Origin of the sequence: Brenneria alni (genome assembly GCF_003666245.1) — a bacterium.
In the GTDB taxonomy this organism is placed as follows: domain Bacteria; phylum Pseudomonadota; class Gammaproteobacteria; order Enterobacterales; family Enterobacteriaceae; genus Brenneria; species Brenneria alni.
This window is the reverse complement of the sequence record NZ_MJLZ01000030.1, coordinates 1-52,061: the sequence shown is the minus strand read 5'-3', so window position 1 is coordinate 52,061 and position 52,061 is coordinate 1. Positions and strand designations below refer to the sequence as shown.

The window sequence follows — 52,061 nt, the reverse complement described above, 5'->3', positions numbered from 1 at the left end:
CAAAAATACCTAAGTCAAATTTTCCTTAAGTCAAATTCAGGCAAAAAATTGCCCAGACTTCCCAGATCGTTTGCAAACATTGCCCGAAAAGTGTTTTATGCTAAAAGCCGGGCAAGAAGTTGCCCCAAATGCGCACTTGTTCTGAAAATTTTAGTTATTTACATGACAATTCAGTGACAAAAAACAAATTGCCTATTAATTGCGCGTCCATATTGACGAACGAATCTGTTTATTCCTCAATACGCTCCGCCGCACTTATTTTCTTTTCCCAGTGCAGCGCCAGTTTTTGTGCGGCCTTGATCTCTTCCGGCCGCATACCGCTTTCCAGATCGTTGCGCGCATTTATCGCATCGTTCATGCCTTCCGTCGCCGCCAGCGAAAACCAGGCGTAAGCATGAATTCGGTTGCGTGACGCGCCCAACCCTTCCTGACGCATCGTGCCCATGCGATATTGCGCCATGCGATTGCCGACACTGGCTGCCAGCCGGTATTGTTTGAAGGCTTCGGCGTAGTCCTCTTTTCCACCTTGACCGAGGCGCAACATCTCGCCATAGGCCAGTTGCGCTGAGGGAGATCCCTGCCGCGCCGCCGCGCCATAGGTTTCTCTTGCTTCCTGATACTGGCCGCGACGGTGATAACGCTCCGCCAGTTCCCGCTGCGCCTTGCTATAGCCTCCCGCAGCCGCCAGCATCAGATAATGCTCCTGCTGGGCTTCGTTCGTTTGCAGCGTACTGAGCCGGTATTCCGCTTCATGAGAGCCGCCAGCAGCCGCACGCGCCAGCCAAGCCAGCCCGGTTTGTTCATCATGCGGAACACCGGTTCCCTGTAGATAGGCCTGCGCCAGCCAGAGCTGGGCGTCCGGTTCACCGCCTTGAGCGGCTTTCTGATACCAATAGAGCGCGTCTTTCCCCTGCGCGTGTTCAGCCAGCCAGAACTGCGCCTGCGGTTGCCCACGCTGCGCCGCCTGATAATAGAGACGTTCGGCGATATCGCGTCTGACCACCCCGCCTTTGCCCTGTTCATAACGCCGGGCCAGTTGATATTGCGCATCGGCATTACCCTGATCCGCCGCCCGTTCCAGCCAGCGGACGGCATCCTTATCCGCGCCGTGAGAGGAATACCATTGCGCCAGCACCAGTTGCGCATTGGTATGGCCGTTTTCCGCCGCGGCCTCGAACCCGTCGATACACTCGGCGACCAGTTTGCCGCCGTGCTGCTGCTGGCAGGCAGTGCCCAGCCGGTAACCCGCATCGCCGCTGCCTAAGCGGGATGCCCGCTGCCACCACGTCCAGGCCAGTTGTTCATTCCTGGGTTCTCCCAGCCCGGCCTGATACCAGTCCGCCACCTGCAATGCCGCCTCCGCACGGCGCGTTCTTGTCGCAGACAGCGCACCGTCCTGTTCCGCCGCCTGCTGCATCCAGCGCATTGCCTGCGGGTAGTCGGATTTTGCCGCCAGACGCCGGGCCAGTTCATACTGTGCTTCACCTTTTCCCTGCACGGCGGCATCGGCCAATGCCTGCTCGGACAAAGAAGAGACGGGTGTTGCGCATGACGTCAGCCAACTGAGTGACAACATCAAAAATAGCGTTCGTTGCTTCATCGTTTTTTACCGGTTATTGAACCCGTCATTGCCTGCCGGCAAAACGGCGATAGTCTGTCTGGCGCCCGCTCAGTTGCCCGCATTGGTTCGCTGTAATTGGTACAGGCGAGCATTGAGAGATCTCAGCTCGTCGATCATGCCGTTGAGTTCATGCAGCCCGACTGTCCCCTGGGCCGCCTTACGGGCTTCCAGTGCGCTGAGACGCACACCGAACGGCTGATCGACGGCCATGCTTTTCTGGATCTCATAAAGCTGTGATTTCAAGTAAGAAATAGTGACGGTTTTGCGCTGGCGCTCCAATTCAAGCAGCTGTTCCAGCAGGTCGTTCACGCCATTGCGGGCGGAGAGATACGCCGCCTCGCCGCGTTTTTCCCCTTGTTGCGCACTCAACGCCGTCTGCCATTGCGCATCCATCGCCTTCACCGCCAGTGAATCGGGGTAGAGCATACGGAGCGAATTTTTCAGATCGTCGCCGTATTGGTAAAAGTAGGTCGGCGACGCCTGCTGCACGCGATAGAGTTGCGCCTGATAACGGGCGATGACGTCGCTCTCCATTTCCCGCAGGGTTTGTTCCCCCAGTCCGATACGCACCTTACGCAACTCGTCGAAACTGAGCGCCGCGGGCAGCGTGTCAACCGGTTTATTCAACAGTGCGACCGCCTCATTCCTGCCGCTCAGTTCCTGCGTCCGCCAGTGATTCCAGCCGCTGACCGCCGCGACGGGCAGCGCGCAGGAAAGCAGGCCGCAGACAAACCAGAACCAGGCAGGGCGTTGCTTGCGGTGCGCTTCTATTTTCAGCACCGTTGGTTTCAACTGTCCTTTCTCCTTCCCCACCAGAATGCTGCCTTGGGGCAGGGCGTGCGGCGCACCCGGCGCGTCGCCGTCCATATCCGACTTGAAAAACACCATCGGCGGGATCTGCATATCCTGTTTGCTCAATTCCTGTTCGTCCGAAACGATGACAATTTCCGATTCGTCAAACAGATGGGTGTAGCCTTCAATGAAATGCGTCAGATTCTCCACACGGGGGATGCGGCTTAGTCCCACGTTGTGCAGTTTTTCACTGAGTAGCTGCAACGCACGTTCGCAACGATAAATCAGGCGTTTATCTTCATGGCTGATGGTGTACTGCCTGATAACCTCGCTGATCCTGGCGATGAACCAATCCAGCATTTCCGTTCTCGCTCGTTCCTGATGCACCGGCGGCCAGAAATTATCCCACTGGGTCACGATCAGATTGGCAAGAAACTCACACCCTTCCGTGAAACCGCCCAATCCCTGAAGACGGGCGCGCGCCAGCACGAAATACACCGCCGTCTGTAAATCAACACCCTGCTTTTCAAAGATGATGCAGGCCATTCGATGCACCAGTTCCCAGTCCACTTCCGGGCGTGAAGCATGGCTCAGTTTATTGATTTCGGCGCGCAGCCTTTCATACTCAGGCAGCATTCTGGGGTCACGGCCCACCTTCAGGGCCTGTTGCGCATCTTGCATGGTTCTTTATCCCTCAGAGAAAGGGGCTGACCGCCAGCGGCAGGCGGACGGCCCCTCTCAGATTAATACAGTGATTCAGGCAGGCGGAACTGACTGAACAAGCCGTTGGCGAAAGGGTTGTGGCTCTCGTCGGTATACACGCGATACGTCATAGCGCCGCCATCAACCGGGAAGCGCATGTCGAACGAACTGGCGTTGGTCTGGGTCAGCGCCGCCGCATCCATTAACCGGAACATCGCCCATGCGCCCCTGAACCCCAGACTGCGCGGCGAGCGCTCCCGGTTGTCCGGCACCAGCGTGATTTTACTTTCCGCGCCGTCGCGCATGGCGTTGGGCCACACCAGCGGGATCTTCTGACGTCTTCCGTGCGCATATTCCAGCAGTTGTCCGTCCAGATTCAGCACGCTGCGCCGTTTATTGGCTGTCAGTTCTATCGGCTCCAGCACGAAATGCATCTCCAGATTTCCCTGCGCGTTAAACAACGCGTTACGAATACGCTCCGCCTGTTCAAACTGTCGCAGCAATTCCGTCTGCATGGCGGAACCCGATTCGCTCGCCATCAGCCCCGCTTCCACCATCGGTTTCAGGTTGGCCTGATAGAAGCCGTCCAGCGTACCGCCAGGCGCAAAGAAGCGTTCCATTTCCGACAGGGGCGCGTCTTTGTCAGAGGTGGGATCGAAAGGATAGCGCTGCGCCAGTTGCTGATTGAACGGCGTTACCACCTTGTCAATCCACTCCTGGTTCAGAGAAGACATGGCGAGATCCACCGTCAGACGGGACGTCTGCTCCGCAATCTGCCCCACCCAGCGATCCAGCGGCGCAGGCAGACTACGGGCATATTGCTGCAACGCGAAAACCGGGTCGGCAAACGCATTGGACTGGCGCGCCTGTACCGCTTTCAGCGCGGCTTGCCCCGGTTCGACCGCATTGACTATCTGTTCCAGATAGTGGTAAAGGTCGGTCAGCTTCTGATTCACTTCCTGAATCAGCGCCGCCTTGTCGCCCCGTCCGTTCAACGTGTCGTGCAACGGAATAAACGGCCTGGCGATCCTGCCGTTGATGATTTGCGCCGGATCGCCGCCGTCATCCGACAATTTACGCACTCGGGTATTGTCGCCCAGCGCGCTGATAACCCGCTGGAAAGGCTGGTCGTTGCCGGTAACGGCGGTCAGCATATCCAGCGCCTGCTCCGGCGAGGCCATTGGCTGCACGTCGATGCTGGCCAGCAGTTTCTGCCACTGGTTGACGTAATCGGTGATGTAACGATCGTTGACCTGGCGCTGAATCTCTTTACGATCCTCCTCGCTCAGATGCACCCGCTCACGCAGCCCAAGCACCCAGGCGTCCAGTGCGGTGAGATCAAACAAGGTCTTGTCCTGCCGCACGAAATATTCGCTGAATCCAGGCCAGGTGAGGAAACGCGGCACGAAGCCCGCCGCCTCGCTGCGCAGGGTGAAAACCGCATCAAACGTCGGCCCGACCTCATCGCGGATGGTCAGATCCGGCGGCAGCATATCGTTGGCCCGCATCACCAGACTCTGATATACCCGCTGGAACAGCGGCAGCTTGCTCAATTCACGCTGCGCCGCGCTGATAGGTTCGGCAAAGGGAAGGAACGCAGCCACTGCGGCGGGTTCTTTACGCTGACGCGCCGTATGCCAGTCGGTATGTTCCAGCGCATATTCCAGATGCCGCATGAGCTGTTCCTGTACCTCGCCCTGACCGGGAAACGCCTGCTGCCAGCGCTGCGCCATAAACTGTTCCACCAGCGCCTTGTTGCGGCCGGAAGCATCGTCGATCATACGCATCACGCGCAGGATGGAGAGCTTCTTCTCGCTGGAGGGCGGCGCGTCCCGCAAATCATCTTGCAACCCTTGCATGACCGCCGGAAGGAAGCGTAGCTGCAACAGTTGCAGGTAAGTGCCTTCGACGTAAGGGCCAATCCGGTCTCCCTGATACAACCCCAGATCCGCCAGCGGCGATGTTTTCTCACGGTAATTGCCGAACGACAGCGTCGCCTCGCGGATCAGATTCAGACGCGGCAGTTGGCCGACGCCGAACCCCTGTTTTTCTTCCACGTCATTGGCGGCGATAAACGCCTGTGCTTTATTGAGCACATTGCGACCGGCGTCCTCGTTAGCCCGGTAATAGTGATGCCAGCCCGCCACCAGCGCGACGCTGGCCAGCATCATGCCGCTCATGCCGATGGCGATACGACGGCGGCGATAAAGATTGTGCAGGCGATTCTCTCCCGCCAGATGCGCTTCGGGAAAAATCACGTTGCTGAACAACGATTGAACGAAAAAGGCATTCGATTCGCCGCACAGCGCCGGATACACCGGCTCAGGCAGTTGATAGCGCTGTGAGGCAGCCTGGGCGAATGCGTCAATCGGCACCCCCTGCTGATAGACCGAACTGGCGTAAACGCCGCGCACCAGCAAGGTCTTGCGTTCTTCCTGCGTGATGGCTTCCGTCAGGATCTCGGCGACATAGTCTTTCAGACCAGCCAACTGGCGCACGAACGTGAACAGTTCGCTGCGCTGCGCTTGCGCCGTCTGCGACAGCATCTTGTCGGACAGGTTGTCGTTAAGGTGTCCTACCCATTCATCCCAGAATTTGTCCAGCTCCTCACGCCAGCCGTTGTCTGAACCCGCCGGCAGGCTGAACGTCACGCCAAGCAGCGATTGCCGGGTTTCCTTATCCAGTTGGCGGTAGAACACATCAAAGCCGTGCAACATATCGAGCTTGGTCAGCACGATGTAGAACGGCAGCCGGGTATTCAGCGAAGAGACGACATTCAGCAGCCGAACGCGAACCAGTTGCGCATAGGCTTTGCGATCGGCGGCGGCGGCATGTGACAGCCACGCCAGATCCAGCGTCAGGATAATGCCGTTCAGGGGCTGGCGCTTGCGGTTCTCCGCCAGCCAGCCCAACAGATGCCGCCAAAGGCGCTCGTGCTTGTTCCCTTTCACCTCCCGCTCCGACGCAGGCTGCGTCAATAGCTGACCGTCGGGGTCCAGAATCACCGCATTTTCCCCCACCCAGCAATCAATCTGTTGTCTCGCCGCGTGGTCGCGCAGTTCGGCGCTCAGGCGCACATTCAATTTATTCGCCGTGTTGGCGCGATGTACCAGACTGCTTTTACCGCTTCCCGGCAGGCCGATCATCAGATACCACGGCATGGCGTACAGGATGCCCGCCCCCAGATGCGTGCGCAGCGTCTCCAGCCAGCAATCGAGGAATTTCTGCTGGCCGTCGACAAATTCCCGCAGTGGATCTTCTCTTCGAAGCTGCTTTTCTTCACGCTCCGCCTTCAACTGCCGCATACGGCGCCAGACGCGCCATGCGCTGATACCAAAGGCCAGCCACAGCCACAATAGAGTAAAAATGACGCGCGCCCATACCGCCTCCAGCGGACGGTACTCGCCGACCGGCAGGCGTGGCCCCAGCCACCAGACCAGGATCAGGATCGCTATCCATATCACGATGCCGACCAACAGCCAGGATGGTTTAAGTTTCGGCAATTGTTGCCGCAGAAAAGTCATTATTGTTTTCAGCATACGTACCTGTTCAACTCCGAATGTCCTGTTTCGACCAGGAAGCGGCATGGCGATCAAGACGGCTCACCAGACCGGGTTCCCACTGTGCCAACCCTAATCGTTGCGCTTCCTGCCACAAGCCGTGATAGTGCTGCCCCGCCAGCGTTTTCATGCCTTCAGCAGCCAGAAAATCCGCCAGCGCCAGTTGGGTGTAAAAACGCCCGCGCGGCTCCTTTTGCTGCTGCATACGTTCATCCAGCAGCGCCAGCGCGGCATCCAGCCCCTTTTCCGCCCGGCACGCTTTCACTTCGCCCGCCGGATCAGTCTGCCCGGTGGGCGGGCTGGCGGCGGGCTGCGCCGACCGCAGCCATTCGTCGCAGTCGGCGGGATAAAACGGCGTGCCGTCGCTGAAAGCGAGATCCCGCAGTACCGGAAAACGTTGCAGGAAAGCGGAAAGCTCTTCGGCTATCGCCACGGCGAGAGCCGGATGGCCCAACCGGATCGCCGCCTGTGCGGACAGCCGGTGCCCGTCAAACCAATAGGGCGCCAGCGTCAGGCTCTGTTCAACCCGGCGCCACAACGCCGGATCGGCCTGCGGCAACGCGGCCTGATAGTCGTTGACCATATCGGCGGGCACCGGCGCAAGCTGCGTTTTATTGCCTTTTCCCGCTATCGGCGGCGAAGAGATCCCGCTCCAGACGGCGTGTCTGCGCAGGCGATATCCCACCGCCGCCTCCGGCTGCTGTTCTACCAGCAGTTCCGCCACCTTGAGCAAGGTTTGCCGCCAGGCCCGTTCGTTCGAGCCGTCTATCTCAACCGTATCGCATTCGCCAACAGCCGCAGCCGATCGCGTATCGGCGCGGGTTTTCTGTGGCGCTTGCCGCGTTTCATTAACCTGCGTCTTTTCCTGCTGTTGACGCTGCGCCCGGCGCAATTCAGAGAACAGGCCGTCAAGCAGTTCGCCGTTATCCGGCGCCACGCTCTGCCAGCACTGCGCAAGGCCTTCCGTCAGTTGCAGCAGTTGCGCCAGCTCCGCGCCGGATGCCCGTTCGCCCAGACGCGGAAACGCGCTTTCAAACCGTTTGACTACCTGATTCATCAAGCGTCGCTTCTGCTGCGCGCTGGCTGGCCAGGCCAGTTCCCAATATGCCGCCACCCAGCTTTCGAGTAGCATCAATGCGGTGGCGAAAGGCGCGGGTCTGGCAGGATGTTGCAGACAGCGCAACATCTGCGCCAATACACGCATGTCTTTCGTCTTGTTTTCCAGCAACGTCAGGCAGCGCTCGGCCACGTCATTAAGGTTGACCTGGCTATGCGCCAGAGAACCCAGCTTGACCAGTTCGGTCTCCACGTACTCCCACTGCGGATCGTCGGCAGGCACCGCGCCACGCGTCGCCTCATCCGGCAAATCCGCCAGCAGCCGCCGGCACCAGGGATGGGAATTCTCCATATCGTCTCCTACCACCTGCAGCGTTGACGCAGCGGTTTTACCGCGTCGTTCAGGCCGGACAGGTCAATACGCAGCGATCGCCCGCTCTCTTCCGACAGCACCAGTTCCCGCTGTCCCATCCAGCGTTTCAGTTCTTCGATGGCTGGCAATCCCCGGCCAAATTCAAGCAATCGCCCCTGTTCGCGGATAAACCAGTTGCCTGACGTCGGAATCCCGTCAATACGGGCCACCACCCGCTCTCCCTGCCAGGGTTGCGCCAGTCGCAGGCGCAGATGGGTGATCTCGTTGACGCAGGCGACGGTCAAAACGGTGTCCGGCGCGACGGTTCGGGTCAACGTCAGATTGCCTGCGGCGTGATCCTCACTCAGTTGGAACGCTTTTTCATCCGTGTCCGGCGCAACGGCGATACTCTCCAGATTGCGGCCTATCGCGTCATAACACGCCAGACGCATTTCCTGCTGCGTTTCTTCCCGGCACTGCCGCAACAGCGCCTCCCAGCCGGAAGCGGGCTGTACGGAAACCGGAGCCAACAGCGGTAGTAACGCCAAAAAACTCATTAGCCGACCTCCAATTTCTGGCATTTATGGTTCAAGGTACGTCTGGGAATATTGAGGCTTTCAGCCACCCGTTCCCGGTTCCCCTGGAAATAGCGCATTTTGGCGGCGATGACCGCCGCCTCGTATTGCTGGATCGCCAGACGCAAGTCACAGATATGGTTGTAGTCGTCTGCGGATAGCATCGGACTGCCGCTCAGACGCTCACGAAGCTCCGGCGGCAGGGCATCAAGGCCGACAGGCTGACCATCGGGCGTCTGCGCACAGGCAACTTCAAGGAGGTTTCTGAGTTCGCGCACGTTGCCCGGAAAATCGTAGCCCAGTAGTTGTTTCAGAAAGGTGCGCGTCAAGCCGCCGAACTGCTTTCCCTCCTGCCGGGCAAAATGGGATATGAAGTGTTCGCACAGCAGCCCGATGTCATCCGGACGTTCACGCAGCGGCGGCACCAGCAGCAAACACTGGCACAACCGGTGATACAAATCCTGGCGGAAACGCCCTTCATTGACGAGCTGTTCCAACGGCTGATGGGTGGCGGCAATCAGGCGGAAATCGGAATGCCGCTCTTTTTCTCCGCCCAGCGGCCTAAAACTACGGGTTTCCAGCACCCGCAGCAATTTGGCCTGCATCGTCAGCGGCATATCGCCGACCTCATCCAGAAACAACGTGCCGCCATTAGCCTGCGCCACCAGCCCGGTTTTATCGCTCTGAGCGCCGGAAAATGCGCCCTTCCGGTAGCCGAACAGTTCGCTCTCAATCAGGTTTTCCGGGATCGCCGCGCAGTTGATGGCGACAAAAGGTTGCGCCTCCCGGCTGGAGCATTGATGCAACAGCCGGGCGACCACATCCTTGCCGGAACCGGTTTCCCCCTGAATCAGCACCGATAAGCGATGCGCCGCCGCCTGAGAAACCTGCCGGTACAATTGCCGTATTGCAGTGGATTGGCCGATCATCTTCTCTTCCAGCACCTTTTCCTGTCGGCGTCGCTGCTCATTTTCACCAGCGATAGTACGTAAAGACGTTTTCAGCGCACTGCACTCGCGTTGGCTGTCACCCAAAGCGCGCAGCAGTCGCAACTGCCGGACGAAGACTTGCGTCAGCAGGGAAACATCATCTTTCTCCTGCCATTGCCTTAGTGCCTCGCCGCTGTCAAACAGGGCAACAATGCCCCAGGGTCTGTCCTCATCCTCTTTTACCGGCAAGGCATACAGCCCGCACTGCGATCCGACATCGTTCAACAGCCGCCGAAATCGCTGATGCTCAATGCGGGCGCCGCCGTACAACGTATCCCAGACGCAGACATTATCTTTGAGCAGCACATGCGCCAGCGGATGGCTGAAATCATTGGTTTCCAGCGTCAACGACACCGCACTCTTCCCCATCCAGCCCTGACACTCCAGATAACGGCCACTGACATCCACCATGCCAAGCAACACACCTTGTGGCCGCCAGTGCAGTTGCAACGCGGTAAGCAACCAGCGCGTCAGCGACGCTTCATCACGCGCCTGAGTCAGCGAAAGGGCGATATCGAGGGCACCCCGCATGGTCAGCCCCCCACCTCTGAAACAAACTGACCGTCGACGACGCGAAAACGAATAGTGCTCACTGCTTCGCCTGCGGAGACGCGTTGCAATAGTTGCAGCGACACCGGCGGCAACAGCGCACCGTCGATCACCGACTCCAGCATACGAGCGCCGTTTTCGCTGCGATTGGCCCGACGCAGAATTTCTTCCGCCACCTCGGCGTCAATCAACACGCTGGCGTTAAAGCGCGTCTGCAACAGCACGGACAGCCGGGACAGTTTGCCCTGCACGATGTCGACAAGCGTGGCATGAGACAGCGGCAGGTAGGGGATCACTTCCATACGCGCCAGCAGCGCCGGCTTGAAGAATGCGGCCAATTCAGGATAGAGCGCATCCAGCAGGCCGTCCTGACGTTCGGCATGGCCGACGATGGTCTGAAAGCCGAGATTGGAGGTCAGGAAAAAGACCACGTTCTTACAATCGATGAGACGCCCTTCTCCATCGGCCAGTTCGCCTTTGTCAAAGGCCTGATAGAACAGGTTCAGCACATCGGGATGCGCTTTCTCCACTTCATCCAGCAGCACCACCGAATAAGGCTTCTGACGAATAGCTTCCGTCAGAATGCCGCCTTCGCCGAAACCGACATAACCCGGCGGCGAACCGATGAGGCGCGAAACGGTGTGCTTTTCCTGATATTCGGACATGTTGATGGTAGTGAGATAGTGACGCCCGCCGAACAACAGATCAGCAATTTGCAACACAGTTTCCGTTTTCCCCACGCCGCTCGGCCCCACCAGCAGGAACGCGCCCAGTGGCCGTCCAGCGCGCCGCAGATCCGCCCGTGCGGTCAGCAAATGCTTATGCAACTGGCTGACGGCCAGTTCCTGCCCTTTAATCGTTTCCCCCAGATAATCCGGCAGGCGCGTCACCACCTCCAGTTCGCTTTGCGAGATGCGGTTCAGCGGCACGCCCGTCCACTCGGCGATCACCGCCGCGACTTGCGTTTTATCGACGTGTGCCGATACCAGCGCCGATTCCCGTTGTGTCTCGGCCAGCTCGCTTTCCAGCGCAGCAAGACGCGCCGACGCCGCCTGCGGCGTCATGGCTTCGCCGTCGAACTCCAGCGCCTCCGGCGCGTCATCGGCCAGCAGCAGCGCACGCAACGCCACTATCTGTTTCACCTGTTCACTCTGCCGCCGCCAACGATCCTCAATGTTCGCCAATTCGACCTGCGCTTGTTGCCGTTCAGCCTCAAGTTCCGCCAGCCGTTGTGCGTTATCCCCCAGCCCAATCCGGCTCTGGCGCTCAAGTTGGCCGATTTCCAGCGCCTGCTGACGCAGGCTGTTTTGTAAATGGCTGACCGCACGCGGCGGTGTAGTCAGGCCGATCGCTACCCGTGCGCAGGCGGTATCCAGCACGTCGATCGCCTTGTCCGGCAGTTGCCGTCCCGAAATATAGCGGGCGGACAACTGCGCGGCGGCGTGTAGCGCTTCTTCATCAATCAACACGCCGTGGGCTTGTTCGTAAATCGCCCGCAGGCCGCGCAGAATGACGGTGGCCTCATCTATATTGGGTTCGCCGACTTTCACCAGTTGGAAACGGCGTGACAGCGCGGCGTCTTTTTCCACATATTTTTTATATTCGCTCCAGGTGGTCGCCGCGACGGTGCGCAGTTCGCCCCGCGCCAGTGCGGGTTTGATCAGGTTGGAGACATCCAACCCGCCTGCCTGGTTTCCTGCCCCGATCAGCGTATGCGCTTCGTCGATGAAAAGAATGACTGGCCGGGGAGACGCTTTGACCTCCTGCATCACGCCTTTAAAACGCTTTTCAAACTCGCCTTTTATTGACGCGCCAGCCTGCATCGCTCCCAAATCCAGCGATAACAGTTCCACGTCGCGCAGCTTTTCCGGCACCTGACCGGCGATGATACGCAGCGCCAGTCCTTCGATCAGCGCGCTTTTGCCTACCCCGGCCTCGCCCACGATAATGGGGTTGTTTTTACGGCGCCGGGACAGGATGTCGATCATCAGATCAATCTCTTCGTCGCGGCACAGCACCGGATCAAGGCTTCCCTGCCGGGCCTGTTCAGTCACGTTCTGAGTGAAACGCCCCAGCAGCGTTGCATCCGTAGGCAACGGCGTTGTCGCATCGTTGCCGCTGGATTTCACCGTCTCCGTTTCGGCGGAATCTTTCACCCATTCGTCAAACTGCTGACGCAACAGCTCGCAGTTGACTTGCGCCAGCAGGCGCGTCGCCGCGCCGGACAGATAACGATGCGGCGTCATCAGCAATACCAGCAGCAATACGCCGCTGCGCAGCACCGTTTGGCGTAGTTCGGCGGACGCCAACAACCAACTATCCTGCAACCACTCCACCAGCAGCGGCGAGAAAGCGGGATACCCGGCGACGTCGCTCTTGTCCGCGCCCGCAGGCTGCAACAGCGTTTTTAGTTCATCCGTATCCACCTCGGCGCGTTTCAGGATCGCACGGACATCGCTTAACGGCGTTTCAATTGCTTTCAGCAACAGGTGCTCAACGCGGATTTCCGCACCCTGATGATTGACGCAAAGCGCCGCCGCTTCCTCAAGCATATGGCGACAGAGGGGATTGAGGCGTTCAACAAGAACGGGCAGTTCAATTCGGATCACAATGAATACTCCCTTATTGCAATAGTTCACCCAACTGACGCAGCACATCCTGAGTCTGGTTGCCGAGCTGATGGTGATAGAGGCCGAACACCGCAGCCAGCGCAACGCATATGCCGAGGAACAGCGTGCGTAACGAAAGCTGCCTGTGCAGACGATAGCGGGAAGCCTGCTGCCCCAGGTTCAGATGAAACACCACAGGCCGCGTTACCGGTTCGGGGCGCAGCGTCTGATGGAGTTTGCGCACAATGGCGGCAAACTCGCCGTGGCCCTGCGGCATGACGCGATAACGCCCTTCAAACCCCAGACACAAACAGAGATAAATAAATTCGAGAATATCGCGGTAACGCGTCGGGTCATCCTGCAACCTTTCCAGCAAGGCGAACACTTTCTCTCCGCCCCAGGTTTCGTTATGGAAACGCGCCAGCAGGGAATGCTCCGACCAGACGCTCTGGCTGCCCCATTCGCGCCCCATCACCGCTTCGTCGATGAACGTGCAGAGGATGTAGCGGAACGAGAGAATGACGCCGTGTTCATAGCCCTGCGACGTCAGTTCCTGTTCGATGGCCTGAATTTCCGCCACCACGGATTGATAAAGTTCAGGCACACGATCGTAGGCGGTCATCTGCCGCACCCGTTCGACCATGCCGAATAGCGGCGTTACCGCATCCACCATCGGATTAATACTCTGCCCCCGCATACGGAACCAGTAGTCGGAGTCCATGTTCATCTGTCTGGCGTTTTCATACAGCATATCGCCCAGTCGCTCATGTTTGATTACGTCGGTCATCGTCATTCCTCTCCGGTTCACTGGCCGCGGATAGCCCAGAGCTGCATGTCAAGTTCGGGGAATTCGCCGGCGATGTGGAAAGCAAGCGTGTTGCCCATCACCAGCATCTGCCATGCCGGACTTTGTTTATCCAACTGGAAGTAGCTGTAACCTGCATGGTAGGGAAGCTGGCGCGGCGCCACCGGCAGCGGGATCAGCGGCACGCCGGGCAGTTGCAGGCTGATCAGTTCGCGGATCTTCTCGCTGGACGCCACTTTAGTCTGCTGCAACAGTTGCTTGCGCAGTTGCTCCTGCGGCATACGCGCCCGCACCGCCAGAACGAACTCGGCGCCGGTCATCAATTCGCTGTCGCCGACGACCGCCATCATCACGCCGTACTGTTGCTTACGCAGTTGGATGGAGACGGCGCGCGGCGACAGCACTGTGCTCAACGCCTGGCGCAATGCCAGCATCACCGGCTCGAAACTGGTCTTCTGATCGTCATGGTAGTAGGCGGGAAACTCCGGCGGCAGGCGCGACTCATCGGTAAACGTCATCAGTTCGCCGCACAGTTGCACCAGCGACTCATGCAGCCGCTCAGGGTGCAACGTGCCCAGCCGAGCCAGATGAGAGAGCTGCGGCTGCGCCCGATTGAGCAGTTGCAGCATCATGAACTCGGCGACGTCCGCCACGCCCTGCTGGCCGGGAGCGGCGATACGCTGGGCCAGACTGCGGGCGCGCTCGGCCACCAGTCCGGCTGACTCTCCCAGAAAGCGTTTCAGCGCAGGAATGGCCGTTATGCTAATACTGCATGGCATAAATCCGGGATCGAGCGTCAGGCCGCCATCAGGCCGTTTATCCAAAATATTGGCGATCGCCAGCGACGCATACGCACTGCGATCTTCCCGCTCGAGCATCAGACGCAGACTGACGCACCCCACCTCCAGCGAGGCCACATCCCCTTTTTCGCTGTGCAAATCCCGCACGTCGTGGCGGTGCGCCTGCAAGCGGGCCGCCACATGCTGCTCCGGGCGGCTCACTTCGTTGACGCCGCTGACCGCCAGTGGGATAGCCAGATACACCTTCTGATTGGTGACGGAGGCATCGGTAATCTCCAGTGGTTGCGGCAGCGCGTCATCGTTGGGAATATTGAATACAGTGCCATCCGGCATCACACCAGCCGCGCTCACCAGCGCGATGCGGCCAAAATTGAGATACTCTTCGTTAATCGCCAGCGACTGCAAACCATAGTAATAGTCGCTGATGGCGCTGAGGCGGGCATGGAGCGTATAGTCAACATGCCGTTGCTGCTGCTGAAAATGCTGCGGTTTGATAAAAAGGCCTTCACGCCAGATAACCCGGTTGCGAATTGACATATTTATTCTTCTTCTCGTTGCAGTTCGACTTCATCCAGACGCAGATGCACCAGAATCTGGTAGGAACGTCCTGTGTTTTTGACTTTGATGACCTTGCGCCATTCGGCGCTATCAGGATCTGCATAACGGGCGATGACGCCGATATAATGAGTTTTCTCATCCAGTTTGACGGGTTTCAGATATTTGAATTGCCCCGGCAGCAGCGTGTAATCCTGGTGATCGAGATAATTCTTGCCCAGCGCCTTTTCAATATCAGCCGTGACCTGATCGTAATCGGCCGCCAGTAGTTTGGAGTCTTCCGCCAGCATCACTATCTGAAACTCTACCGGCGCCGCCTCGCCGCTCTCATTCGGATTGACGTCAGGCTCCGCCACCAGACTGAAGCCGACGGTGGACGGCTGATCATCATGGCTGCCGACCTGGATGTCGGGATTCATCGCTACGTCCGCCATTTTGCCCAGAGTGCTACAGCCCGACAGCGCCAACGTCAGTAACAAAAACGGCAGCCAGAAGAAACCACGATGCCGCATTATCTTTGCCCCTGCCGTTCACGCACAGCGCGGTCATAGGCCTGGGAATAAACCTGCTGGAACAGTTTCTGGAATCCTTGCTGGCGTATCGAGGTCAGCTCACGGAAATAGTGCTGATACATGGACCACACCCAGCTATCGTCCGCCTGAGTCGCCTCCCCGCTTCTGCGATAATGGCCGAAGCGCTCCAGCAATACGTCAGGGGAAAATGCCTGTAAAATGCTCTCCAGCGCCACGCCAATGGCCTGCTGGTTGGCAATATGATGAATGCGGACGTTGCGCAGCACTTCCGCCACCGCCGCTGGCGCAGAGAGATGAACCGGACTTTTGCCTTCGGCAAACAACAGCGCCAGCGTCTCGTCATAATCCAGCCCCAGACGCAGCGGGTTATCCTCAATCGGGCGCAGGTGCTTATCCGCCAGCGCCGCCTGCTCTTGCTGCAACGTCAGCAACCCTTCAACTAACGCCCGCACTGTTTTGCCCATCTCTTCCAGCATGGCGTCCGCCTGCTGAGTATCTGGCGTCTGGATATGTCGGCCCAGCCCGCGCATCAATGCCGACAGCGCCGTACCCCCGTCCGTGTAGTCGTTCAATGCCGGAACGCCTCCCTGAATGGTGGGTAATTCGATAAATTTTTGATCCATTGCGTCCTCGCTAGCGGAGAGAGATGAAGCCTGAGAAAGAGGAGATGCGGCGGTGTCCGGTTCCTGATTAACCAGACCGGCGATGCTCTGCCGTTCCTGCTGCAAAACCCAGAGCGGGTCGTTGTACATGTCAGGCGGCGCGGCGTTATCCCGCACCGGTTTTTTCTCCCGGTCAAACCAGTCATCAATGTCATTTTCCTGACGGTTGCCCAGGATCTGATCGAGTTCCGGCTCTACACGAACCGGCCCCAGATGAACGCCAATGCGGAAAGGCCCGACGATCAGCTCATCCCCTTGTTGCAGAAACACTTTGCGCATCGGGCCTATCGGCGAGGTCGAACCGTTGATGAACGTCTGTCCGCTGACATCGCACAGACAAAAGCGCCCGTCCAACCACTCGATACGGGCATGAGCCGGTGACACCGCGCCCAGCCGATCCTTGAGCCGCCAACTGTCCTCGTTCGATGCTCCCAGCGTCCCGCCGTCTTGACCAAACTGATACTGAACCTGAGAATTGCCTTCCAACTGCTCACTGTTGAGCACCAACAGTGAAAGTTGCTGATTAAATCCGTTCACAATCACTCCTGTACGCAAATCGTCACATAGGGATCGCCCGGCGGCTGCCCCAGAAAACTGCTCCATCCCAAACAGGCGTTCTGCTGGTCGCCAAGACAAATGCCCTTCGCTTCATCGTCGCCAAAACCCAGACGCAAATCCCACGCCAGTTGATCGCGCAGAATGAAAGACACAAAACGCACCAGCGACGCGAAATGCTCCCCGTTGGGCAAAAATTTGAGGAACTGCGAGAAGCTCAGATTACCTATCCTGAGCAAAAATTTTCCGGCGCAGTCGTCGACCTTGTCTCCAATCACAAAATTATCGCCAAGCGTGATGTTGACGCGATCCAGCCGGTTCTGCTGCTGCTCGCAAATCGATACCTGGCGCTCCTGCCAGACCATTACCTCGACGCTGTCCAGATCAAAACAGTGCGCCACCAAACCGGCCACCACCTCCGGCGACCGGCTGGGACTGGCTATCATCCCGGCGTAAGAAAGCATCTTGGCGCGGTTGACCGGCAGGCTTTCGCGCACCGCGTCGTTACCCAGCCCCACCAGCGCAAACATCAGGCGCGAAAAACCATCCGTACCGTCGTTCTGGAAACGCACGTGATAGCGATACTTGCGCCACACCCGATGCAACAAGGTGAGCAGCCGGTGGTGGAAAAAGTCGAGAAACAGCCCCAACCGCGGCTCTTGCTGCGCATACTCCCAGGCCAGTTCATCCAGGTAATAACCGGGCATCGGCGACTGACTGCCATGCAATCCGAGGAACGCCACCTCCAGTTGGTGCCGTCCCTCTTCATCCTCGGCTATTCCCACGATATCGCTGCTGTGGAACCCCAGAGACGCCGTCGCCTTGAAATAAATCCGTTCAAATTCCGGCCTAAAGTCCAGATCCCGTTCCTGATCCACCTTTTCCAACCGTTGAAGCAGCTCAACCAGTTGAAAAAACGTGAAGCGTGAAACCCCGTCGCCAGCCATCACATCATGGAGTGCTGACCTATCTGTACCGGCCATCGGTAACGCTCCTTGTTATCAAGGTTGAGCACTTCCAGCAGGTGAAAAGCATTCACGCTGGCATAGAGGGAAAGAAAATGAGCCAGAACGGTGCTGAACAGATAAAGCTCGCCTTCGCTGGAAAATGCAGACTGGCGGATCGACAACACCGACTTAAGCCCGCGCACCGGCATTCCCCGCACCAACCGATCGACCGGTTCCGTTTCAATCGATTCAATACCGGCCAGGCGCTTGCGTGAGGCCTGCTCCGCCTGTTTGTCATACAGCGTCGGAAAATCGTAGGTGCGCAACACCTGCACCAACGCGTCGCGCCGCAGCAACGACACATAGTTCAACGACAGGTTGGAAATCAGCGTCCAATGCAGACTGCCGTCCAGCGTGGGACGCAGCGGCCGCGTGGGGCGGATCAGGTTACGAAATGTGGCGAAAGAGGGTGAATTGCCCGCCGGTTCGCTGATGGCGCCGACCAGAAGCCGGGACGCCTTGTCCCGGTTGGTGCAGGTCAGCGTCACGGAAATGGATTCACCCAGCCCGATGACTTCTGTTTCGTCGCCGCGCACAAACGACAGAGCATGTTCAAAGCCATCCTCGCCAACCGATTCGCGCACCCGAATGCGGTAATAGAGCGCCAGACGCCCTTTGACGCGCTCGATCTGATGCTGAAAACTCTCAAATGGCTGATAAACGCGGGACGTGCCGCGCGAACGGCCCGCAGGGTTTTCAATCCACCCTTCCACCTTGTCCACGGAAAAGATTTCATAGCTATCCGCGTAGCGGTAACTGGCTTTCAACGGATACTCGGTCTGGCGGCCATTGAGATCGATAGGTTCGCTTTCATGCTGGAACAGGTTGATTGCCGGTACGCAGTTCAACATGAACGAATCGGGACGAATTTTCAGTTCCGGCGGCAAAGGACGATCGAAACAGAAGTGCAACTTGAAGTCCGTCACCTGTAGCGGCTGGTTCGGCCAGTTCGCGCCGGAAAGCGTGTAAAAGAGGAAACTCTCAGGAAAACAGAAAAACTCTTGCAGAATACGATACCCGGAATAAACATTGCCCGGATAAGGCAGCAGCGCATCTTCTCTGGCAAAACCGACGGTCTTCAACGCGCCGGCGTCTTGCCGGAAACGCTTGCCGTCAATTTCCAGTTCAATGTACGACAGCTTGCTGGACAGCCAGAAATAAAGTTCATAGGCGGTGTAAGCGTCGCCGCCCAGGTAAAATCGCAGCTTATCCAGTTGCAGTTCATTAAACGGCAGAGGGCCATGCAAAGCGATATCCAGCGTGATCGCCGAGAGATCGTTACCGCTTTGCACGTTGATGTTCCGGATATCCGCAGGGTAGATCCAGATATCGTGACAGGTCTGAAAATGGCACACCACGTCATCGATCGGTTTGCTGTCGAGTTGGCACCCTCGACCGACAAAAGCAGGCTGCGCAATCGCCCCCGGCATCACCGAAAACTGCATAATCGTCATGCTGGGAACCGGGCGCAGATAATTTGGCCACAGCATGTTCAGCAGGCCATGCGTCAGTTCGGGGAATTCATCCTCGATTTTCGCCCGCAAGCTGCCGGTAAGAAAGGCGAATCCTTCCAGAAGCCGTTCAACGTCGGGATCTGTCGTCTGTTCCGACAAAAATCGGGTCAGCTCCGGGTGAGCCTGTGCAAATCGGCGTCCTTGCAGGCGCAGATAAGTCAGTTCATCCCTGAAATAGTGTTCCAGTTCCATAGATTAAGTCATTCTGTAATGGCGGTGGTTGTCCATCTGGATATTGAAAGACGTGACCTTCTCCAACTCCCCCAACCGTACCTGCGCGGTGACCTGAAAAGACATTTCCAGCAAATTCGAGGAATCGTCAGATGAAGTCACCTCAACATGAACAATGCGCGGGTCGTAGCGGCAGATGCATTGCCGGATCTCTTCCCGGATACGCCCACCGATGTCGGCGCTTCCTTGCGTCGCGTCATTCAGATCGATAACGCCAAGCTCCGGCGCGCTGCGACAACTGCCGGGGCGAGTATTCAGCACCCGGGCCAGTTGGCGTTTAACCGATGCGATCAGTGAAGCCAGTTCCGCTTCTGGAGAGGCGTCCCGCGTTTCGTCCCGGATACGATCGAACAAGCTGGCGGCACTCCCTCTGTCCCAGGAAGAGAGAGACGGCATGGCGCGTTATTCCTTATCCAGACGGCCAACCAGCGAGAGTTCAAAATTCGCTCCCATGTATTTAAAGTGCGGGCGAACGGCCATTGATACCTGATACCAGCCCGGATCCCCCTCCACATCCAGCACTTTAATCTGTGCGGCGCGCAGAGGACGACGACTGCGAACTTCTGCTGGCGGGTTTTCCTGATCAGCGACGTACTGTTTAATCCAGGTATTCAGTTCACGCTCCAGATCCTGACGTTCTTTCCAGGCGCCGATCTGCTCACGCTGCAACACTTTGATGTAGTGAGCCAGACGGTTGATGATGAACATATACGGCAGTTGCGTGCCCAGCTTGTAGTTGGTCTCCGCTTCTTTCCCCTCTTTGGTGTTGGGGAAGACTTTGGGTTTCTGCACCGAGTTGGCGGAGAAAAACGCGGCATTGTCGCTGTCTTTACGCATGGTCAGCGTAATAAAGCCCTCTTCCGCCATTTCGTATTCGCGCCGATCGGTAATCAGCACTTCCGTCGGGATCTTGGCCTGCAACTGGCCCATCGCCTCATAGACATGCACCGGCAGATCGGTAATCGAACCTCCGCTCTGCGGCCCGATAATATTCGGACACCAGCGGTATTTGGCGAAACTGTCGGTCAGCGCAGTGCCCATCAGGTAGGCCGTATTGCCCCATAGATAGGACTCGTGGTTAGCGCTGATATCCTCTTTGTAATTAAACCCCTTGATCGGGTTTTCCACCGGATCGTAAGGCAGACGGGCCAGAAAACGGGGAGCGGTCAGCCCCAGATAGCGGCCATCCTCCGATTCGCGCAGAGCGCGCCATTTGGTGTAGGCCGGCCCCTCGAATACCGACTTCAGATCCTTGATGGACGGCAGATCGGTAAAACTGTCCACGCCAAAAAATGTCGGTGCGACGGAAGAAATAAACGGCGCATGGGCCATCGCGCCCACCGCGCTGACATACTGCATCAGCTTGATGTCCGGCGAACTTTGCGTCAGTGCATAGTCGCCGATCACCGCGCCGACCGGCTGACCGCCAAACTGGCCGTAACCACTGGAATAGACATGCTTGTAAAAGCCGGATTGCGTAATCTCAGGCGCAAACTCGAAATCTTCCAGCAATTCCTGTTTGGTCGCGTGCAGCAACAGGATTTTGATGTTTTCGCGGAAATCCGTGCGATCAACCAACAGTTTCAGCGAGCGCCACGAGGACTCCAGCTCCTGCAATTCTTTCGCGTGCAGGATCACATCAACCTGCTTGCTCAATTTTTTGTCCAGCTCGACAATCATATTGTCGACCAGCGCTTTGTTCACTGGCTCGGCGGCATCGCCGCTATCAAGAATATTCGCCACCAGCGCGGCAATCCCCTGCTTGGCCACACTGTAACCTTCATCAACCGGCGTGATGCGGGCCTGCGCCATGATTTCGTCCAGCAGAGAGAAAGAGGCGCCTTCAGGTGCCGCCTGACGTTGTTCTTCAACCGTTGACATAACTATTTCCCTTTTCGTCAGTCTTGATATTTATTCAGCAGGTTTCAACAGATCCAATTCTTTGAGCAGTTGCTCACGCGCCTCTTCGCTGGCCAGCAGCTCCTGTAGACGGTTGCGGAATGCGGGGATGTTGCCGAGCGGCCCTTTCAGCGCCACCAGCGCTTCACGCAGTTCAAGCAATTTACGTAATTCGGGAACTTGCTCGGCAATGAGATCGGGAGAAAAGTCTTGCAGGGAATCGATATTCAATTTTATCGGCAGGTCATCCTGACTGTCTTCTTGCAGGCGGTTCGGGACATTGAAATTCAATTCCAATTTCGCCTCTTTCATGACTGAAGCAAAATTGTTTTTATCAATTGATACCGGCTGGCGCTCTTCAATCGAAGCCTCTTCCGGCCGTCCCTTCATATTTCCCACCACCATCAACGTCAGCGGCAGCTCTATTTCCGCTTGCTGTCCTCCGGTGGCCGGAACATATTTGACATTAATACGTTCCTTTGGCGCGACAGATGCACCATCATTTCCTTTTGCCATTTCCATCACCTGGTTGTGTGTCATCAAGGTCTTAAGACCAAACATTGCGAAAAGTTAAAAAAACCATCACAATACATTCACACGGATTAATAAAAACGCTTTTCAGACAGCGTTTTAAATAATCCATACACAATATCAATAACTATTGCAATCATTGATAATGATTTTTAGCCCTGGTGATGTTATTAAAAAAATAACCCATCTTAGAATGGGAAAATATGATTCAATTTTTCATTATATATGAAAACAACTTTATTACTTTTTATCTACATTGCATAAAGAGAAGGAATATTTTTCGTTGTAGTTAACAATACATAAAACTCAAACAGACCAACTGTGAACAGTTACTCTGATTAAACTCATTATCCGACGAAAACAACCCTGCCAAACAGTCAATAAGAGGCCAAATATCCACTCTATTACCTGAATTGATAACCAATGCCGGGTATCCACCACACACATCTGATATGTATCCGTGATCTCCATCACAAAAAACGAATACCTGACTAAGCGAATTACTACTTTAAAACTGTTCTGGACTGCGGCCACCAGATTAGTCTCTGGAGTACATCACCGGGCAGTGCCACAGTTATTTTTTAAAATTATTAGTAACATGCGTTTTTATTAACTTGCTAAATAAATTTTCCTACCGAAACGAATACGTTCAACCCGGTGGAATTAATGCCCTGATGTGCAGAGCCACCGTGTGCCGGCGTCTAGATAGTGACGTGGTCGCTGATGCCGGAGTCATCCGGGTAACGAAGCGGGACGCCCACTTGCCACGGTTCTGCCAGAAATATTGCAGCCCTGCATAAAAACTTGAACTCTCCTGCTTGTCCGAGTAAAGAAAGAATCAATACATCAGTTATTACAACGGAGGTTCGTTACATTTTTATCTGACAAATCGGCTTTAACACTTTCCAATAAAGAAAGTACATGATCATTAATGTAATTTTTCTTATTCAAAAAATAATACCCTTTACCAGAATAAAAAGCACATTTAAATGGAGCTGATAGCCTTCCTTTCATCACTTCATCAAAAACCATGCTGATATCGACTATTGCCACCCCTAGTCCTTTAATCGCAGCGCTAATTGCTGAATCCATGGTTCCAAACTCATACTTATTGACAATCTGAAACCTATTTTTCAAACCCGCCTCTTTACACCACAAAAACCAATCCAATTCTCTTGATTTAATATAAACAAGATCAATTAAAATTTCCGCTTCTCTTTCAAAGAGATACAATAAATCTGGAGACACAACGGCAATTAAACACTCTGAGGACAATAAAGTATGCCCCCACTCATCAGAAAACCCACCATCTCCATATTTTATTACCCCGTCATAAACCTGTAAATTGACAATTGAATGGGAAAAATCATCGTTGAAAGCTTCAATGTTAACCACTGGAAAGTCACTGTTATTTTTATATTTTTTAACAATAGGAATAAGCTGACGTAAAGCAAAAGTGCAAGGAGAGATAATATTCAATACATGTTCATCATGGTGAATCTTTTCACATGCTCTGCTTAGTATCCCGAATGCATACTGAAGATCTTCAGCTAAAACCTTACCTTCTTTGGTTAAAAAAATCTTTGGACCTTTACGGTAGAAAAGCTTTCGCTCAAAAAAAATTTCCATTGTATTAATATGCTTGCTAATTGCACTTTGTGAAATTAATAGCTCGCTAGCAGCTAAAGTAAAAGATTGATGCCTGGCGGCTGATTCAAAAGCTTTTAATGCGTAAAGAGGAGGAACTTTAGTCCAGTTCATTTATTCATCTCCATATGCCCAATAAACGCACGGCAGCTATCTATCCAAATGCAAGCATATAACAATAAATCTAAAAAACAATCATGAAAAAAAATAATAGTAACAATGAGTATTTTCCCTTTTTTAATTCGAAAAATTTCGCTTATAACCTAACAAAGGAACCGGTTTTATGATCCCAAAAATCAAATTAACAGTTTATTTATTTAAATTTTACCACTTAAAAAACTGGAGATAAGTCATGACCGTTTTTTCATTTTTTAGAAAACACGCTCTTTTACACTCATGTAAAACGGCTGTAATATTACAGGATCGTGAAGTATCTTTTTATGACTTATTGGGTTTAAGTGAAAAAATAGCAACTGCTTTGCAGCGAGCTGATATTAAAAAAGGAGATCGAATTTCGATTAACATGGGCAACAGGTTTGAGCTTATAGCCATATATTACGCATGTCTGAAAATTGGAGCCATCTTTGTCCCTATCAGCCTAAAATTATCAGCCAGTGAAATGAAAAATTTAATTCAACATAGCTCATCCCGTGTATACATTGGTGACAAAAAAAGATTTTATGAGGCAAAAAAAGAGATTGAATCATGCAAAAGGCTTGAAAAAAAATGGGTTATCGATCTAAAAAAAGAAGACGAAACAAATCATACTCATTCCTGGGAAAAAATGATTTTACAACCTTGTGAAGATTCAACAGAAAATATCGACACGAATGATCTCGCGTCTATATTTTACACATCAGGAACGACAGGGGAACCTAAAGGAATTGTTTATTCTCAAAAAACACTAATCGATGCTATCAATTTAACCAAAGCAACCATAAACCCCAAGCCACCCAACTCGGATGGAGAGAATCCTGCTATTCTTAGCTTAGTCGATCTCATCAGCCCGTGGAGTATACTTATTACTTTGGCGGCGCTTCAAAAGGGCTATTCGGTATTATTACTTTCAGAATCCGATATAGAAAATATTACAGAAAAATTAAAAGAAACAAAGCCAGCATGGATTGCAGGAACACCGTCAAACTTCCAGGAAATTATCAAAAAAGTAGAACAAAAGAATACTTCACTCGATCTTAGTGAAACGGTTTGTGTTTCGGGTGGCGATTCCTGTGCAACAGAATTAAGCCAGAAATTTTTTGAATGTTTTGGCTCTCGCCTTCAAAGCTCTTATGGACAGACAGAATTAGGCGGCCCTGTAATATACCATAACAATCTTTGCGCCATCAACGAACCTTCTATTGGTTGGCCCCTACCTGGCGTAGAAATTAAAATCAAGAACACTCAATCAAGTAATGGGGAGCTTTTCATTCGCTCTCCGGCAGAAACCATAGGGATTTGGGATGGACATGATATTGAGCTGTTTCCTTCTGGGCGGTGGCTCGCTACCGGAGATCTTGTTCGGCAGGAAAATAATGGAAACTTACTCTTTCTCGGGAGAGAAAAAGATCAAATAAAAATAGAAGGCTACCCGGTATACCCACTCGAAATTGAGCATGTTCTTATTCAACACGACGATATCGCTGCCTCAATCGTCTTTAGTATCCCTGATGCCTTTGCTGGTGAACGTATTATTGCATTAATTCAACCAAAAAAAGATCACTCACCCGATGTAGAAGAAATAGCATCCTATTTATCTGATCACCTCGCCTATTACAAACATCCCTCCGAATACATTGTCATAAAAAAAATGCCTGTAACTGCCACGGGAAAAACCAGCCGAAGAAAACTATCAAATGAATATTATTCATTGAAGAGTCAGGCAGAAATAACTTTTAACGTTAGAGATAACTAACAAGCTCCTTACAAAAATCAATACTTATGACATCTTGTAATACACCATGCATAGATAATGTAAATGGCACTTGATTTACTAAAAATCCATATTAACGGAAAGGAGACATCACCTTGAACAACATAGAAAACACCATTATAGGAATTCTCATTGATGATCTTTTTATTATTACTCCTCGTTCAGAAATTGAAAAAAACATCAATATGAATATGCGTGATGGTCTGGGTTTAGACTCACTTGGTTTCAGTGAGCTACGAGCCCAGTGTGAATATGCATTCCACATCAAAATCGAAGATGAGTATTTTACTCCTCAATACTTCGATTCAATCAAAACACTCTCGAATTTAATTTCTGACTTGATCCAAAACGCCAACACTCCGGGAAAAAACCAATGAATACACAAGTCCAGGATAAAGATAAACGTCAACCACGAGTCATGGGTTTCACGGAACTTAAGGGATGGTTAAGACACCGCCATCCTATGGTATATCTTGACCGCGTTCTTGATTACGAGCCCGCCGGTTATATTAAAACGCTCATGGCAGTTTCAGGGCAGACAGACGCCATCGCTGGCCATTTTCCTGAACGTGCTATCTTCCCGGCAAGCCACATGGTGCAGGCCATATCACAATCGGCAATTATTCTATTCCAGCTTTCGACATCACCGTTATCTGACGATGAAATAACATTGGTAGGTTCAATCAAATCCCGGTTTATTCGAGTTGTCGTACCCGGCGATCAGATCATTTTTCATCTTAATTGTGAAAGTTTGCGCGATAACTTTCTTACTTTTAGCTGTAAAGCGGAAGTCGCGGGCCAAACGGTGGGGATGCTCAAAGGATCGCTGGTACGCGAGAATATATCCACGCTGGGGGAACAGCTATGGTAAATAACCACACTCCTGTTTGGGTTACGGGTATCGCCTGGTCTACCGCGTTAGGAGACGAGATCGCCCCCGTGTGGCAATCGCTACTGGAGGATATCTCTGGCATCACCTACCTCGACGCCACGTTGCCTCTACGCAGTAATCTTGCCGCGCCTTTACCATCCCTCCCCCAAGAATGGGAAGGAGAGAAGCGTCAGCACATGCTGACGGTAAAAACCTTACGTAAGGCGTTGAAAGACGCCTCAATTTCTGTAGACGACCCGGACATTCTCCCAGTCTTAGGAACCAGCTACAGCCATCATTTAGACTCGCCTGATACCGTCTCGTTGTCGGAATGGTCGACCCGTGCAGTCAAAGAGGTCGGCTGTATCAACGCCCCTGTCACGGTAAGTACCGCCTGTTCAGCGGGATCCGATGCCATTTTAGCCAGCCTGAATTTTATCAAGGCAGGGCTTGCCGAAATATGCGTTTGTGGTGGAGCCGACATTCTGACAATAGGAAAACGGTTGAGCCATTCACGGCTAGGCACGATGTCTACCGATGGCTTGCGCGCATTCGATGTCAGCCATAACGGCACCGTACTTGGCGAAGGCGCTGCATTTCTGATTTTGGAATCCGAGGATCACGCCAGACGTCGTGGGGCCAAGCCCTACGGCATCCTCGCAGGCGCAGGTTCCGCCAATGACGCCGCCAGCGCGGTCGCGCCCGATTTATCAGGGCAAAACGTGATGCTCACCGTACAGCGTGCGCTCAAGAGCGCGGGTTTAAAACCGGAAGATATTTCCATTATCAACACACATGGCACGGGGACACAGGTTAACGACAGCGTAGAGGCAAAAGCATATTCACAGCTTTTTTCATCCTTACCCAATCCACCGACTCTATTCGCAACAAAAGGGGCGTTCGGGCACACGCTTGGCGCGACGGGCGCCATCGAGGCCATCGTAGTGCTACAAGCATTAAACACCCAGCGCCTTCCCCCGGTTCATGGATTGCGCTCCCCCATTAGCGGCCTCAATTTACCTGTCGCCACCCAAAAAAACATGGCCTGTTCCGCCACTGCGGGACTAAGCATCACGCTGGGATTCGGCGGATTTAATACTTGCCTGGTTTTCCAAAGTGCAGGGAGCGCAGCATGATGAAAAATGTCGAAACGTTAACCGCGCAACACCTTGATATAGTCGGTCAGGGGGAAGCGAATACGGCGGATTTGTCCACTTATAAGCCCGCACAAAAAGCGTCGCTCTATGCTGATCCTTTATCCTGGCTTGTCCTTGAGGCGGTTGAGCAGGCCATCGCCGAGCACCGCGACGCCATCGTGTCGGCCAGCGCGTCCGTGGGACATATAGCAATCAGCGACCATTGCACACTCAAGACCATACACGACATTACCGCGACGCTCTCTTCAGGACACCTTTCACCATTACGCTTTTCCGGCGCCTGCCCTGGAATGATCATCAGCCTCCCAGCGCAATTCCTACATTTTAACGGCCCGAGTATTGTCTGGAGTATGCCCCCGGACAACGTTCAGCCCTATGCTGCGGCGTTAGCGCGGATCTGGCTGGATGAAGGCTCAACGACACACGTCATTATTACCCTGCATCACATGGACGCGTCAGGCCATCACATTAGCAGCGTCGTCGTCACCAACAATAGGGGGCAACGCGAATGACTCCCCAACCCAAAATAACGCCCGATGCCGTTCAACACTTTCTTGATGGACTGATTCAAGTCAATGCTAAGGCGCAAGACACGCCGTGGGTTATTTTTCGCGATCTCGTCGACGATCTTCGGGCGCTCGGGGTTGAACCCGGCAAGCCCGTAATGCTGGCAATCCCGAATAACCTGCAATTCGCCGCCGCCGTTTTTGCCCTGTTGACGATTGGCGCGGTTCCCGTGCTGCTGCCGTCCTCCGCGCCAGCGTCTCGTATCCACCGTATCGCGCAGATTATCGGCGCCAGCGACCTGCTCGCGTTGCATGTTCCTCCCGGTCTGGCGCAAGCGCAGCCCGCACTGCCGTTGCCGCAATCCGTCCAGTTAATCCGGCTGGATATACCTAAGGTGCGCCGCTATCAGCCAGGCGAAATCATTCTTCTCACATCAGGAACTTCCGGCATATTCAGCGGTTGTTTGTTTCATATCGACGATTTATTCCGTAATGCGCTCAATCATGCGCAGGCCGTTGAGCAACGAGCAGAAGATCGGATATTGATCAATCTGCCAATGTACTACTCATATGCTTTCGTCGCGCAATTACTCTCTTCTTTTGCGCTGGGGAATCAGGCGGTTATTGCCGGCCCGCCCTTTACGCCAGGCAACTATGAGCAAACGATTGAAACCTATCAGATAACCCAGTCATCCATTACGCCAACGATGGTCAACGTCTGGCTGCAATCAGGTTGTGGGCCGCTCCCTGCCCCGTTACGCCGTTTAACCATCGGCGGCGATGCGCTTTCGGCCCACGCGGTTGAAGCCGTATTGGCGCGCAATCCTGGAATAGAGCTTTATCTCACCTACGGCCTGACCCAAGCCGGCCCTCGCGTTGCAACATTGGCTGCACACCGTGTTCCCCACGATAAGTATGCGTCTGTCGGCAAACCCTTTCCTGAAGTCAGGGTGTATCTGCGCAAAGATGCCCCCAGCGACAAGGAAGGCGAACTGATCGTCGAAACCTATACCGGCATGATCCGCCGAATTCGCAGCCAGGACGAAAGCATTGATACGCCCGTCAACGGACACCGTCGCATCATCAATACCGGCGATCGTTTCACCATTGATGAGGAGGGCTATCTGTTCTTTAAACAGCGCAACCCAACCTACGTCATGAGCCGCGGCGAAAAGGTGTGTTTGAAATCGGTCTGTGAGATAGCCGAAACCATCGCGGGGGTTTCTCGTGCGGAAGCCTGGGTACATGACGACACCTCTGTGGCGGGCAGTGCGGCATTCACACTGGACGTCTATTGTCACGACGCGTCACTGAGCGAAGGCGAGATTCGACGCCAGCTCGGCAAAATTCTGCTTCGCAGCGAACAACCGGCGATCATAGCGCTTCACTCCGCCTCGGACATGGGATGGAAAAAAACCGCGACGCAAAACATCGTCACTAAATAACAGGAGTTCACATATGGAAGCTTTAAACCTGCCTCTTATTCTTTCTGGCGAATCCGAATCGGCGCTCACCCTCGCAGCAGAACAATTGCGAACCAAACTCGAATCTATAACCGACGATGAATTAACAACGTTTTGCCTGCATCAATTCGCCGTCTCGCACGCAAAAAATCGCGGCATGGTCTTCGCTAAGGATAAAGACGGATTGATTAAGGGGCTGACGTCGCTCGCACAGAACCGTCCGGCACGTAACGTTTTCACAGGGAATGCATCTGTGGGTTTAAACCCGGTTCTGGTTTTTCCCGGTCAAGGGCCGCTGTGGCCAGGAATGACCACGGAATTACTCGACACGCTGCCCACTTATCGTCAAAGCGTGAACGAAAGCGGCGCAACACTGCAAGCCAACTTGAACTGGAATCCCGCCGATGCGCTTGCGACAGGCGAGCCGTTCTCCCGTCTGAAGCAAATTCAACCGATACAGTTCACGATATCCTCCTCCCTGGCGGATGTATGGCGATCTTTCGGCATCCGTGAAACCGCCGTGGTGGGGCATTCCGTCGGTGAAGCGGCCGCCGCCTACTCCGCGGGCTACTTAAGCCGGGAAGACGCCGCCAAATTGGTGACGCTATGGGGACAAGTACTCACGCATATTGAAGGACAAGGCGCGATGATATCGGTAGCTGCCTCAGTCGACGACATGACGCCTTTACTCAAAGCGTGGGACGGCAGACTGGCCGTTGCCGCCATCAACAGCAGTAAAAGCGTCACTCTCAGCGGCAACACAGCGGACACCGACGCCCTGCTGGCCAAATTAACCAAAGAGGGATTTTGGGCCTGGAAAGTACCGGGAGGGGAGGTGGCGGGACACTCGCCTCAAGTGGACATACTGAAAACCGATGTGATAGAACACGCGCCGCGCAATATTCTTTCCACCGCACATGCGGCCTATTACTCTTCCGTAAGCGGTACGCGGTACAAAGATAGCGATTTTCAACCAGACTATTGGTATCGCATCCTGCGTGAAACCGTTTTGTTCGAAAACAGCATTCGCGCATTGATTAATGACGGCCACCGCCTATTTATCGAAGTCAGCCCACACCCTGTTCTGACGTCCATTATTGAAGAACATCTGCGCGCCGCCGGCGTAAGGGGCGCGGCCATTTCCACGCTCGATCACCGGAAAAGCGATCGGGAAAGTTTCCTTCATGCCTTGACTCACGCGTTTATCAACGGTGCATCGGTTGATTGGCAAAGTGTGTTTAATCAACTTATCCCAGAGCAGGCAGAGCAATATCACGCGATGCTGGCTTCAGAAACAAAGACTGTCCCCGTCGCTCACCAAGCCCCCTTTTTTTCCGACAATCCGGTAAATTCCGAGCCAAACGGCTATGTCGATCGGTTCGCGTTGCACGATCGTAGCCCGTCGGAACAATATGAAATCCTGCTGGGCTTAGTCTCACGCGAAATTAAAGCGCTACTGGGCGAGACCTTTTCCTCAGATATGCAGGCTTTCCGCGATATTGGATTTACCTCGCTAACCGTTGTTGAATTTTCACGCGGACTCTCCGTCGCCACGGGAGTAGAACTCCCTTCCACCCTGGTTTACGATCATCCCACACCACGCGCATTAAGCGAATACCTGAGACAAGAGCTTGGGTTATCCTTATCCGATAACGAGCAGGATGCGCAGGATACGCGTCATAACGACGAACCTATCGCGATTATCGGCATGGCATGCCGCTATCCCGGCGGTGTGAACAGCCCTGAAGCCCTGTGGGATTTGGTCTTTGAGGAACGCGATGCGATCGGCGATTACCCGTCGGATCGCGGATGGGATGTCAAAAAGCTGTATGATCCAGAGCCGGGTCGACTCGGTAAGATCTCCACACCCACCAGCGGTTTTTTGTACGAAGCGCCGCTCTTTGACGCCGGGTTCTTCGGTATCTCCCCGCGAGAAGCCGTGACGCTAGAGCCTCAGCAACGGCTACTGCTTGAAGTCTCCTGGGAAGCCATTGAGCGAGCAGGGATCGAACCTTCAAGTTTATATGGTTCCAATACCGGGATATACGCGGGTATCATGGCGACGGAGTATGGAACTCAGATTCAGTATGCTCAGGAGGATGTTTCAGGCTATGGCTACATGGGAACCGCAACCTGTGTCGCTTCCGGCAGGGTGGCCTATAGCCTCGGTCTGCACGGGCCAGCCGTCACCATTGATACCGCGTGCTCCTCCTCTTTAGTCGCCATCCATACCGCCTGTGAAGCGCTACGCAGCAACGACTGCAAACTGGCATTGGCGGGCGGCGTCACCATCATGCCGACGCCCGGCGTACTCATCGATTTCTCTCAACAACGCGTTCTTGCGCCTGATGGCCGATGCAAAGCATTCTCCGCATCAGCAGATGGCGTGGGGCTCTCGGAAGGCATCGGTATGCTGCTGCTGGAGACGCTTTCCCAGGCGCAGGCGAATGGGCATCCGGTTCTTGGCGTCATCCGCGGTAGCGCGGTCAATCAGGATGGCGCATCCAACGGTCTGACCGCGCCCAACGGTACTGCCCAGCAGCAAGTGATCCGCCACGCACTGGCCAACGCAGGACTAACGCCTCAGGATGTCGATGTTGTCGAAGCGCACGGCACCGGCACCCGTCTTGGCGATCCGATAGAAGCAAATGCGCTGATGGCAACCTATGGCCGCCAGCGTTCGGCTGAACATCCGTTGCTGCTGGGTTCGATAAAATCCAACATTGGCCACACGCAAGCTGCCGCCGGGGTAGCCGGTCTGATCAAGATGCTAATGGCTTTCCGCCACAATATGTTGCCGCGTAGCCTGCACATTACTGCGCCGTCTCATGAAGTCGACTGGTCAAGCGGCGCGATACAGCTACTCTCAGAATCACAACCCTGGCCGCAAGTCGGCGATCGGCCCTACCGCGCCGCGATCTCTTCATTCGGTGTCTCTGGAACCAATAGTCACCTCATTGTAGAGCAGCCGCCAGCATCGGCCAGCCACTTCGACGCCGAGACGACCAATCCGCCGCAAGAGATGCTCTGGCCGATTGCGGCAAAAACCGATACCGCTTTGCGCAAAAAAGCGGCGCGGTTACGGGAGTATCTGCTTAATAAGCAAGATCTTGATCCCGTTAACGTTGGTTACTCGCTCGGTATCTCACGTAGTCAATTTTCCTATCGCGCCGCAGTACGGGGGCAATCCAGAGAGGAGTTGTTAAAAGGGTTACAAGCGCTTGAAAATGGGCAGGATCACCCGGCACTGACCGTCGGCGCTTCATCGGCTGGAGAATCAGGCAAATTATTCTTCGTCTTCCCAGGACAAGGTTCGCAGTGGCCTGAAATGGGGATGGATCTGTATAACGCTTTTTCCGTTTACCGGCAAGCTATCGACGAGGTTGATACCGCGTTGCGCACTTATGTGGACTGGTCGCTGATTGACGTCCTGCGCGGCAACCCCGGCACCCCGCCTTTAGACCGCGTTGACATCGTGCAGCCAGCGCTTTTCGCGGTAATGACCGCATTGCCCCGCCTCTGGCAATCTTTCGGATTTACACCACACGCTGTCGTGGGACACTCTCAGGGCGAAATTGCCGCCGCCTATATCGCGGGCGCGCTGTCGCTACAGGATGCGGTAAGGATCGTCGCGCTACGCTCAAGGCTTATGATCAGCCAGTCAGGACATGGCGCAATGGCCACGATCGGCCTTTCCGAAGAGCAGACCCGTGCCTTCCTCTCTCAGGATGACGGGGAAATTACCCTCGCCGTCTTCAACAGTCCGACATCAACCGTGGTTTCAGGCGATGCCAATTTAATCGATACGCTGCTCCGCCGTTGTAAAAAAGAGCGGATACGGGCTAAACGGATTGCCGTTGATGTCGCGGGACACTCGCCGAAGCTCGATATCCTGCGCCCCATTCTGATGGAGCTGTTTTCCGGTCTGAAGCCCGGCGCGACACGCATTCCTTTTTACAGCACGGTGGACGGATACTCTCATGACGCGCCCTTAGAAGGCACGACGCTGGACGCCAAATACTGGTGCGACAACCTATGCCGCCCGGTACGTTTTTTCGACACGACGATGGCATTGGCCAAAAACGGGAAAGCGGCCTTTCTGGAGTGCAGTCCGCACGCGGTGTTGCTGCCTGCACTCGAAGAAACGGCAGACAATGCGGCGACGATTGTCGGTTCTATGCAACGTAACAAACCCGCTGTTGAGTGTCTGACGCAGGCAATGGCGCATTTGTACGTCAACGGTCATAACATCAACTGGCGCGCCCTTCATCCCACCGCCAACCTCGTGGATATTCCCACCTATCCTTTCGAGCATCGTCATTACTGGCTGACGCCACCCGCCGCCAGTAATGTCGCCACCGCCGGACAACGCCCGGCTGAACATGCGCTGTTAAACGCGATCGTCGATCTGCCGGACGACGAAGGCGTGCTGCTGACAGGGCGCATCGGACTCGCCAACCATCCCTGGCTTGCCGATCATGCCGCGTCTGGCGTGACATTAGTTCCCGGAACCGCTTATCTGGACATGATTCACTATGCCGCGTTACTAACGGACTACCACACTATCGCAGAATTGGTCATTCAAACACCACTGGCGCTTCCTGAACAGGGGGAACTGGACCTGCAACTCAGAGTCGGACGACCAGACGAAAGCGGGCTGCGTACCGTCACGATTCACGCTCGTCGCCATAACGACGAGGAGCACGACACCTCTGAGTGGACGCTACACGCTAACGCGCTATTACAGCGCGACGCGCCAAGACTGGAACGCCCGTTCGACAACGTGGACTGGCCGCCTGTCGATGGCGAACCGCTGGATCTCACCCGCCTTCATCAACAGCTCTCTGCTGCCGGATATGAATATGGCTCCGCTTTCAAAGGGCTTAGTGCAGCCTGGCGCAACGGTGATGATGTGTACGCCGAAGCAAGCCTGCCTGAAGAACTGCCGACGAACGGACATTTCCTGCACCCTGCGCTGCTCGATACCGTGCTCCATACCATTGCGCTGTCCGATAGCCAGGACGACGACGCGACGGCGCTGCGATTGCCTTTCGCATTTAGCGGCATCACCGTGGCCGATGCGCAGCCACGCCGGTTGCGCGCCCGATTGCATCTGAAAACGAACGATACCATCAGTCTGATGGCTACCGATGAGACGGGCAAAACGGTGATTTCTATCGAGACGCTCAATCTCCGGGAAACCACTCGGGATAAGTTGCGCGATCAGTTACGCATTAAGCCGGAGTATGATCTGCTGCGCACCACGTGGAGCCCTTTACCCTGCGCGTCTAAAGTAAGAGAAACCTCCTCCGCCGCCAACTGGGCGCTACTTGAAACCGATCCCTCCAACGCCAGCCCGCTGGACATTGCCGCCCGTTATCGCACTCAGCCTGAATTAACAGCGGCACTGGCATCAACCACGCCGCCAGCGGTTCTCGTTTGGCCGTTGCCGAACACCGGCGGCACGGATACAGACGATGTGCCACGTACCACACGAGCACTGTGTGAACAGGTTATCAACCAGCTCCAATCCTGGCTGACCGATGAAAGCATGGCGAATACCACTCTGCTGGTGATCACTCACCGTGCGACAGAACAAGGTTCCAATGAACGCCTGGATGTCGCCCAAAGCGCCGCGTGGGCGCTACTGCACTCGGCACAGAACGAAAACCCTGGCCGAATCGTGCTGCTTGATACCGACCACCCCCTCGACGATACCGCGTTACTCAGTGCGGCGCTGGCGAGCGATCGTCCACAGTTAGCCGTGCGCCAGGGCCAACTGCTCATTCCACATCTGACCAGAACGGTGAAAACCGGGCTGCTGATCCCCCCCGCCGAGAGTGCGCTGTGGCGCCTGGACATTTCAGATACCGGGAATCTCGACAACCTTATGCTCAAGCCCGCCCCTGAAGCCGGAGCGCCACTGGGCAAAGGACAGATTCGACTCAGCGTACGTGCGGCCGGTATCAATTTCTATGACATTGTGTGCGCATTGGGATTAATCGCGCCGCAGCATGAATTCGGCACGGAAGCCGCCGGTGTCGTTACGGAAGTGGGGCCGGATGTAACACGCTTCAACATCGGCGATCGCGTGATGGTACTGACCGAGGGCGCTTTCGGCCCCACCGTTATTGCCGATCAGACTATGACCTTCCACCAGCCTGACGACTGGTCTTTCGCGCAAGCCGCTGGCGTTCCCATCGCATTTCTCACCGCCTATTACGCGCTGACACAACTTGCCTCGCTGCGGCGGGGTGAACGCGTGCTGATTCACGCAGCAGCAGGCGGAGTTGGTCAGGCAGCCATTCAATTGGCGCATTATCTGGGGGCGGAAATTTTTGCCACTGCGCACCCTGACAAGTGGCCGGTCCTGCGTCAACTTGGCATCGCCGACGATCATATCGCCAGCTCACGCAACCTTGATTTCACAGGGCGGTTCCGTCCTTTGCTCGCTGGGAAGGGAATTGATGTGGTACTTAACTCTCTTACCGGTGAGTTTATTGACGCCTCAATGTCGCTGATGGCATCAGAGGGGCGCTTTATCGAACTGGGTAAAACCGATATTCGCGAGGATTTCCCTTCCGATCTGATATACCACTACCTTGACCGACCGGACAAGGATCCGAAGCAGACAACGGAGATGCTCACCACTTTGTTATCACTGATGCGCACGGGATCGTTAACACCATTACCTGTCACCGCCTTTGATATCAAAGAAGCAGTAAACGCTTTCCGGCTGATGCAGCAAGGCAGGCACACCGGCAAAGTCGTACTGACTTTCCCCCAGCAGCTCAATCCCGATGGCACTGTGTTGATTACCGGGGGGACGGGGACGCTGGCCGGGCTTCTCGCGCACCATCTGGTGGACTCACATCAGGCCAAACACCTGATACTGGCCAGCCGTCGCGGCTCTCGCGCCGATGGCGCGGAGCAATTGAAAGCGGGGCTGGAAAATGCGGGAGCAACGGTCGAGATCGTCGCCTGCGACACCACCGACCCTCAGGCGCTGGACACGCTGCTCGGTGCTATTCCAGCCGCACACCCGCTGACCGGCGTGTTCCATACCGCAGGTGTATTGGCTGACGCCACTATTGCCAATCTGACGGCAGAGAGCCTCAATACGGTATTCTCACCCAAGATAGACGCAGTCTGGCACTTACACCAGAAAACTCGCGCTTACGATCTCGCGGCTTTCGTTCTCTATTCATCCAGTGCCGGTACGCTGGGTAGCCCAGGTCAGGGTAATTACTCGGCCGCGAACAAGGCGCTGGATGCGCTGGCGCATAACCGCCGACGCCAGGGTTTGAGCGCCACATCCCTGGCCTGGGGCTGGTGGCAACCGGTCACCGGGCTGTCGAGCCAGCTCAGTAATACCGACAATGCACGTATTGCCCGTACCGGTCTGGCGCCTATCACGCCGGAACATGGGCATGCGATGGTCGATGCGGCACTGGCATTGCCCTACGCCGTTTATACTGCTGCGCCGTTAAACCCGCAGATGTTGCGTAAAAATGCGCAATCAGGACGTCTCCACCCATTATTTGAACGGTTGGCGGGGCCAGCAAGTGTGCGTCGGGCGCCCTCAGGCGCCGAAAAGATCCCCGATTTACGCCAGTCGCTGTCCACGCTGGAATCCGGTGCACGGCTGAAACAGCTACAGGCCGCCATCGCCAATAACATTGCAGCTATTCTTGGACTCGAAAATGGTTCGCTCGTTGCGCCCGAACAGTCATTTAAAGAAAGCGGTATCGACTCGCTCATGGCATTGGAGCTGCGCAATCGCCTGGCCTCGGCCTCCGGTCTGCGCCTGCCAGCGACGCTGACCTATGACTATCCAACCCCTGTCGCGCTGGCTGAATATCTCAATGCAGAACTGTTCTCCGGGCAGGATGTTTCAACAGGCGGAACGCTAACGGAAGCGGACGAGTCGCGCATTCGTGAGCGCATTGCGGCAATTCCGCTTTCAAGCCTGCGCGATGCCGGATTACTGGACGAATTACTTCAGATAGCAAACGGCGTCGCCCCTGTGGAGAAAGCGCCGAAAAATTCTCAGGTAACCGATATCGAGTCCGCAAGTCTGGATGAGCTGGTGTCTATGGCTTTGTCTGACAAGGAGAAAACACTATGACACACAGAAAAGGCAATACCGCAGCTAGCGAGGAAACCGCCGATCCGCGTCTGGTTGAAGCGTTACGTCACAGCCTGTTACTCAACGAGCAGTTGAAACAGCATAATCAGCATTTGACCCAGGCTATGCATGAACCTATCGCCATCATAGCGATGGGCTGTCGCTTACCCGGCGGCATCCACTCTCCCGAACAGCTTTGGCAACAGCTATCCGACGGAGGGGAAACCATCGGTCCCTTCCCCGCCGATCGGGGATGGAATATTGATGCGCTATTTGATCAGGATCACGAGTTCAACGCCGTTGCCAAAGCCTGGAAGGGCGGTTTTCTGGAAAATGCGGCGGGCTTTGACGCCAGCTTCTTCAAGATATCCAATCGCGAGGCGCTGGCGATGGATCCCCAACAACGCTTACTGCTCGAAGTCAGTTGGGAAATTCTGGAGCGAGCCGGCATTGTTCCCGCCGCACTAAAGAACAGCCAGACAGGGGTCTTTATCGGTACAACGCATAATGGCTATCTCGGTGATATTGAACGGCGCACTCCAACCGCTGACGGCTATCGATTACAAGGCAGCCTGAGCAGTATCAGTTCTGGACGTATCGCTTACGCGCTGGGGCTGAACGGCCCTGCCATCACGGTGGACACCGCCTGCTCCGCGTCTCTCACGGCGATCCATCTGGCCATTCGTTCCCTGAGAGACGGCGAATGCTCACTTGCCATTGCTGGCGGCGCGACGATTATGGCTTCGCCAGAGGTGTTTGCTGAATTCACACGTCAAGGCGGTCTCGCCGCTGACGGAAGATGTAAAGCCTTTTCCGACCACGCCGACGGTACGGGTTTTTCCGAAGGGGTCGGACTCATTTTGCTGGAAAGGCTCTGCGATGCGGAACAGGCAGGCCATAACGTTCTGGCCGTGATTCGAGGTAGCGCGATTAACCAGGACGGCGCCAGCAATGGTCTCACTGCGCCAAGCGGCCCCGCGCAGGAACAGGTCATCCGTCAAGCGCTGAATAACGCAGAACTGACCTTTTCCGATATTGATGTCGTAGAAGCGCACGGCACAGGCACAACGCTTGGCGATCCCATTGAAGCTCACGCTCTGCTCAACACCTACGGTAAACATCGGCCCGACAATCAACCACTGTGGCTTGGCTCGCTGAAATCCAACATTGGCCATGTCCAGCTCGCCGCTGGCGTCGCCAGTATGATAAAAATGGTGCTGGCTCTCCAGCATGGTCGATTACCGAAAACCCTGCATGCCGACACGCCGTCCAGCAAAATAGACTGGTCGCGTGGCAATGTTAAGTTGCTTAACGCGGCACGCGACTGGCCCAATACCGGACGCCCTAAACGCGCAGCGGTGTCATCATTTGGTTTTTCCGGCACCAACGCACACGTCATTCTTGAGGAAGCCCCCGCGCTTTCGCGTCAGGCGGAGCGGGCGACGCCTGAAAGAGCGCTCCCTGTTCCCGGTATCGCGCTACCGCTGTCTGCGGCTTCACCGGCAGGGCTGTGCGCTCAGGCCAGGCAAATACATGCGTGGATTAACCGTGAGACGATGCTAGACCTCAGCGCCGTCGCCTATTCGTTAGCCACCACGCGTACCCACTTTGACTACCGCGCCGTGGTTACTGCGGAAGATAGTGACGGCGTGATCAAGGCGCTGGAGGCACTGGCCGACAATCGCTACGCACCCGGCGTCATTCAGGGCGTCCGTTCTCCGTCAGGCAACGTCGCGTTTCTTTTTACCGGGCAGGGCGCACAGTGGCCGACGATGGGACAAGGTCTATACCGACTGTCCCCGGTGTTTGCTCAAGCACTTGACGAGGTATGTCGGCATCTCGATCCCCTGCTGCCTCAGCCGCTTAAAACCGTGATGTTCGCCGAAAAGGACAGCACTAACGCCGCGCTGTTGGACAGAACCGATTTTACCCAGGCGGCGCTTTTCGCTTTTGAGGTCGCCTTATGCCGGACGGTCATACAGCTTGGCGTACTTCCCGATGTGATGATCGGCCACTCCATTGGCGAGATTGCCGCCGCCTATATCGCCGGCGTATTCAATCTGGCTGATGCCGCGACGTTCGTTACGACCAGGGGGCGACTGATGGAATCCATCATCGCCGACGGTGCGATGGTCGCCATTGAAGCCAGTGAAGCACAAATCTTGCCTGCACTGGAAGGACATAAAGACAATGTAGCGATCGCCGCGGTGAATGCACCGTCATCCGTGGTGATATCCGGCGACACAGACATTGTGCTTCGTATCGCTGAACAGTGGCAGGCGCACGGTTACCGTACCCATCGTTTGAAAACCAGTCACGCGTTTCATTCGCCCCACATTGATAGCATCGTTGATACCTTACGCAGCACACTTTCGACACTGTCGTTTCATGCTCCCGCCATTCCGATTATTTCCACGGTTACCGGCACACAGCTTTCCAATGAACAGGCCTGTTCCGTTGAATATTGGGCGAGTCAGGCCCGCCATGCGGTGCGCTTTGAAGCCGCCATTCAATGGCTTCAGGCACATAATACCGCCGCCGCGCTGGAAATTGGCCCTGACGGCGTGCTGACTGCTCTGGGGCGAGCCAATACCGTCAGCGAATCCGATGGCGCGCCCGACGTGGCGTGGATTGCTTCCTTGCGTAAGGGGCGGGACGAATGGCGTCCGTTCTTCGCCGCGCTGGCAAAGCTGTATGCACAGGGGCAACCGCTGGACTGGACGAAATTACTTACCCAGACTCCGCTCGTACCGCTGCCCACCTACCCTTTCCAGCATCATCACTATTGGTTGCAAGCGCCGCTGGCACGACCGACATTCGGCGGCGGGCTATTTGCGGTTAACCATCCCTTTTTACATGCCGGTATCAACCTCGCCGATCAACAAGGCTGGATTTTTACCGGCCAGTTGGACGCGGCTAAACAGCCGTGGATACTAGAGCACGTTGTCGGCGATGTCGCCGCAGGAGCCGGTGCGATGACTGCTGAACTGATACTGTATATCGGAGAACAGATTGGCTGCCAGCGCCTTGACGATCTCTTTCTGCATACGCTTTTACCTCTGAATCAGTACGTTCCCACCCCCATCCAATTACGTATTGGTCCGGCGGAAGCTGATGGAGGAAGCAAGGTAGAGGCCTATTTCAATCTACCCGACGATTCTGAACAATCCGCAGGCCGGACAGCGGTCTGGCAACGCTATGCGACTTGCCGTCTTGTGCCAGACAACAGTCCGTCACCAGAGTGGCCGGATTTACATACCGAAAACTGGCCGCCCGCTGACGCTAAACCGGTTGATTTTACCCCGATCTATGAACACCTTGCTGCTCAAGGTGTGATCCTTGGCAAGGCTTTTCAAGGACTCGCCAATGTCTGGGAACACCACGACGGGTTGTTTATCGAAGCAACGCAGCCAGTCATTCATGCGGAACAGAAGAGCAACTTCACCCTGCACCCGACCCTACTGGATGCAGGGATGCAGGCGGCATTGGTCGAACAACTGAATGTAGACGCGGAAAACGGTCAGGCACGTTTACTTTTCTCCCTTAGCGGGATACGACAATACGCCAAAAATGTACAGCGCCTGCGAGGACATCTGGTGCGAAAACCCTCTGCGCCATCTGCATCGGGCTACAGCGAATATGCGCTACGACTTGCGGATGATACCGGTCGTGCAGTCGCCGTCATCGAGGCCATTGTGCTAAAGTCGTCAAGCGTACCGCGCATTCGCTCGCTGCGTCCTCCGTTTTATCGTCTGGCATGGCGTGAGGTTGAACCGGATTCGTCCTCCGCGTCGCTTAAACCTCGCTGGATTGCCGCGCAGGACAGGTTACGGGCGCGCTTATCCGGCATAATGACGGAGTACGACGCTTCCACGGTCTATGCCGATATTCATCATGCGTTGTCGGCCTTCTCACCGGAGCCGAATTATATCGCGGCGTTCATCGCGCCAGACGCCGACGACGCCCATGAGTTTATCGATTATCGCCCGACACACAGCGTGCTCAACACCCTGCAAGCATGGCTTAATGATGTACGCACCATGACTTCCCCTCTCCTTGTGGTGACGCAAGGTGCGATAGCGACAAACGATGGCGAAAATGTCCCGAATTTAGCGCAGTCCCCGCTGTGGGGGTTGCTGCGTACCGCGCAGCTCGAATATCCGGGGCGGTTCTTCCTGCTAGACATCGATGACATAGAAAACACATCATTGCCGTTGATAAATACCGCGATTAACACGCTGCTCCATGAATCGCAACTGGCGCTACGCGCAGGAAAAATACTTGCACCGAGATTAGTGAAAGCCGCCTGCGACAGCGACCTTTCCGCTCACGACCACATCGAACAGCCTGAAAATCTGTGCCGTAACCTTAATCCTGACGGCACAGTGCTGATAACCGGCGGCACGGGCGCGCTTGGCAAAATAGTCGCGAAACATCTGGTGCAGCATCACGGCATTCGCCACCTGCTGCTTGCCAGTCGACGTGGTACAGATGCGCCAGGCGCCGATGAGTTACTAAAAGAGATCGCCGATCTTGGCGCCCAGGCAACTATCGTCTGCTGTGATGTTGCCGATGCAGAGGCGGTGGAATCACTGCTTAACGCCATACCAGTGACTCATCCGCTCACTGCTGTCATTCACACGGCTGGAAACGTGGATACGGCGGCTCTGGATTCAATGACCGCAGAGCAGGTAGACAATGTATTGCTATCAAAAGCCGTTTCAGCATGGCATCTGCATCGGTTCACACAGCATCACGATCTTTCTGCATTTGTTCTCTATTCTTCCGCCGCCGGTATTCTTCCGCAAAAAGGACAGGGAAACTATGCCGCCGCCAACGCCTTTTTAGACGCTCTGGCTCACCATCGGCGCCATAGCGGTCTTCCTGCGACCGCTATGGCCTGGGGCATGTGGGCTGAACGCTCAGAAATGGGCGAACAGCTTGGCAGCGACGATATACAGCATATTATTGAAACGGGTCAAATCCCGCTCTCTCGTACCCAAGGCCTTGCCTTCCTTGATACCGTTGTCGGCACACAAGTGGTGAATCATTCACCGCTACTGATACCGGCACGTTTAAATCTGGAAGCGCTACGCGAACAAGGCGACATTCCGTTATTGGCGGAGGCTCTCCCTCGTCGCACGGCCTCCAGGGGCAGCGTCGATTCATCGCGACAGATCGCGGATATGCCGGAAAAAGAGCGTCTGCCTTATTTACTTAATATGATTATTCAATACGTGGGTGAGGTACTGAACCACCCCGATCCGAAGTCCATAAGAACCGACATGGAATTCATCGCACTGGGATTCGACTCTCTCACCTCGGTGGAAATGGGGGGTCGATTATCACTGAAGCTTGGCGTTCGCATTCCCGCCACCGCAATTTTTGATCATCCGACGCCGCGAGCGCTGGCGCAATTCTTACTGAGTATTCTTGTGGGGGAAAAACACGCTACCTCAACAGAAGCGCACACCGAGACTAAGAAAGAGAACGACAGGTTTTACCACCTGTTACGGCAAGCCGTGCAACAGGGCATGACGCAGGAAGGACTTAGCGTGCTGGTCGGGGCAGCACGCCTGCGCCAGCATTTCACGCACAAACAGCACAAGCAGCACGCGCCGGAGACGGTATGGCTGCGTAACGATCGGGAAAAACCGCTGCTGGTTTGTTTTAACTCATTCATTCCCGCCGCAGCTAATTTAACCTATCAGCGCTTAAGTTCAGCCTTAAGCGATCAGTACAGCATATTGACCGTACCGCTGCCCGGATATAATGGTACCCCCTTGCCCGCCACCGACTATGCGGCCGCGGCGGCGCTGGCCACATCGGTGGAAAAAGGCGCTGCGGGACGCGATTTTACGCTTGTCGGCTTCTCAACCGGCGGGCTCGTCGCCCATGCCGCCGCACACCAGTTGGAAGCTCGCGGTCTACAGATCAAGGCCGTGGTGTTAATCGACAGTTTCCCGCCTTCGGCCATGAGTGAAGCCGCAATGGGAGAGGTACTTCGCACATGGTTCGCGGCAAAAGGCGAATTCTGGTCAGACGAGGATACCGCGATAATAGCAATGGCCTGGTATCTCGAACTGTTCGGCCAACAGTGGACGCCCGCACATCTGAAAACACCGACATTGATGATTCAGGCGGCGGATTACCCCGCTTCCGCACAGCCAGAACATTGGGCAAAGGAATGGCCAAATCTGGTTAAAAGCATCATAACGCCGGGGAGTCATTTCGAACTCCTTACGGAACATGTCGCGCATACGGCAAAAAACTTATCTGTTCTACTTAATGAAACAGAAAAAAACCTTGGTCGGAAAAGGGGTAATGCCGCAAGGAAAAACCAACAAACAGAAATATTAAAAAGGAATAACAAAATATATTGATGCTATGAAAAACGAATCCGCTATGGCAATGATTTTTATGCAGGAGAATGATTATGATTGAAAGCAGTCTGGTACCTAATTTGAATAATTCAGCTTTATTTCAGGCGCTGGGGTTTACCATTATTGAAATAAAAGCTGATGCTATCGTTATGGAAATAAATGACAACAACCCCTGCCACGAAGGAGGTTTTGGCGTACTCACTTCCGTCGGTATTAACGGCGCGGTGATCAGCGCTGGCTTAGAATTGGCGATGGGCATATGTGGATTTAATGCTTTGGGCCGTGAACCCGCAGCATTGATTGAACTTTCAGTAAAAATTTTACGCGTGATACGTAAAAAACCATGCAGAATCGAGGCACGCATAGATAATAGAAACAAAAATATCGCCTTTGTTTCAGCCACACTTTTCAGCGCACGAGGTGGTATTTGTGCGACGGGAACAGGCATTGTATTAAAGAGTAAAAGTAAAAAGGAAATACCATGAAAGAGAACCGATAAACGTCTAATCGCCCTGTTCTTATTTATCTCATTTAGTGGATCGTTAACCATAGCGTTTCACGGATATGTCACATCACAAACGTGATATGACATAGAAAACAGATTAATAAAATTTATTCGTATAGACAAGGAGTTCAAAATGACGACTAATTTTTCGATTCCTCAAAACATGAAAGCTTATCTTATTCGCCCAGAACGTTATGGCGATCCAATTACCGCGATTCAACTGGAGACCGTCAGCATTCCAAAATTATCTCCCAATCAGGTTCTCATCAAAGTGATGGCGGCAGGACTGAATTACAATAATGTTTGGGCGGCATTAGGGAAGCCCGTCGACGTTATTTCAGCGCGCCGAAAAAGAAACAAAGATGCCGAACCATTTCATATTGGCGGTTCAGAGGCGGCGGGAATTGTTCATGCTGTTGGTCATGATGTTAGTAACGTTAGCGTGGGTGATGCCGTTGTGGTTTCATGCTCGGTATATGACGCAACCTCGCTTGAATCTCGCCTCGCGCCCGATCCGATGTTTACCCGTAGTCAGGAAATCTACGGCTATGAAAGAAATTATGGATCGTTTGCGGAATTCACAATCGTTGAAGACTATCAATGTTTTCCCAAGCCCGATTTTCTAACCTGGGAGGAAAGCGCAACCCTGATGCTGAATGGACCCACAGCCTATAAACAACTCACGCACTGGACCCCTAATATCGTCAAACCGGGCGATGCCGTTCTCATATGGGGGGCCGCCGGTGGTTTAGGCTCATTATCGGTACAAATCGTGAAAGCCCTCGGTGGACTCCCCGTCGCAGTGGTTTCAAGCGAAGAAAAAGGAGAATATGTTTGCAAACTTGGCGCCGTAGGATATATCGTCAGGGAAAAATACTCATATTTCGGTCGTCTTCCTGATGTGACATCCGATGAACATGCAGCCTGGTCCAGAGCATTCGCCAATTTCAGACGCGACTTCTTCAAGGCATTAGGAAAAAAAGAGCTTCCCAAGCTGGTAATAGAACATTCAGGGCAGGACACGTTTCCAACATCACTGCAAATCTGCGATCATTCAGGCATGGTTGTCACGGTTGGCGGAACCTCAGGCTATAATTGCGACTTTGATGTGCGTCATTTATGGATGCATCAGAAAAGAATACAAGGCTCTCACTACGCCAATATCCGTGAATGTAATGAATTTCTTCACCTCGTTAATCAAAAAAAGATTATTCCAACAATGAATAAAGTCTTTAATTTTGATGAAACACCTTATGCACACCATCAGCTATTAAATGGAGGGATATTTGGTAATGCGGCTGTTTTAGTCAATGCAAAAGCCCCCCAACTTGGTTCAACCATTTGTCATAAGGATGACAAGCTTATTCCCTCAACGAGTCAGCCAGTAAGGTAATAAGGCAAGAAAAAAATTAACAACGATATTTAAGCCATATGAAATACTCTGAGTTATATGGAAATGAACTCTCCTTTTATAGTTACAAAAAAAGGAGAGTCATGCATATAGACACAGACTTCGCCCGTCAGACAGGTAATAGGGATTTATAACGGGTTTTGCTTTTTGAACCTCGGAAGAAGAAAGAGGAGATCGGAATACCCTCTTCGGGCGCTCTACTTATTATCTTTGGCTTCCCCGGCACGCCGACGGATAACATAGGGACGAAAAAAAACCGCAAGTCACTAATGACTTTGCGGTTTCTTAACTCATAAGGATGTATTAAAACACCCAAAGACAATGAGTTGGCGGAACGGACGGGACTCGAACCCGCGACCCCCTGCGTGACAGGCAGGTATTCTAACCAACTGAACTACCGCTCCATTCGGTGCTCACTGAGCGGGTTGAATACTAAGATGGCGCTACTATTACGTCAATGGTTTTTATAACTAACCGCTTCTGTTTGCTTATAATTTCAACTGACCGTCTATTCCCTCACCGGCGGAATACTATTCATTGCGCCAAAGACAACTACCGCCCTTTTTCGCGATCAAATCCAGACGTTGTTCATGCCTCATCAGTTCTTCCTCATTGGCGTATAGCACCTTCAGCGCCGAGGCCGGGCGGGTGATCCGCTGAATGCTTTCGCTTTCATTTTCCTGCCGCTGTACCTCACCTTCCATTGCGAACGTCAGTGATGTCTGCCCCCCCGTCATTGCCAGATAAACTTCAGCCAGAATTTCGGCATCGAGCAATGCGCCGTGCAGCGTTCGTTTACTGTTATCTATCTGATAGCGATCGCATAACGCATCCAGGTTGTTCCGTTTGCCCGGAAAGATTTTACGCGCCATTAACAGGCTATCAGTTATCTTACAGAAGGTTTCCGTCTTGGGAATGTCCCGGTTTAACATCCGGAATTCATAATCCATAAAGCCGATATCAAACATCGCGTTATGGATCACCAGTTCAGCGCCACGGATAAAGGCGAGAAAGTCGTCAGCAATCTGCGCATAGGTCGGCTTATCCGCCAGAAATTCATCACTGATGCCGTGTACGTTATAGGCTTCCGGATCAACCAGACGATCGGGTTTAATGTACACATGGAAGTGGCGCCCGGTCAGACGACGGTTAATCACCTCAACAGCGCCAATTTCGATAATTTTGTGTCCTTCGTAGTGAACCCCCAGCTTGTTCATACCAGTGGTTTCAGTATCCAGGACGATTTGTCGCGTAATTTCAGTGCTCATCGTTTTCGTTTATGTCAGACTTGCCGTTTTCATCATAAGGAAGAGTCTACCAGAGATGCTAAAACAGGTAGAGATTTTCACCGATGGATCTTGCCTCGGTAATCCGGGCCCTGGAGGTTACGGTGCATTGCTGCGATATAAGCAGCATGAAAAAACATTGAGTGCAGGTTATCGGTTAACCACCAATAATCGCATGGAACTGATGGCGGCTATCGCAGCGCTTGAAACATTAACCTCTCCCTGCGAAGTAGTGTTAAGTACCGATAGCCAATATGTGCGCCAGGGGATCACCAGTTGGATCCACAACTGGAAAAAACGCGGCTGGAAAACAGCGGACAAAAAACCGGTGAAAAATGTCGATCTTTGGCAGCGTCTGGATCAGGCAATTCAACGCCATATCCTACGCTGGGAATGGGTGAAAGGACATGCTGGCCATCCTGAGAATGAACTCTGTGACGAACTGGCCCGCAGCGCCGCCAGCGCACCAACGCTTGATGACATTGGCTACAATCCTGAGTAACCCGCGATCAGCTGCGGTATATTTTCGTTGCACCGACCGTACGGCGCAGAGGCACTTTACAAAAACGGGCACGCATCGGCGTAAAGCTCAGGGGGATAGTCCTTTTACGCGCGATAATCAGTGACAGGCAACCCAATACAGGCAGGTGTTTATTCAATTTCCCTCTGTTTGTGCGCCACGGCGTTACCTGCAGGCTGGCATGATGTACCACCTCGTAATTCAGCAGACTGAGCCAGTCCACCATGCGCATCTGGGTAAACATCCGGCTGCAATAAGGTTGCCGTTTGTTTAATCCAGGGATAAGTTTTGCAATACCCAGCAGACTCACTGGGTTAAAACTGCTCAATATCAGCCAGCCATCATCAATCAGCACACGGTCTACCTCCCGCAATATGCGGTGCGGATCGGCAGAATAAGACAGGGTTTGTACCAGCAGGCAAGCATCAACCGATTTCTCAGAAAAAGGCAGTTGATGCGGATCGGCAATAACCTGCACACTATCGCCAGCCGTCGCAACGTTGACCTGATGCGCAATTGCGCAATCTTTTATCGTTGTTGCCGCACTCAACGCCCCGATTTTCAACAGATGAAAACCGAATAGCTTCGGCCACCAGGGTAACAGTGCCTGCTCAAGCGATTCGCGGTAATATTTCCCCCAGGAAATATCGTCCCATGAACCAGGGACCGCAACAGTCTGAGATGTTTGTGCTGGCTTCATGTTCTATTATCTTCCCCAGGCTGATAGCAAAACGAGGTAATCCATGAATCTTATCAGTATTGCATCACTTCAGGACAACTACATTTGGTTATTGAGTAACAAAGAAAACCACTGTGTCATCGTCGATCCCGGCGAAGCGCAGCCGGTATTGGACGCGCTCAACAAACATCAGCTTACGCCTGAGGCAATTTTACTGACTCACCATCACCATGACCATGTTGGCGGCGTCGCCACTCTCGTCGCACATTATACGAATTTGCCGGTTTTTGGTCCTAAGGAAACCCAAAAAAGTGGCGCAACGGACATTGTTGAAGAGGGAAAGACCCTGTCGCTATTAAATTCGGACTTTTCTGTACTTGCTGTTCCAGGCCATACAGCAGGGCATATAGCCTATTATTGCCCCCCTTTTTTGTTCTGCGGAGACACGCTTTTTTCCGGCGGATGCGGTCGTATTTTCGAAGGCACTCCAAAGCAAATGCATGATTCAATTGAAAAAATATCGAAGCTACCTGATAACACTCTGATTTGTTGCGCACATGAATATACTCTTTCAAATTTAGAATTTTCTCATGCTGTCTGGCCTGAAGAGTCCACAATTAAGGCCTATCTTCATAAAATCAGGCAGATACGTGAAAAACTGCAATCTAGCTTGCCTACAACCCTAGGTCTGGAGCGAAAAATAAACCTTTTTCTTAGATGCCATGATATTGATTTAAAAAAGAAAATATCATCAGAACCTGAAAGCATAGCGGACTGGCAAGTCTTTGCCCGGTTACGCAGCAAGAAAGACGGCTTCTAAAGGTTTATGTTGTGCTAATCCCCTAATCAAAGTATTATTGCGCGTCTTTTAAGCAACTATTGACACACATATGAAGGCTAAAGCGATGATAATCGCCTCAGTCTTGCTGGCCGGTTGCCAGGTACCGCCTTACGATACTTCCCAACCTAAACAGCATGGACAGAGTCTGTCTTCAGCAAGTCAAAGTGAAGCAGTAAGGTACGCAGAGGGTCGAGAGACCTCAGCGCGATGGCTGGATGATGACAGCGTCGAGCAACGAGATCTGTGGAACTTCATTGGCGACGAGCTGAAGATGGAGGTTCCGGATAACGCCCGGATCCGCGAACAAAAAATGCGTTATTTAAAGAATAAGAGCTATCTCCACGATGTAACATTACGGGCAGAGCCGTACATGTACTGGATTGTCGAGCAAATTAAGCAACGTAAGATGCCGATGGAACTAGTACTGCTACCCATAGTGGAGAGCGCTTTTGACCCTCAGGCCACTTCATCCGCCAATGCCGCCGGGCTATGGCAGATCATCCCTGGCACGGGGCGTAATTATGGTTTGAAACAAAACCAGTGGTATGATGGACGCCGCGACGTTGTTGCGTCGACAACCGCTGCACTGGACATGATGCAACGCCTCAACAACATGTTTGACGGTGATTGGTTGCTGACCGTCGCTGCCTATAACAGCGGCGAAGGTCGCGTCATGAAAGCGGTTAAGGCAAATAAGGCAAAAGGCAAATCAACGAGCTTTTGGGCACTGGCGTTACCTCGTGAAACGTCAATCTATGTTCCAAAAATGTTGGCCTTGAGCGATATACTTAAGAATAGCAAAAAATATGGCGTTAACCTGCCCAAACCCAACGAAAGCCGTGCATTAGCCAGAGTTGAAGTTGGACAGCAGATGCAATTGACGCAAGCAGCAGAAATGGCTGGCCTGCCGTTGAACAAACTGAAGAGTTACAATTCGGGCTACAAACGTAACGTGACAGCACCCAATGGGCCACATTACATTATGGTACCGAGAGCTCACGTTGAGCAGTTGAAGGACTCACTGGCAGATAGCGATATCGCAGCGGTTCAACCAACGCGCTTGGCGCAGTCAATGCAGGAATCGCAGTATAAGGTTCGCGCTGGCGATACGTTGTCTACAATAGCCAGTCGGCTGAATGTCAGCGCGAAAGATTTGCAAAACTGGAATAATCTACGCAGTGCAAATGCACTGCAGGTTGGACAAAGTTTACAGGTTGCTAAGGGGTCTAACGTTGACAATAGCATTAAAGGCGGGTCAATTACCTATCGAGTTCGTAAAGGTGATTCACTTTCCAGTATTGCTAAACGTCATGGTGTAAACATTGCTGATGTCATGCGTTGGAATACGGTGATAAACAAAAATGCCAACATCCAGCCCGGTGATCAACTGACACTTTACGTCAGTAAAAGCACCCGACCTGAGTCTTAAGCGTTTTACATAAAAAAACCATCTGTAAAGCTAATACTGGTTACCTTAGGTAACCAGTATTTTTTTATAGCCTTTAAAGCTGGAATTCAACCAGCAAAGGATTATGATCCGATGCCTGAGTGACCAAAATGGAGGATTGAGCAACTTCTAACCGCCGATAAAACACAAAGTCCAGAGGCCGCCCAAACACCTTACGGCGGTGATCGTCAGCAAAACCAACCTCCTGCAAATTCATCTTCATGGCAAACCGATAGAGCGCTCTAATGCGGGGCTGGCTCCAGGCATTGAAATCCCCTGCCATAATCACTGGCCCGCGATGATGGAACAATTGCTCTCCGATGGTTTCAAGCTGCTTACTGTAAACTTCAACACCGAAACTGAAATTTACCGCGTGAATGTTAATCACCATCAACTGTCTGCCATCGGATAATAAATAAACCGTTACCAGTGCCGATTTAGATAGCCGCAGCAAAGGTTCTTTCTCCCGTAAAGGACAGCAGTACATAGGTTGAGCAGCAGATAATGTCATTACGCCAGAAGGATGCTGTGGCAGAATAATCGCGGGCACCTGATCGGTAGAAAGGTAGTTAGACGTTGCAAAGCGAATTAGCTCTGGCGAACTTTGCGCCTCCTGGAGTAAAACCAGCTGCGTATCTTTGCCAAAGTTCTGCAAAACAGAAAGCCAGTCCATTCTTTGCTGCTTAAAGATATTCCACACCATGACGCGTAATACATCTTTCTCCAGTAGCAGTGGGCCTGATGGCAGCACTTGCTCCAGATGATGCATTGTTCCGGGTGGAAAGATACGCTCTGCTGGCTGACCAGCTACATATCTCATCGCATATGTTTTTTTTCGCACGCCTCGCCTTGCTATCAATTCCAGTTCGCCAACACACCTTTACAGCTCAAAGGTACACTCCTGTTATAGGAATTGTATAGTAGACTTTCAATACATGGCAGCCATTAAGTGGGGAAATACAAAAATCACCTGCGAACAGACCGTGAAATGACGCTATATCTTCGCTCCAAATGGACAATATGTTATAGAACAAGCGTGAACATTGTCATCAGGCCGTTCAGTAGCGCTTTACGTAACATGCTGGGTTAATTATGGTAAACAATAAAAAATTACCAACGCAAAAAAGCCCTGGGCGTTAACCCAGGGCTTATGCAATAAGTGGCGGAACGGACGGGGCTCGAACCCGCGACCCCCTGCGTGACAGGCAGGTATTCTAACCAACTGAACTACCGCTCCACCGATTCTTTTACGCGTATCTTCCTGATACTTTGCCCATCAGGGCCTGCATTCCGTTGCTCAGACTCATTTTTCGAGCCCGTCGATTATCAGATGTCACTCTAATAATCCGTGTTTGATGCCTGGCAGTTCCCTACTCTCACATGGGGAGAC

The 52,061-nt window shown here is 53.7% G+C and carries 33 protein-coding genes and 2 tRNA genes; 13 read left to right on the top strand and 22 right to left on the bottom strand.

Annotated features, from left to right (window positions below; translation table 11 throughout):
- Nucleotides 1-229: 229 nt before the first annotated feature.
- The 17 genes from BIY29_RS13510 to BIY29_RS13430 form a co-directional block, all read right to left on the bottom strand.
- Nucleotides 230-1,600: a tetratricopeptide repeat protein gene (locus tag BIY29_RS13510; protein WP_121575633.1), complete on the bottom strand. Its 1,371-nt coding sequence runs from the start codon at nucleotides 1,598-1,600 to the stop codon at nucleotides 230-232.
- A 69-nt stretch (nucleotides 1,601-1,669) separates the two neighbouring features.
- Nucleotides 1,670-3,094: a VasL domain-containing protein gene (locus BIY29_RS13505; RefSeq protein ID WP_121575632.1), complete on the bottom strand. Its 1,425-nt coding sequence runs from the start codon at nucleotides 3,092-3,094 to the stop codon at nucleotides 1,670-1,672.
- A gap of 62 nt (nucleotides 3,095-3,156) precedes the next feature.
- Nucleotides 3,157-6,654, bottom strand: coding sequence for a type VI secretion system membrane subunit TssM (gene tssM, locus BIY29_RS13500; protein WP_121575631.1), 3,498 nt, complete (start codon nucleotides 6,652-6,654; stop codon nucleotides 3,157-3,159).
- 10 nt (nucleotides 6,655-6,664) lie between these two features.
- A complete protein-coding gene (gene tssA, locus BIY29_RS13495; protein WP_121575630.1) occupies nucleotides 6,665-8,083 on the bottom strand; it encodes a type VI secretion system protein TssA in 1,419 nt (472 codons plus the stop codon).
- An 8-nt stretch (nucleotides 8,084-8,091) separates the two neighbouring features.
- Nucleotides 8,092-8,640 (bottom strand): type VI secretion system-associated protein VasI, encoded by a 549-nt coding sequence (gene vasI / locus BIY29_RS13490; RefSeq protein ID WP_121575629.1) that lies wholly within the window; start codon nucleotides 8,638-8,640, stop codon nucleotides 8,092-8,094.
- Nucleotides 8,640-10,178: a sigma-54 interaction domain-containing protein gene (locus BIY29_RS13485; protein ID WP_121575628.1), complete on the bottom strand. Its 1,539-nt coding sequence runs from the start codon at nucleotides 10,176-10,178 to the stop codon at nucleotides 8,640-8,642. The genes vasI and BIY29_RS13485 overlap by 1 nt, the downstream gene beginning before the upstream one ends.
- A gap of 2 nt (nucleotides 10,179-10,180) precedes the next feature.
- Nucleotides 10,181-12,805 carry a type VI secretion system ATPase TssH gene (gene tssH / locus BIY29_RS13480; RefSeq protein ID WP_121575627.1) on the bottom strand — a complete coding sequence of 875 codons (2,625 nt, stop codon included), beginning with the start codon at nucleotides 12,803-12,805 and terminating at the stop codon, nucleotides 10,181-10,183.
- A 13-nt stretch (nucleotides 12,806-12,818) separates the two neighbouring features.
- Nucleotides 12,819-13,592, bottom strand: a complete 774-nt coding sequence (icmH, locus tag BIY29_RS13475; RefSeq protein ID WP_205680344.1) for a type IVB secretion system protein IcmH/DotU — start codon at nucleotides 13,590-13,592, stop codon at nucleotides 12,819-12,821.
- A 17-nt stretch (nucleotides 13,593-13,609) separates the two neighbouring features.
- Nucleotides 13,610-14,947, bottom strand: a complete 1,338-nt coding sequence (gene tssK, locus BIY29_RS13470; protein ID WP_121575626.1) for a type VI secretion system baseplate subunit TssK — start codon at nucleotides 14,945-14,947, stop codon at nucleotides 13,610-13,612.
- Between the two features lie 2 nt (nucleotides 14,948-14,949).
- Nucleotides 14,950-15,477, bottom strand: a complete 528-nt coding sequence (gene tssJ, locus BIY29_RS13465) for a type VI secretion system lipoprotein TssJ (protein ID WP_121575625.1) — start codon at nucleotides 15,475-15,477, stop codon at nucleotides 14,950-14,952.
- A complete protein-coding gene (gene tagH, locus BIY29_RS13460) occupies nucleotides 15,477-16,763 on the bottom strand; it encodes a type VI secretion system-associated FHA domain protein TagH (RefSeq protein ID WP_170158941.1) in 1,287 nt (428 codons plus the stop codon). Before tagH ends, tssJ begins: the two co-directional genes overlap by 1 nt.
- A complete protein-coding gene (gene tssG, locus BIY29_RS13455; RefSeq protein ID WP_121575623.1) occupies nucleotides 16,700-17,698 on the bottom strand; it encodes a type VI secretion system baseplate subunit TssG in 999 nt (332 codons plus the stop codon). Before tssG ends, tagH begins: the two co-directional genes overlap by 64 nt.
- The gene (tssF, locus tag BIY29_RS13450) at nucleotides 17,662-19,428 is read right to left on the bottom strand and encodes a type VI secretion system baseplate subunit TssF (RefSeq protein ID WP_121575622.1); all 1,767 of its coding nucleotides are present in this window, start codon (nucleotides 19,426-19,428) and stop codon (nucleotides 17,662-17,664) included. The genes tssG and tssF overlap by 37 nt, the downstream gene beginning before the upstream one ends.
- 3 nt (nucleotides 19,429-19,431) lie before the next feature.
- On the bottom strand, nucleotides 19,432-19,863 hold the full coding sequence (gene tssE / locus BIY29_RS13445; protein WP_121575621.1) for a type VI secretion system baseplate subunit TssE: 432 nt from the start codon (nucleotides 19,861-19,863) through the stop codon (nucleotides 19,432-19,434).
- Nucleotides 19,864-19,869: 6 nt separating this feature from the next.
- On the bottom strand, nucleotides 19,870-21,348 hold the full coding sequence (gene tssC / locus BIY29_RS13440; protein WP_121575620.1) for a type VI secretion system contractile sheath large subunit: 1,479 nt from the start codon (nucleotides 21,346-21,348) through the stop codon (nucleotides 19,870-19,872).
- 30 nt (nucleotides 21,349-21,378) lie between these two features.
- Nucleotides 21,379-21,882 (bottom strand): type VI secretion system contractile sheath small subunit, encoded by a 504-nt coding sequence (gene tssB, locus BIY29_RS13435; RefSeq protein ID WP_121575619.1) that lies wholly within the window; start codon nucleotides 21,880-21,882, stop codon nucleotides 21,379-21,381.
- An 861-nt stretch (nucleotides 21,883-22,743) separates the two neighbouring features.
- On the bottom strand, nucleotides 22,744-23,658 hold the full coding sequence (locus tag BIY29_RS13430) for a LysR family transcriptional regulator (RefSeq protein ID WP_121575618.1): 915 nt from the start codon (nucleotides 23,656-23,658) through the stop codon (nucleotides 22,744-22,746).
- A 238-nt stretch (nucleotides 23,659-23,896) separates the two neighbouring features.
- Here BIY29_RS13430 and BIY29_RS13425 point away from each other — a divergent pair, with 238 nt between their 5' ends.
- The 10 genes from BIY29_RS13425 to ccrA all read left to right on the top strand — a co-directional run bounded on the left by BIY29_RS13425 (nucleotide 23,897) and on the right by ccrA (nucleotide 45,880).
- Entirely contained in the window at nucleotides 23,897-25,456 is a 1,560-nt protein-coding gene (locus BIY29_RS13425; RefSeq protein ID WP_121575617.1) for a class I adenylate-forming enzyme family protein, read from the top strand.
- 113 nt (nucleotides 25,457-25,569) lie between these two features.
- Nucleotides 25,570-25,851, top strand: coding sequence for an acyl carrier protein (locus tag BIY29_RS13420; protein WP_121575616.1), 282 nt, complete (start codon nucleotides 25,570-25,572; stop codon nucleotides 25,849-25,851).
- Entirely contained in the window at nucleotides 25,848-26,345 is a 498-nt protein-coding gene (locus BIY29_RS13415; RefSeq protein WP_121575615.1) for a 3-hydroxyacyl-ACP dehydratase FabZ family protein, read from the top strand. The genes BIY29_RS13420 and BIY29_RS13415 overlap by 4 nt, the downstream gene beginning before the upstream one ends.
- Complete coding sequence (locus tag BIY29_RS13410) at nucleotides 26,339-27,481, top strand: beta-ketoacyl-[acyl-carrier-protein] synthase family protein (RefSeq protein ID WP_121575614.1); 1,143 nt, start codon at nucleotides 26,339-26,341, stop codon at nucleotides 27,479-27,481. Before BIY29_RS13415 ends, BIY29_RS13410 begins: the two co-directional genes overlap by 7 nt.
- Nucleotides 27,478-28,014: a coronafacic acid synthetase gene (locus BIY29_RS13405; RefSeq protein WP_240630143.1), complete on the top strand. Its 537-nt coding sequence runs from the start codon at nucleotides 27,478-27,480 to the stop codon at nucleotides 28,012-28,014. The genes BIY29_RS13410 and BIY29_RS13405 overlap by 4 nt, the downstream gene beginning before the upstream one ends.
- Nucleotides 28,011-29,453, top strand: a complete 1,443-nt coding sequence (locus BIY29_RS13400) for a class I adenylate-forming enzyme family protein (protein ID WP_121575613.1) — start codon at nucleotides 28,011-28,013, stop codon at nucleotides 29,451-29,453. The genes BIY29_RS13405 and BIY29_RS13400 overlap by 4 nt, the downstream gene beginning before the upstream one ends.
- A 13-nt stretch (nucleotides 29,454-29,466) precedes the next feature.
- Nucleotides 29,467-37,599, top strand: a complete 8,133-nt coding sequence (locus BIY29_RS13395; RefSeq protein ID WP_121575612.1) for a type I polyketide synthase — start codon at nucleotides 29,467-29,469, stop codon at nucleotides 37,597-37,599.
- A complete protein-coding gene (locus BIY29_RS13390) occupies nucleotides 37,596-43,982 on the top strand; it encodes a type I polyketide synthase (RefSeq protein ID WP_121575611.1) in 6,387 nt (2,128 codons plus the stop codon). The genes BIY29_RS13395 and BIY29_RS13390 overlap by 4 nt, the downstream gene beginning before the upstream one ends.
- A 53-nt stretch (nucleotides 43,983-44,035) precedes the next feature.
- Nucleotides 44,036-44,467 (top strand): PaaI family thioesterase, encoded by a 432-nt coding sequence (locus tag BIY29_RS13385; RefSeq protein ID WP_121575610.1) that lies wholly within the window; start codon nucleotides 44,036-44,038, stop codon nucleotides 44,465-44,467.
- Nucleotides 44,468-44,620: 153 nt separating this feature from the next.
- The gene (gene ccrA, locus BIY29_RS13380) at nucleotides 44,621-45,880 is read left to right on the top strand and encodes a crotonyl-CoA carboxylase/reductase (RefSeq protein ID WP_121575609.1); all 1,260 of its coding nucleotides are present in this window, start codon (nucleotides 44,621-44,623) and stop codon (nucleotides 45,878-45,880) included.
- A gap of 345 nt (nucleotides 45,881-46,225) precedes the next feature.
- Here the strand turns inward: ccrA and BIY29_RS13375 are convergent.
- Nucleotides 46,226-46,302, bottom strand: a tRNA-Asp gene (locus BIY29_RS13375).
- 126 nt (nucleotides 46,303-46,428) lie between these two features.
- A complete protein-coding gene (gene dnaQ, locus BIY29_RS13370; RefSeq protein ID WP_121575608.1) occupies nucleotides 46,429-47,166 on the bottom strand; it encodes a DNA polymerase III subunit epsilon in 738 nt (245 codons plus the stop codon).
- Between dnaQ and rnhA the strand changes: the two genes are divergently transcribed.
- Entirely contained in the window at nucleotides 47,120-47,686 is a 567-nt protein-coding gene (gene rnhA / locus BIY29_RS13365; RefSeq protein ID WP_170158940.1) for a ribonuclease HI, read from the top strand. The genes dnaQ and rnhA overlap by 47 nt on opposite strands.
- A 7-nt stretch (nucleotides 47,687-47,693) precedes the next feature.
- Here the strand turns inward: rnhA and BIY29_RS13360 are convergent, their stop codons facing one another.
- Nucleotides 47,694-48,404, bottom strand: coding sequence for a class I SAM-dependent methyltransferase (locus BIY29_RS13360; RefSeq protein ID WP_121575606.1), 711 nt, complete (start codon nucleotides 48,402-48,404; stop codon nucleotides 47,694-47,696).
- A gap of 43 nt (nucleotides 48,405-48,447) precedes the next feature.
- On the opposite strand from BIY29_RS13360, the gene gloB reads away from it, so the two are divergent.
- Nucleotides 48,448-49,203, top strand: coding sequence for a hydroxyacylglutathione hydrolase (gene gloB / locus BIY29_RS13355; RefSeq protein ID WP_121575605.1), 756 nt, complete (start codon nucleotides 48,448-48,450; stop codon nucleotides 49,201-49,203).
- Nucleotides 49,204-49,273: 70 nt separating this feature from the next.
- Nucleotides 49,274-50,653: a murein transglycosylase D gene (gene mltD, locus BIY29_RS13350; RefSeq protein WP_121575604.1), complete on the top strand. Its 1,380-nt coding sequence runs from the start codon at nucleotides 49,274-49,276 to the stop codon at nucleotides 50,651-50,653.
- Nucleotides 50,654-50,726: 73 nt separating this feature from the next.
- On the opposite strand, the gene BIY29_RS13345 is transcribed toward mltD, so the two are convergent.
- Together BIY29_RS13345 and BIY29_RS13340 are read right to left on the bottom strand one after the other, a co-directional pair.
- Nucleotides 50,727-51,512: an endonuclease/exonuclease/phosphatase family protein gene (locus tag BIY29_RS13345; protein ID WP_121575603.1), complete on the bottom strand. Its 786-nt coding sequence runs from the start codon at nucleotides 51,510-51,512 to the stop codon at nucleotides 50,727-50,729.
- Nucleotides 51,513-51,831: 319 nt separating this feature from the next.
- Nucleotides 51,832-51,908 (bottom strand) — tRNA-Asp (locus tag BIY29_RS13340).
- Nucleotides 51,909-52,061: the final 153 nt, after the last annotated feature.

What these genes read in the sequence shown, in the direction of transcription:
- BIY29_RS13510 (WP_121575633.1), bottom strand. Translation starts at nt 1,600, where the DNA reads ATGAAGCAACGAACGCTATTTTTGATGTTGTCACTCAGTTGGCTGACG.
- BIY29_RS13505 (WP_121575632.1), bottom strand. Translation starts at nt 3,094, where the DNA reads ATGCAAGATGCGCAACAGGCCCTGAAGGTGGGCCGTGACCCCAGAATG.
- tssM (WP_121575631.1), bottom strand. Translation starts at nt 6,654, where the DNA reads ATGCTGAAAACAATAATGACTTTTCTGCGGCAACAATTGCCGAAACTT.
- tssA (WP_121575630.1), bottom strand. Translation starts at nt 8,083, where the DNA reads ATGGAGAATTCCCATCCCTGGTGCCGGCGGCTGCTGGCGGATTTGCCG.
- vasI (WP_121575629.1), bottom strand. Translation starts at nt 8,640, where the DNA reads ATGAGTTTTTTGGCGTTACTACCGCTGTTGGCTCCGGTTTCCGTACAG.
- BIY29_RS13485 (WP_121575628.1), bottom strand. Translation starts at nt 10,178, where the DNA reads ATGCGGGGTGCCCTCGATATCGCCCTTTCGCTGACTCAGGCGCGTGAT.
- icmH (WP_205680344.1), bottom strand. Translation starts at nt 13,592, where the DNA reads ATGACCGACGTAATCAAACATGAGCGACTGGGCGATATGCTGTATGAA.
- tssK (WP_121575626.1), bottom strand. Translation starts at nt 14,947, where the DNA reads ATGTCAATTCGCAACCGGGTTATCTGGCGTGAAGGCCTTTTTATCAAA.
- tssJ (WP_121575625.1), bottom strand. Translation starts at nt 15,477, where the DNA reads ATGCGGCATCGTGGTTTCTTCTGGCTGCCGTTTTTGTTACTGACGTTG.
- tagH (WP_170158941.1), bottom strand. Translation starts at nt 16,763, where the DNA reads ATGGAGCAGTTTTCTGGGGCAGCCGCCGGGCGATCCCTATGTGACGAT.
- tssG (WP_121575623.1), bottom strand. Translation starts at nt 17,698, where the DNA reads ATGGCCGGTACAGATAGGTCAGCACTCCATGATGTGATGGCTGGCGAC.
- tssF (WP_121575622.1), bottom strand. Translation starts at nt 19,428, where the DNA reads ATGGAACTGGAACACTATTTCAGGGATGAACTGACTTATCTGCGCCTG.
- tssE (WP_121575621.1), bottom strand. Translation starts at nt 19,863, where the DNA reads ATGCCGTCTCTCTCTTCCTGGGACAGAGGGAGTGCCGCCAGCTTGTTC.
- tssC (WP_121575620.1), bottom strand. Translation starts at nt 21,348, where the DNA reads ATGTCAACGGTTGAAGAACAACGTCAGGCGGCACCTGAAGGCGCCTCT.
- tssB (WP_121575619.1), bottom strand. Translation starts at nt 21,882, where the DNA reads ATGGCAAAAGGAAATGATGGTGCATCTGTCGCGCCAAAGGAACGTATT.
- BIY29_RS13430 (WP_121575618.1), bottom strand. Translation starts at nt 23,658, where the DNA reads ATGAACTGGACTAAAGTTCCTCCTCTTTACGCATTAAAAGCTTTTGAA.
- BIY29_RS13425 (WP_121575617.1), top strand. Translation starts at nt 23,897, where the DNA reads ATGACCGTTTTTTCATTTTTTAGAAAACACGCTCTTTTACACTCATGT.
- BIY29_RS13415 (WP_121575615.1), top strand. Translation starts at nt 25,848, where the DNA reads ATGAATACACAAGTCCAGGATAAAGATAAACGTCAACCACGAGTCATG.
- BIY29_RS13410 (WP_121575614.1), top strand. Translation starts at nt 26,339, where the DNA reads ATGGTAAATAACCACACTCCTGTTTGGGTTACGGGTATCGCCTGGTCT.
- BIY29_RS13405 (WP_240630143.1), top strand. Translation starts at nt 27,478, where the DNA reads ATGATGAAAAATGTCGAAACGTTAACCGCGCAACACCTTGATATAGTC.
- BIY29_RS13400 (WP_121575613.1), top strand. Translation starts at nt 28,011, where the DNA reads ATGACTCCCCAACCCAAAATAACGCCCGATGCCGTTCAACACTTTCTT.
- BIY29_RS13395 (WP_121575612.1), top strand. Translation starts at nt 29,467, where the DNA reads ATGGAAGCTTTAAACCTGCCTCTTATTCTTTCTGGCGAATCCGAATCG.
- BIY29_RS13390 (WP_121575611.1), top strand. Translation starts at nt 37,596, where the DNA reads ATGACACACAGAAAAGGCAATACCGCAGCTAGCGAGGAAACCGCCGAT.
- BIY29_RS13385 (WP_121575610.1), top strand. Translation starts at nt 44,036, where the DNA reads ATGATTGAAAGCAGTCTGGTACCTAATTTGAATAATTCAGCTTTATTT.
- ccrA (WP_121575609.1), top strand. Translation starts at nt 44,621, where the DNA reads ATGACGACTAATTTTTCGATTCCTCAAAACATGAAAGCTTATCTTATT.
- dnaQ (WP_121575608.1), bottom strand. Translation starts at nt 47,166, where the DNA reads ATGAGCACTGAAATTACGCGACAAATCGTCCTGGATACTGAAACCACT.
- BIY29_RS13360 (WP_121575606.1), bottom strand. Translation starts at nt 48,404, where the DNA reads ATGAAGCCAGCACAAACATCTCAGACTGTTGCGGTCCCTGGTTCATGG.
- gloB (WP_121575605.1), top strand. Translation starts at nt 48,448, where the DNA reads ATGAATCTTATCAGTATTGCATCACTTCAGGACAACTACATTTGGTTA.
- mltD (WP_121575604.1), top strand. Translation starts at nt 49,274, where the DNA reads ATGAAGGCTAAAGCGATGATAATCGCCTCAGTCTTGCTGGCCGGTTGC.